The sequence below is a fragment of the Tenacibaculum todarodis genome (assembly GCF_001889045.1).
GTDB lineage: Bacteria > Bacteroidota > Bacteroidia > Flavobacteriales > Flavobacteriaceae > Polaribacter > Polaribacter todarodis.
In genome coordinates this window covers 903,357-961,027 of record NZ_CP018155.1, presented here as the reverse complement: position 1 = coordinate 961,027, position 57,671 = coordinate 903,357, and the positions used below count along the sequence as shown (strand labels likewise).

The window sequence follows — 57,671 nt, the reverse complement described above, 5'->3', positions numbered from 1 at the left end:
GACACAAGAAAAATAATTAATATAGATGGTGCTTTAGGTATGATCATTGGAAAAGACACTATTCCAGTATCAGATATAGTAAAACCAGAAACAAGTAAAACACCAAAATATAAGTGGCCATTAGAAGTAGGGAAAAAATGGAAATATGAAAAAAACTGGACAAGTCAGGATGGCACTACAGGAAAACAAAGTCAAAATGCTGAAGTTTTATCCTTCAAGGAAGAAAAAGTAGGAGCAGGAACATTTATGGCTTATACCATAGAATACAAAGGAACCGTTTCAAATTCCAGAGGATACAACGCACAAACGGATGAAGTTTGGTTATACGCACCAGAAATAAAAAACTTTATTAAAATGACGCAAACTCAAGACGGCTTTTTGTACACTGAAGAGTTGATTCGTTACTCGAACCCAAATAAAAAGTAACAATGAAAAAATCAGTCCTGATATTATTTTTAATCACAATTAGTATGACTTCTTTTGCGCAAGAAGTGGCATTTAAGAAGGTGGAACTATCAGATTCTGTAGCGCTTGCAAATCAAATGCAGCAATTAGCAGTATTATGTGACACTCAAAATTTATCAAAATTAGATGTGTTTAAGTTCCAGTTAATTAGAGGTAATTATAAAGAGGCTTTAGTTACTTTCAAAAAAAGAATTAAAGAAACACCAATAGATCAAAGACAGTATTTAGATATATACATGCATTATGTAGAGGCAAAGCTTTCTAAGAACTTTAAAGATGCCTTTAAAAAATCTTACAGAAAATATGTAAAGAATTCTGATGATATAAAAGTTATTAATTTAGATAGAGCATTAATAATTAGAGATCCTACTGATTATTATGTGAGTAATTTTAATAACACATATAATGCTATTAAATCAGAAAAAATAGCACAAGCTACAGTTAAGGATTTAGTAAAAAAATATTTTTTAAGCATTGTATTTTCATCAACTAGAGCTATTTATTTTGAAGAAATAAAGCAAGATCATAAACGTAGATATGCTGTAAATGATAGTATTATAATCCCTATGAAAGATGGTGCAGAAGTTTCAGTTGTAGTCGTAAAACGAAAAGGAAATTCAACTACTAAAAAATCTGCAATATTAGTTTCTTCAATTTATACAGGAACAAATGTGACTTCAACAATGTTAGCTGCATCCAAAGGCTATATTGGTGTCATTGCCAATACAAGAGGTAAAAGATTAAGTAAAAGCGATATAAAACCTCTTGAATATGAAAACACAGATGTGTATGAAGTCATTGATTGGATTAGCAAGCAACCTTGGTCTAATAAAAAAGTAGCCATGTTTGGTGGTAGTTACAATGGTTTTACGCAATGGGCTTCAATGAAACACAAAGTGCATCCATCGTTAAAAACAATTGTTCCAATGGTAGCAATTGCTCCTGGAATTGATTATCCGATGGAAAATAATGTGCTACATAATTATTCATATTCTTGGAATTTTTATGTAACCAATAACAAGTTTTTAGACTTTAAAGCTTCAAATGATTATAATCGTTGGAATACTTTAAAAAACACTTGGTACAAAACAGGAGTTGCATTTAACAAACTAGATAGTTTAGATGGTAAAGTAAATAAACTGTGGAATACCTATATGCAGCATCCTAGTTATGATAATTTTTGGAAAAAAATGATTCCATATAAACAAGAATTTGCAAAGATTGACATTCCAATTTTAACCATCACAGGTTATTATGATGACTCACAAAGAGGAGCAATGTATTATTTTAATGAGCATCATAAATATGCGAAAAATCCAAGCCATTATTTATTAGTTGGCCCTTATGATCATTGGACTGCACAAACGAAACCAGAGGAAAGTTTAAGAAATTATAAACTAGACAAAACTGCTTTAATAAATATTGAAGAAGACATTATTTATCAATGGTTTGATTACATTTTAAATGGGAAAGAAAAGCCTAGTATTTTAAAAGATAAAGTAAATTTTCAAGTAATGGATACAGATACTTGGATGCATAAATCGAGTTTAAGTGCCATGACAAATGACACCTTGACTTTTCATTTAAGTGCTGAAAAAATAAAGGATGTTTATACTTTAAAATCAAAAAAAAATAACTCTAAAATCGAAATGAAAGTTGATTTTAAGGATAGAGAAAGCATGAATAATACCGAATATTATCCTTGGCCACTAGAACGTGAACAAATTAATTTAAAAGATGGATTGGTTTTTAAATCTGAAACATTAAAAGAAGATGTTATTATAAATGGTTCATTTTTCGGGAATCTTGAATTTTCAATCAATAAAAAAGACGTTGATTATTCTGTAATTGTTTACCAGCTAACACCTGAAAATAAATATTTTCATTTAAGCTATTATATTGGTAGAGCAAGTTTTGCAAAAGATAGAGAAAAACGTGTTTTATTAACACCAAATGAATTCACAGAAATCTCTTTTAATAATTCTAAATTAATCAGTAAAAAATTAGGAAAAGGAAGCCGAATTGTAATTGTGTTAAACGTAAATAAAAACAACAACGCGCAAATAAATTATGGTTCTGGAAAAGATGTCAATGAAGAAAATATTAAAGATGCTGAAATTCCTTTACAAATAAATTTCACTGGTAACAGTAGTATTTCATTGCCTATTTGGAATTTTAGAAAATAAAAGAAAGTAAACTTCTATTTTAAAACTTTGACGAACAATTTTATGTCATATACCAAAATCCTATGTTAATAAAAAAATATACAACCAACTGGATTACAAATTTCATAGAACTAAATCGTGAAATTGAAAAGGGTTTAAATGGAATTGAATGCCAAATTGAACATGTTGGAAGTACATCTATACCTAATTTAGATTCTAAAGCGATTATAGACATTGATATTATTTACGAAAGCGAATCAGAATTTGAAAAAATAAAATCTGGACTAATTAAAATTGGGTATTATCATAACGGAAATCAAGGGCTTGAAAAACGAGAGGTTTTTAAAAGAAACAGAGAATCTTCTCATTGTGTTTTAGACACAATTACACATCATCTTTATGTTTGTTTAACGAATAGTAAACCATTAGAAAGACACATTTTGATGCGTAATTTTTTGCGTAAAAATGATTGGGCTAGATTGAAATACCAGGAAATGAAATACGAATTAGCAGAAAAAGCGAACCAAAATAAAAAGCTGTACGCAGAATTGAAAGAATTAAATGTCAATGTCTTTATTGACGATATTATAGAAAAAGAAAAAACTAACCTACAACGAAAAAGCAATACGAGAAAGATATAGAATCTTAATACAAAACGCTTAAACCTCAAATCTTACGTCCCTGTACTTTTCCTTTCCCTTTATATATGTATTCCATTACTTTGACTAAAAATCGATAATAGTAGAAATACAAAAAAGATGAAAACTAAAGCGTCCATACAACTATCAAAAATACTTGGAGTATTAATTGGGTTTCCAATTATTGCAACACTTATTTCAATATTACTTTCAAGTCAACCTGTTATATCAGGTATTGACCTTAAATCGTTAAACTCATTTTTTGATGCCTATTATTTAAATTATGTACTTATCATTTCTTGGTATTTACTTCAATTATATATCATATCGAGAATTTTAAAAGCTTCTAATTGGTCATGGAGTGATATCGGAATCGCTCTATCTAAAAAGAAAATGATTTATTCCATTATAGGGTATTTAATAATTGCATTTGGATTACTCATTTTTATAGAAATGGCACTAGCTAAATCAACTATAAACGTTGAAAAATTAAACTCAATCCCTTCATTTAGCCCCAAAACAACAACAGCTAGAGTGATTTTTGTTTTTTTAGCATTGGTTGCTGGTATCGTAGAAGAAATTGTATACCGTGGCTTTGCAATAAAGTCTTTAATGAGTCATAAAGTTAATAAATGGCTAACTGTACTAATAGCTTCAATACCTTTTATTTTTCAACATGGAATGAGAGCAATAGACTCAATTACTGGAAATGGAATTTGGCTTGGATGGTATTTTGCCTGGGGCATTATATTTGGAATTATTTTTCTTTTTTCTAAAAAATTATACATTAACATAATAATCCACTGGCTGGTGATATTATCTGCAATGGTTGGAATTCTACAAGCAATTGAATAGTTTATTTACTTTATCAATCATGAAAAATAAAAAAGAAAAGAAAAATCATCGTTGGCAAACTGCTATTAGTGTGTTAATATTTTTTGTAATAGGATCATTAATAAACATTCCATTTAGCAGAGAGGTAAAAAGATTAAATATAAAAGCAGGAATGCCAAACGTTCGTTTAAATGAATCTGTTTTAGATGACGTCATAACTATTGGAATTAGTAGTTTAATCCTAGGTGCTATTTTGGTGTTTATTGGATTATGGGTTTCATCTAAAACAAATTTAGGAGCACCTGTTATAGCTCGATTTTTTTCAAAGCACACAGTTTCTAATCTAATAGATTGGAAAGCAATTTTGTCTAGTATTGTTTTAGCAACAATAGTAGCTTTAATCCTATTAGGATTATTTGAATTACAGAAAGAATTGTATCCAGTTGTTGGTAAAATGTCTAGACCAACAAAACCTTTTTATGCACTTGTTGCCTTTTCTGCAGGTATTAGTGAAGAGATAATGTTTCGATTAGGATTAATGTCACTAATAATTGCGATTATTCAATTCATCAGAAAAGTAGATAACCCAACCAACAAAATGATTTGGACAGGTATTATTATTTCTGCATTGTTTTTCGGATTAATACACTTTCCATTATCAAAAAATTTTGTTGAGTTAACTCCTTTTTCAATTGGTGTCACTATGGTTGGAAACTTAATAACCGGTTCAACTTTTGGATGGATATTTTGGAAAAGAGGTCTTTTGGTAGCTATTATAGCTCATATAGTATTCGATTTGGTTTTCCATGTTATAGGTACGCCATTTACATAGAATTGTAAAAAAATATAAGAGCATTTACATAGTAAGTTCAGTATAATTTAAAAAAAATAAAGAGTAACATATCTAATCCATCATCGTCTTAAATATAAGTCAATCAATCAAAATATATTCAATATGACAGTTCTAGTCGTAGGCGCAAGTGGCTCCACAGGAAGCAAATTAGTAGAGCAACTTCTAGCCGAAAAACATAAGGTAAAAGTTATTGTTAGGTCACCAGAAAAATTACCAGAATCATGGACAATAAATGATGACCTACAAATTATCTCTGCAAGTCTATTAGAGTTAAGTGATACAGAAATTAGTACCATTGTAAGCGATTGTAATGCCGTTGCTTCTTGTCTTGGTCATAATATGTCTTGGAAAGGCATTTATGGAAAACCTAGAAGACTAGTTACAGATGCTACTCGGCGCTTATGCAATGCTGTAACATCAAATAACCTACAAAGTCCAACAAAGTTTGTTTTAATGAATACCACAGGAAACCGTAATCGCGATTTAAACGAGCCAATTTCTTTTGCTCAAAAATGTGTTATTGGATTACTACGTTTATTGTTACCACCACATGTTGACAATGAGAAAGCTGCTGATTATTTACGAACTCAAATTGGTCAAAACAATAATCCTATTGAATGGGTTGCAGTTAGACCAGATGGTTTAATTAATGAGGAAGAGGTAACCGATTACGAAATACACTCTTCGCCAATCAGAAGTGCCATTTTTAATGCTGGTAAGGTAAGCCGTATTAATGTTGGGCATTTTATGGCTAGTTTAATCACTGATGATACTTTATGGGAGAAGTGGAAAGGGCAGATGCCTGTAATATATAGTACCTCACATTAATAAATCATCAATCAAAATAACAGTATATGTTTTTCAAATCACAAGAAGGAAAAGAAAAAATTTTAAAACTTTATAATCAAAAATTAAATGAGCTTGAAATTCAATATTTTGAAAAGTCAATAGAAACAAAGTTTGGTATTACCAATATTATAATTACAGGAGATGCTAAACTGCCACCATTATTACTTATTCATGGCACAGGAGGTTGTGCGCCTTTAATTTTAGAATCATTTTATAACTTATCCTCAAAATACTGTGTTTATGCTATTGATGTTCTTTCTCAACCTAATAAAAGTGCAGAAAATAGACCCGATATGAAAACTTTAGATTACGGAAAATGGTTAACAGAATTAATAATCAAGCTTAGATTAACGGATGTTACTTTGGTTGGTTTTTCTTTTGGAGGACTCATAAGCTTAAAAGCACTAGAGTATAATCAAACACTAATAAAAGAAGCATTTTTAATTGCACCTGTTTATATTGTAAATGGAAACCCTATTAAAGGTTTGTTTAAGATGTTTTTCCCTTTAAAAAAATTTATAAAAACTAACAATCAAGAGTATATTAAAAAAGTAATGAATGTACTTTTTACAGCTTATGACGATTTTGCATTAACATTTATGTCAACTACTTTTCAGCATTGTAATATGGATTTTTCACCTTTACCCACAATTACTAAAAAGAATGCAAATTCGATAAATAAACCTATAACAATTTTTGCAGCAGAAAAAGATATCATGTTTCCTGGAAGAAAAATGATAAAAAGAGCAAAAAGAATTTTCCCAACTTTAAAGAAAGTGATTTTATTTAAAAATTCTAAACATGTACCTAGTTATAAAGAGTTTCATAAGATAAAAATGGAGATACTAAACAACCTTTAAAATTTAGAATAATAAAATTAAATAGAATAATATTTTAAGTAATTATGAAATACAAAAAAAATATATGGGGAGTTATTTTTATCATGTTTTTTATCTCTTGTAGTAAAAATGAGAAATCAATTTTAAAATCTAATAAAAAAAAAGTTCAGGTAAAAGTTATTAATAAAAGTAGAATATATAATTGGAATCTTAATAAGGAATTAAATCCTGATGAAAACCATATAACTATAAGAAATAGAGAAAGTGTTAATGTTATGTATGTTTCAGATATTGATTCAATTATGTTTAATGTGAAAGAAGAAACCAAAATAAATTTTAATATTGTAGTAGCAAAAGACACGTTTAAACAACAAATATTAGGTGTTCCTTATATTCCAAAAGCAAACTATTCCAAGGAATTTAAAGCAAATAAAAATGGAAGTATCGATTTTTCGGTTTCCGAACTCTATGAATTAGTTAATGTTATTGTTGCTTTAACTGATAAAGGGATTAATGATAAGGAAAGGGTAAATAAGAACACAGAGTATTATAAGTCTGTGTTAAACCATTTTTCAACTTATAGAAATCATAATGTTGTAAGAAAGTTTAATAAGTTCATTAATCAAAAAAACGATTATTTTTTACGAACAAATGGCCTTACTTATAATTTAGGCTATGGTAATAAGATTACAAAGAGTAATCAATATAATAGGGCCGTTTATAATGATAAAAGCCCTAACTATCTTTCACCTTATATTGAAGATTTACAAGATTTTGCAAAGAGAACCAACTTTAAAAGCTTTTATCTAATAAATAAAGAGTATTACAATAGTGTTGTTGCAGAAATTAAAAACAAAATTGACATTCCAAATATGCTATTATGGTTACAGAAAAATTTTCCTGAAATAAAATATGAGTACCATAATATTGTTATTTCACCATTAACAGGAAACACACAAGGAATAATCATGTACGAGAACAATAACTTTAAAGAATTACAAATTCATATTGGTTTACCTCATGTTTATAATAACAAAATGAGTAAGCTAAGTGAACATATTGTAAAAGGTGATATTATATTTTCAGAACTAAATCATGGATATTTAAATAAAGAGGCAGATAAATATTTAGAAGAAATTAATAATGCTCTGAACTCAAAAAGAAATCTATTGGTTACTAGCAAATATGGTAAGGGTTACTATGGGAGATCTTCAGAGTTATTCAAAGAATATATGAATTGGGGTTTAGTAGCATTAAGATATGTCGATAACTGCCCTAAGGAAGATTTAAAGATGTTAATGGAAAGAAATATAATTTATATGAAAGATAAAAGAGGGTTTAAAATGTTCGATGAGTTTCAAAATTATCTAGTCTCTCTTTATCAAAACCTTGATGGAAAAGAAACAATAGCTGATTTATATCCACAAATAATTCAATGGTTTAGTAAACAGTAATTTGTAAAAGAACATGAAATCTAAAAAGGCAACATTCTTTCATTTATTTGAATAATACTTCTTTTAGTTTCCTAATAGTTAATAAAAGAAAACAAAGTACTACTAAAGGAAAGAAAACCTATTTGCCAATGCAAAATGTGAAGCGATACTGTGTATCAGATAGTTGTGTAGATAGGGCAACATATAGGCAACAAACTATTGATAATAAAGGAAATAGCACGATAAATAAAAGTGTGATTTCTAAAAAATATCTGTTGTCAAATATAAACCTTTTTTCTTTCTCTTAGCCTTTAGATTTAATTTTTGATACAATGGTAGTTCATCACAATAAACCTTATTGTATGGCTTTGCAAAGCCCTTTTGGATTAGTATTTTGTTAAGTGTTTTACCGTTAGGTAAAATAATATAGGCTAATGTTCTACCAAATCTGTCTTGTTGGTTTTTGACTTCTTGAATTATTGTAATATTCGTTTTTGGTTTTGCTTTCTTTTTTAAAAAATTAAATGATCTATATCCTAATTCAATTAAAAATTCACTTGGTAGATGTAATTCTCTTTCATCATTTTTGAGTTTTTTACAAATCTTTAGTTCTGGAGCATCAATTCCTAAAAGCCTTATTTCTTTCTCTTTATTTGTGAAAATATTTTTTACAATTAAGCCGTCTCCATCTACAACTTTTACTATTTCGTAATGTGGTCTAACTAAGATTTGTTTATTAGCCTTTGTTTGCATTTGTTTACACTTGTTTAAGTATTGATAATCAGATACTTGTATTTATATTTGTAATGATAATAAATTAATGTTTAACAAAAAAATAAATTAAAATGGCAAGACAGAAAGGACCCCTAAAATATGTAGGTACTCTTGGTGATATTAGACACTTCAAGATAAAAGGAAATGATGGATATTTTGCAGGATTAGTTGGTGGACCAACTGGCGACCAAGTAAAGAATGACCCTGCGTTCCAAAGAACACGAGAAAATATGAATGAATTTGGTGGCTGTGCAATGGTTGGTAAATCTATTCGTGTAGGTGTATCAAGTTTGATGAAATCTATGGCAGATAGTCAAGTAACAGGACGATTAACTGCTGTAATGAAAAAAATCAATTTAGAAGATGGTTCAGAAGCAAGAGGTAAAAGAGCCGTACTTATTTCGCAAGTGCCTCAATATTTAAAAGGATTTGAATTTAATAGATTTACTTCTTTTAGTGGTGCGTTAAATGCTCCATTCACTTTAACACCTTCCGCTGGTAGAGATAGTTCAACTTTAGATGTTCCTGCATTTAATCCTTTGAATTATTTAAACATTCCTGCAGGTGCAAGTCATTTCAGAATTATTAACTCAATTTCAGTAATATCTGATTTTGAATTTAATACTGTAACAGGTGTTTATGAACCAAAAGAACAAGCATTAAATGAATTAGTAAATGTTGAATATTCTGCATATTTACCTGTAGATACTGTTACTCCTTTACAATCATTAATCGCAACATTGCCTGGTTCTCCAACAATGACACCAGATGTTAATTTGATTAATGTTGTTGGTATTGAGTTTTATCAAGAAGTAAATTCAAACTATTACATTTTCAATCAAGGAAATGCAATGAAGATTGTTGATATTTTCTAAGATGCCGTAATTTAGAAAATAGTTGATTAAAGAAGCCTGCTCATTGAGTAGGCTTTTTTTGTGCTGTATTCTATTTCATTGTTTTATTAAGGTGGTGCAATCATAGATACTATATACTTTGCTTTTAGTGGACTTAATTGCGAAATACATTACTTTCTTCTTCTCGAAATATATCGGTAAAAAATAGCCCTTTTTGCATCTTGTATTAATTGGATATTTTGATGATACTGCTTTTCTTTATCTTCCAAAAGTTGAAGCACTTTTACTGATTTTTTAAATACAGGCTTGTTTTCTTCTGCTATTTCATAACCGCCTGCAATTGCTTTTCGCATATCGTTTATTGTGATAAATGGAATTACTGAACCTTTGAGGTAATAATGAAAAGATTTTGCCTTCCATAATCCAAAACATAACCAATATAAACTCTGTAATTCTTCTTCTGTATTTGCTGTAAGTACAAAGCAATTCGGACAAGGCTCTTTTAATGGCTTTCCGCTATTCATCCCTTTATTCAGAATGTAGAAGTGTGGTTTTTTTGTTTCGGCTGTTTTGCTGTTTGTTTTCAGATAGAATTTTGTCATTTTAAACGGATTTTAGTTGTATTCCGAAATCCCCTTCACAAAATTTTTTGACAAAGAAAAAAACGAAAAAAAAAGAAAGCCGTTTAACAAGTGGTAAGGGTTGGGCTGACAAGGTTTTTGAGAAAAATACTACCCTTTTGGGTGGAGATTTTTTTCAAAACCCGTAGGGCTTGACCTTTTCAGACCAAACCGTCCGCTTACTCTTGCATTCTTTTTTATTCTTTTGTTATAATATTATCTACCTCTATGTTTCTTGATAACTACCAAATGTTGTTCAATTCCTTTGGGGAAATATGACCAGAAAAAAAATAAACTATACCTATTCTAAAAGCGTGGGCTGATGGTGGCAAGTGTGACGATTGAACGAAATGGAACTATTGGGTGGGATGGAATGAAGTAAACTGAATATTTTGCAGGGTTGCAGAGTTTGCAAACTTTACAATTTACTGTAAACTCTTTTTGGGTGGATAAAATATTCGGTTTGCGTAATGGAATTGTGCGTTGGCATAGTGTAATGTAGAGAATGAGTTACTCTTGCGTGGCTGTTGTAGGCGTTAGTGGTTGATTGTAGTGAGTGAATGTAGGCACGAAATGAACGAGTGTAATGAAACCTCTAAAAGCCGTAATTATGAATAGTTTATTTTTTTTCTGACCGCTGAAAAGGGTGGTGGGGAATTGTGGTCTTTCGGTTGGTGAAGTAGGTTTTATGCGTTGGCTCGTGCGGTTATTTAACATAATGTTATTATAGGACATAGGCGAAGCCCGAAATGCAATGTAGCCCTTTTGGGTATGTACTATAATGCCACATTATGTTACTTAACTTTGGGTTGTTTTTTTTGGCACAAGTTTGTTCATTGCGGGCATTGGCGAACAATACGTCTTATTGCTTTTTTCTGCAAGAAGTGTGACAAAAAAAATAACTATGCGGTGGGAAAGCGGAAGGGTATAAAAAGACAGAAAAGTTATGAGGCACGAATAACGTTGGATTTTTATAGCCTGTGGGAAAACCTACGGAACTAACCGATATTAAAGTCGTGCGTAGCACACCTATTAAATACTATGTTTGTTATTTAGATAAATGCTTGTTTATAAAAACCAAAGATTATTTTTACCGAAGTCTGGAAGTTTATCTCCTTCAAAAAATGGAAATATTTCTGCTGCCATTTCTGGGTATTTTATAGTTACTGGTAAATTTTGTTGTTTTACTGATTTCCAATACATTCTACTAAATTGATACACTTGGTCTATTAATTCTTCTATTACTGTTCTATCATCAAAATAGCCATCTATCGTAGAAGTGAAAGTAAGTTTTACAGGAAATGGATTGTCCTTTACTATTTCATTTTCTCTGTATCTTACATTATTAAACAATAAGTATTGATCCCAACCAATTTTTACATAAGTACCACTAACAGGCATTAATTCATTACTATTTGTATCAAAAGCAACATTATCTTCTGATGTGGTTTTATTAATTGTAATAATAACTACAGGAATGCTTAAACCTAATGTTTTTAGCATCTTCATAATAGGTTTTAACTCTTTATTACCCATTTTCTTATAGAAATGAATAATTAGCCTATCTGCTTCTTTATCATTATCTATAACATACTTTAAAATTTGTTTGCCAATTGTTCCTGCTAATAAATCTGTTTCATCTGCTTTAAAACAATCAAAACCTTTAAACTCTCCATTATTATTAAAACAAAATGCACTACCTACATATTTGATGTTGTGATTTAACGAAGTGAAAGCACCAACACCAACTATTAATTCGTTTTTGGTATCTCTATCTAATCTCCAAGGAATACCATCTATTTTGGCTAATAGAGCAATAGCGATATTAGGTAAGTAAAAACTAAAGTTTTTATGACCTATATTTTCTTTATAGATTACTTGTGAACTGATTTCGTGTTTTAATAATTCTTCTTTTATTTGATAATAGAGCATTTTCTTCTGCTCGTCCGTTTCTGTTTTATGAATTGGTGTAACATAAATTGCTACATATCTTGTATTGGGTTGCTTTTCAAGATTTAACAAACCTTGTTTTATTTCTTTTAATGCAGTATCAGTATTTTCATAAGCAATACTTGTATCTCTATCAATTATAAAAGGTTGTTTTATATAGGTTTTTAAGGGTTGAAAATATAAGTTTCCATTTGGTGCTTTGTAGCCTTCAGTAAAATACTTGTAAAGTGTTTTAACCGCAAATGACCTATCTGGTTGATGATAAATAAAAAAGAAACGAACGCTTGCGTGAGGACTTGATTTATATGGTCCTTTATTTTTCATACCATTATGAGGTACTATGTCTGTGCCATTATAAAAACGTAGTTTATTAGAATTGGCAGATGTACTGAACACTTTGTGTTCAGGCATTTGATGAAACCCATTATCATCTAAAGGAATAATTTCTTTAAACGCTTTAGTGTTTAAGTAATTATTATAGAAGTCTATTATGTTTGTATAGTAAGGCTTGTATTTATTACCTCTTGAAAATGCAGGTCTTGGAATTTGTAAAAAATCTCTAATTCTATTTGATAGGATTGGATATAGTTCTTCTATATGTTGCTTTATATCTTCTTCTGCATATTCGTATTTTACTATTTTAGTGTTGAATTTAACGTAGTTTATTAACTCTGGTGGGAAATCATCTAATTCTGATAAAGACTTGTTTAAAACGTTTGTATTGCCATCAAATGAAACTAATAATTCTGGAAACTCTGTTACTTTATTGAATTGTACTTTTATGGTAAATCGTTTATACGAAGTATAAACAGATGTGGTTTTTCTATTATCTATAAACCATATTTGCACGTCTTTAACAAAATTAATCTTAACTGCATCTGCTACAGTTACGAAGTAATTGTAGATTAACCTGCTATAATAATGTACTGCTAAACGTTTGTTTTTTGAATAATCTACTTTTGTTTTATAGTCACAATTTTCTGTGTCTTTAAAGTTCGTGTATAATTTATCACACGCTTTCATTTCATCATTAAAATCTTCCCAAAAAGATTGAGGATATTCTCCTTTCCAAAGTGAATAATAGCCTTGTTTCTCTTGCTTATAAAAGCCTATCTCCAGTTCTTGAACTGGATGGCTGAATGGGATTATATTTAATGTAAGGTTTTCCATCTACATATTACTTAACAATTAAAGGTTTTAATTTGAAATCTTTTTGGATTAAACCGGATGATAATAACCCAATATTGGTTGGCGAAAATATAGTTTTTGATAAGTTTTCAATTGAGTAGTTATCTCCAAAAAAAACTTTCTTAATCCCAAGAGATAAAATTGCATTAGCACTGATAAAGAAAATATTATTATCTAAGCAATTCTTATAAAAAAGTGAAGATTGATCCCCTACATTAGAAGTGCATTCAGGATGTGTTGGTGGTAACAAGTCTGATTCATTACCTCCTATAAGTAAGAATTTATAATGTTTTATGTTATCATCATTTTTTTCTAATGTTGATAAAATCTCCTCTTCGTAAGCAATCATTTGGGACAAATATCTATTTTCATTCATCATCTTAGAAAAGCTAACTTTTGCTTCTGCTACTAATAACACACCTTTATTTAGTAAGCATATATCTAAACGACCACCTCTATCTCTTGATTTAATATTCATCCCGATTTCAAGACCTAATTGAGGATTTGAAGATTTTGACAAGAATTTCAAGCTATTAGCACCCCAAACAGATATATTTTTAGTTTCATCTACAGAAGTAAAGTCAGAAAAAGATTTGTATTTAACTTTGAATTGAGCCAACCTTATTTTCGGCAATTTTATAAAAGAGCCATTAAATAGTTCATCTAAGGTTTCCTGTTTGAGTCGATTTTCATAATCACTCTTAAAATCAGAACATAAAGCTGAAAGTTTAAATTTATTATCTATCTCAATATTGTTTCCTGGACAACCGAAAACGCAATACATACAATTGATACAATTCTCATTTTTTATATCAATAGCTTTATCTTTAAACTCAATACATTCAATTGAATGAGCAATCATTAATTCTTGGTTAGAGCCTTTATTATTATTCAAAAGATCTTTCAAGTAATTATATTTAACAACACCTAAACTTATACAGGGTGGTAATGAAGTGTCGTAAATATGTGGACAGTATTTATTTTCATTCATATATTGAATTTTTTCATAGCATTAATTAAACCTATAGGAGCACCTAAACTTACCTCTACCATATCTACCCCTACAAGAGGCTTTAATTCATTATTATCACTAACAGAAAAAGGTGTGCCTACCATAAATGCAATATTTAATTCAGAATACATAACATCTTCAAAAGTCTCTTGATTAACAATAAATAGTTCAGGATAATCGTTTAAAAAATTAATTAAACTATCAAAATCAAGTGTTGATTTTTCTAAATAGGCTTTATTCAAGGCATAGATTATTGCATATCTACGGTTTTTTATTTTTGGTTCTACTTTTAATGTAAGTTCTCTAATTTTTGCTTGATTATTTTCGCGAAGTGCTCCTGTATTTTTCGTTAAATTGTTATAATCTAATGGCTTTTTAACAATATGATTCCCAGTAAATAGATGGTCAGGAAAGTTTGTTACTTTGTATTTTCTTAAGTTGCGTTTTTTTGCAAGAGTATAAGTTCTTGTTACTACTTGATATGAAGTGTCAGCATTATAACTGTCATCATCTAAATTTTCAGGAATAAAAAAACCGCAAGATATGCCCCAAGCTAACAGACAAGATTTTGTTCTTGTATTGCTATCACTCTCAGAACCACCTGATATAATAATAGTGTTACCTTCATATAATATTTTTTCATTAGAATTTGGATAACCTAAGGTTATTTCATTTGTGTCAAAACTGTTTTTTCCTAATAACTTTATTTGTGCAAGAAAACCTATAAACATACCATAACCAGACACTGCATTTCTAATGATTTTAAGCATTTCAATTGAATTGTACTCAGTTTTTGCGAAAAGTAATCCTTGATGTGTGATTTGAATATTTCTTTTTCTTCTAAGCAAAAATCCTAATGCATCTAAAGCATTTACAGTATTGCTTATTTCTTTAGACTTTGTAGTATCATCATTTACACCATTAGTTAATGAGCAACCAGAAGTATTTAAAGGATTATCCTTATAAGGACAATACTTAATATTCAATAGACTGTTTGACTTTAGTAAACTACAATGATTTAATATATTATCTTCAGAGGAATCATACTTAATATCTTTCATATTAAATGTATCACCTAAATTGTATTTACTTGATATAAATTTACAAAGATTATGAAGGCATTCTAATCTTCCTGGAGGGTTTCTATTTATTAGATATGACATACTTTTCTTTAAATTTATTGTAGCTTACAATCTCTATTGAATTTTTCAAATTAGTTGAGTATTTTTCTGTTAATACTAAATCAAAATGGTCAGTTAATAATACAATACCATTTACTGTAAGATTATATCTTTCAGCCATATCTGAAATTATTATATCTAATTCAATTGCATCTTTATCAAACTTTTTTTGTTTAGAAATTTTTATTATGTTAATTATTTTATCCTTTTTAAATACAATTTCAAATCTCTTATCTCTTTTACCAAATAAGTATTTTGTTTCAATACCAACAAATTCATTCTCTTTTTCTGATATTGTACCAGCTAATGAAATAATTAAATCAGCTTGTTTTTTAGATTTTACACCTAAATCAATATATTCTCTTATTTTACCTGAATCCTTATTATTTGATACATCAATAAGATTTGCATTAACATTTAATTTTATAACACGCATTCTTCTACGGATAATAATTTTTTAGTAATTAAAGGTTCATATTCTCTATTCAGTTCATAACCAATTGCCTTACGACCTAATTCTAAAGCTACTTTAGCCGTTGTTCCGGTACCTAAAAAAGGGTCAAGTACAGTATCACCATAAAAACTATGCAATCTTATTAATCTTTTGGGCATTTCATCAGGAAAAGGTGCTGGATGCTTTTCTCTTTTTGCACTTGCTGGTTGCATTTCCCAAATGGAATTAATAGCCCAATCCTGCCATTCCTTAGTAGTTAATTTTGATTTTTCTTTTATTTCTTTAGACACTTTTGGTCTTTTTCCTTGTTTAGAAAAAACAGTTATCCATTCATAAGGATATGTAGAAAAAAGGTTTGGGGGATATGGGTATGAGCCAAAAGAACTAAAGCGAGCTATTTTTCTTTTATCCCATATATATAAGCCAAATTGATACATTTCTTTGGTGCTATCCATAAATCTCTCAATATCACCTAAAACTAATCTTGTTTCTCTTCTTTTAAAACGGGCTGCTTTACCTGTTAAAAGAAAAGGCATTATATTAATACAGATTTTACCATCAGGAGCTAATACCCTAATACATTCTTGCCAAACTTTATTTAATTCACTTAAATAATATTCATAAGAAGAACTACCCAATCCAATTTGATCTTCATTTTCATAGTCTTTCAAAGTCCAATAAGGTGGTGATGTTATAATTAAGTTAACCGATGATGAAGGTATCTCAGCCATATTAGTTGAGTTTTTAAAGAAAATTTTTGCATCATTGATTACTATTGAATCGTTTATTTTGTCCATATAATTATTTGTTCTTTTCTATTTGTTTTATTTAATTTATCAAACACTTGTGAACTTGTGCCTGTATATTCTCTCTCTATTATTTCTGTGCTTTGAAAAGGGCTTATGTTGTTGAAAAACTTTGCACCATTAATTACTTTTCCTTTTACTTTTTTATCGCCAACTACAAAAATGATTTGTGCTCCATTTTTACAAACGGTATATAATTCTTTAAGAACATTTGACATATCTTCTTCATATGACTTGAATGACTGTATTAAATCTGCTTTTATTTCTAACCTATTAATATCTAAAATAGAATATATGATTTTAGCATAGTATGCTGTGTAATCCAAACAATCAAAATATGGTGGACTTGTAAATACATAGTCTATTGAATTTGGAGCAATTTTAGAACTTAGTTTACGAGCATCACATTTTATTATTTTAGAGTTAGAGCTTGATTCTAAAGGAAAATGATGTTTTTTTACTTTATGTAATAATTTTTCAAAAAAATCAATATCACGCTTAGGTTCTATATTTTTACCAACTGTACTTGATGTCCATTTATAATGGTTGCAACCTCTTGCAGTTAACGCAATTGCACCAAAAAAGCAAGACTTTAAATATGGAGACATCTCTTCAAAAAATGTAGCCATTGCACATATTTGATTATGAGAATTTTTATGAAAAAAATATGCTGATTCCTTCTTTTCAAATTTTAATTTTATTTTTTCACTTTTTTTTATAAATGATTTACATTCATCAAGCACACTTTCTAAAGAAAAAGGAACACTAATTTTACCTTCTGCGATATAAGAAGCAATAGGATTTAAGTCAACACCTAAAGTGTTAATATTTCTTTTAAAACCTTCATAAACAATAGTCCCTGAACCGCAAAAAGGGTCTAACAAATTTGAATATGCAGGTATCTGATCTAATATTTGATTAGCATCAATAGGAGAAATTTTTCCTCTATAAGGATAAACACCGTGTATAGAATTAGGGTTGTTTACGGATTTTAATTCTTTTATCTTAAAATCTATCATAGTCTAATCTTTTTTCATAGTTATTGATTTAAGCTCTTTTTCAGCAATTTTTAAAGCTCGTAACGCCTGTTCTTCATTCTCCACTAACTGAAATACTTGGTCTGCTAACCAAAGTGAAAACAGCTCGTTATAGTCAAGCTTGAAAAGTTTTGCTAATGTTTGTATATGTTCACGTTTAGCTGTTTTTTCTCCTCTTTCTATTTTACTAAGCATTGCAGTGTCAATGTCTAACTCTGCGGATAAGTGCCTGAGTAGCATTTCTTGTTCTTCTCTTTTAAACCTTATTAAGTCTCCAAACTTATTCATCCTTTGCTTATTTGTTTAAATTGCATTTGTCAAATATAAACAAATTAAAAACAAACAAGAGCAAAAACAACAACAATATTTGCAAAAGGTGCAAAGTTTGCAAAAACTTTAAACACTTACTTTTTGGTAATGCCCAAAACTTGTTTGTGTAAGTAGTGTATTTAGTAGGCTTTTAAGTAATTCATCTACAGAACGAGATTTTAATTTGTATTGTATGCCTAATTTTATGGCTTCTTCTCGTTTGAAATTTTTAGGCAAAGCCTCAAAAAACTTTTTCTTATTACTTTTCCCTTTAAAAACACCTGTTTCTTCTTTCTTAGGTAAGTTATGATACATTAGCAAACTGTGTTGTAGATATACGTTTGCAATATGTAAAGCCATTTCAAAATCTTCATCAGTACAAAATACTTCTTCTGACATATCTCCGTTTTCAAACTTACGAAGTGCTGTAAAAATCATAGTAAAACGATATAATATTAAACCTAATCTTTTAACTACACTACTTGCTTCTTCACTTGTGAAGATGGTTACTTCTCTCAACCATTGGTCGCCTGTTATGTTGATTGTTTCCCATTGTTCTCTACTTAAACGAATGATTGTTTTTTGTGCTTGTAGAAAATCTATTAATTGTAATACAATATTAGACAATGCCTTGAAATGGTCGTTTAAATTGATAGTATTGCCGTAAGGCGATACGTCTCTCCATTTTTGCTCTACCTTAAAAGTATAGAATAAAAACCTACTAAATAAACCATCTTCTGCTGATGAAATAATATTGGCAACTTGTCCTGGTGTTCCTGAAAGTGCTACTGATAATTTTGGGTCTTTGATTATTATATATTCGTTATCGGTTTTTCTTGAAACAGATATTGTTTCTCCGTGAAATGATTTGCGAAGCATATCAGAATAACCACCCCAATCTTGTTTAAATACTGCACCCATACTGTCCGCTTCTGTTTCGCAAATAATCCCTTTAGCATCATTTTGTTGAATGTGTTTTAATATTGCTGCATACGAAGTATTTGCAGGAATAAAAACAACTTTAAAAGGTGGTTTTATTGGCTCTTCTGCAACTGTTTCATCATTCTTTTTTCTGTTTCTTTGTGCTGTTTTATATTCGGCTAATTCTGCATCATAGATTTGTTTTTCCTTATTGCTTTCTTCTAAAACTCTTTCTTGATAAGGGTCTGCCAATACTTTAGCAAATTTTAAAGCACCTTTACCACTTGCTGCAGGTGCTATGATAAATGAAAATAAATTAGGGTAAACAGTTTCTTGTGCATAAACACCTTCTACATTAGGTAAACAACCACTTAAAATAGTTAATGCACCTGTAAAAAAAACGTCTCTTTCTCTTACGTCTGAAAATGCTCTTGTACCTTCTTTTAAAATATCTGGTAGATTTTCAAATATATCTTTATCAAAGGTTGGTGTGTTTTTTAGATAATCTTCTATTGGCTCTTGTGATGGTTGCTGTTGCATAACATTGCTACTTGTTGCAATGGTGTTACTTTGATTGTAATTTTGATACTCTGCAAATTGATTACTATTGTTTGTATAGGCACTTTTTACAGATGCTTTTAACTCACTATTTTTTAGGTCGTATGTATTTGATATGTGATGCAAAGCATCATCAAATACAATACCTCTCCTGTTGCAGTTACAAGCCAATTGATAAATATAATTGTTTCGGTTGCCTTCAATATAAGTTGCTTTATTTTCGGTGAATTGGATACATTGTTGAAATATATCTGAAGTTGTAGAAGTATCATTTTGAATTGTTTTAGTTGGTGTTGATTTTGGTTTGATTTCTTGTTGTTTTACTTGTTCAATATCTACTATGAATTTTTGATTGTTGATGTTTCTGTATCCGTTAGGATCATCAGAAACAAAACACAAACGAGTAATGTCTTTACATTTTGGGTCTGCTTCAATACCTATTGCTTTTTCATAGTAATCTTGAACTTGTTGGTATGCCGTTTTGTGGTGTTCTATGCCTGTATTTATTTCAATAAATACTTTTAGGCCATTACCACTTGGGCTTGTGAAACAAGCAAAAGTGAAAGGAATATTATTTATAATTTTCGTTGCTTTTTCTAATTCGTCTGGGTAGAGTTTATCAAAGTCGAGATGCACAAAACCGCTATACATTTTTAAGTATTCCATTTTTCTACCACCTTCAAAAATGCCTGATGGAGTAAATGCAGGAAGTGATTTTTTTAAATTATCTACTCTGCCGTCTTTTCCCATACCTATCGCCATACGAATAGGAGAGATTAAGTCTTTATATTTACCCTCTACTATATCTTTTGTTATTAATAACAAAGATTTAGTTTCAATGGGTTGGTTAAAGTTTTTGAATATTGTTGATGATGCCATAATTTCTGTTGATTTATTTCCCATTGGTAGGAGATTTAAAATTCTTGTTCAATAGTTCGAGAATATCTGAAAGACGATAGTAAATTTTATAGCCTATCTGACAGTAGCCAATTAATCCGCTATCTCGCCAATGTTGGGCTGTACGTTTACTGATATTCATAATTTGTAGGAACTCCTGTGTATCGAAAAATACTTGGTCAGGATTTGTTCTTTGCTTGTCTTTGAGCATAAGAAGTAAATCGTCTAAACGTTCTTCTATTTGCTCTAACTTTTCGTGTGATGGATGATAGTAGCCCATAGTTATCTTCTTTTATTTTGGATAACATAATTGGCTGCTGCCATTTCGATTTCAGCATCAGTAGATTGTCGGTTGCGTTGCAACCAAATATCTAATTCCTGTCTATTGAAGTAGAGTTTTTTGCCTTGTGGGCAGAAATGTGGGATTTTCTTCTGACTTGTTAGTTTATATAGGTGCGAAGCACTTATATCTAAATAACTACAAGCATCATTGAAGTTAAGGACTTCTTTTTTTAGGAGGTTTTGTTCCTCTAACTTTCTATCTAATTGAGAAAGTTTTTCTAAGATTAAATTTTCGTTGTTCATTTGCTTTAAATTTTTAGTTATACAATCGAATTATCGAAAGCAAAACTGCCACTTAAAGCAAGTGTAAACCGTTAGACAGTAGCATCTAACTGTTATATCTAACTGTTCTAACTGTTTTTATTTATAGTTGTTTTAGAATATTGTCAATGGTTTCTTTTTTCTTAGGATTATGACTTTTATTATTATATAAATTTCCTCTACTAATTAGGTTATTTTTCTTTGAATAAAACAGATTAGAATTTGCAATAGTAGTCGGATTGAAGTTTGTAAAATGTTCTTCTAATTTTGAAACGATATAACTGAATTGTGTTGTTTCACAAAACAAATGAATTTGTTTTGCACCAATCGTTAAATCTTTACTTGTAAAGATTGCTAATAAATCATCTGTACTGGTTTTATCTTCATTAAGTAACTCAATATCTCTTTGTAAAAGAAATAGTATTGATTTTAGATTTTCTTTTACTCCAGAAAAACCAAAAGAGAAACGTGCATCTTTTTCTAATTTAAAATTATCAATATCAAGTAGTATATTTTTTACTGTTGTAAACTCTGGTGTTGTATCATCAATTTGATAATCTGGAATATCTGTATTTAATAGTTCGCCAAATATTACCAATTTATCAGAAGGTAAATCGTGTAATAAACTTGGGTATAATAATTCTGTTTCTTTAAGCAAACGAATTACGTTAGTAATGAGTTGAGGGATTACATAATCTGTTAATTCTGTTTTAGGTAAATCCTCTCTATCTGTTCCAATTCTTAATAAAAGGTCTTTGCAAGATTTTACTACATTCTGTATTATCTCTTTTTGTTGTACTTCACTTATCTGTTTATTTATACACTTAAAAATACGATTGCTTAATCTTGTGGTTTCGTTCTTTAATAAATAATGATAGAATTTTTGTGTAGAGGAAGTTGGTTCTTTTAGATCCAACTTTACAAGAGGATGCAATATCTCTATTTTTCTATCTGTATCTTTTTGAGCCATATAAACTTCAAGACCATCTTCATTAAATAGATTTGTTTTACTACTATGAATTTCTTTTAAAACTTTGTAATAACTGTTAATAGATTTTACAGGCTGTATAAAGTCTTTAGGTAGATTGTTTCTATAAAACTTTTCATCAATCGCAGATGATGACCAAGGTTTTAATTCTCCGTATATGATATTCTTAAATATTGTAAGTTCCATAATTATAAGTCTAATTTAATTTTATCTGCTGCTTCAATCTTTTTATCATCTATTACTTTGGCATAAATTTGAGTTGTTTTTAATTCTCTATGACCTAATAATTTTGATACTGTATAAATGTCTGTACCTAAAGACAACTGAAGCGTAGCGTAAGTATGTCTTGCACAATGGAACGTTATGTTTTTTGTAATACCTGCTCTCATCATCCATTGCAACAATTTTACATTATACCAGGCACTATATCTTAAACCAACAAAAACCCTTTCATCTGATGCTTTTTCTTCTCCAAGCATATCTCTTGCTTGTTGAGAAATAGGTAATGTTTCTGCTCCTTTGGTTTTCTTTTGTCTAAAACGAATATGGTTTCCCATATGTTCTGAATGCTGAACCTCTGACCAAACCAATTTATTTATATCTGACCACCTTAAACCTGTAAGGCAAGAAAATAAAAACGCAGTTTTTAGTGGCTTAATATCACATTCAACTTTAGTTACTGCTTGTAATTCTTCTAATGTTAGGTATTCTCGTTGTACTTCTCCTTGTTTAAATGCTTTTACTTGTTCTGATGGGTTGTATTTCATTATACCATCTCTAACTGCTTGTTTTAGTGCTGCTCTTAATTTATTGAAATAAGAATATTTTGAATTTTGAGAAAGTGGCTTGCCACCTTTTGAAGTTGCTTCTGTTTCAAGATAATCTCTAAAGCCTTGAACCCATTCTCTATTAACTCTGCTGAAAGTAATATCATTAGGACAATATTTTTTAAGGTGTTTTCCAACACTATCCCAATTTCCATAATTGCCGGTACTTTCTTTTCTCTTTTCTGTGAGTGTATCAAAGTACATTAAAAAATTACCTTTTAGTTTTTCGCTATCTTGAAAATCATAAATACTATTGTGAATTTCTAAATGTCTTTTTGCTTTTATGCTTTCGGCTAATTGAAGTATCTTTTTATTTTCATCTTTTTGCTGTTTTGTAAGACTTCCATTCTCTGGTTCAGGCATTAGATAAAGTTGCAAGTATTCGTATTGCCTTTTTCCTTTACTATAATAGTCGAGGTATAAACTTATCTTATTTCCCTTTTTTCTTTTTCTTAATGTAACTTTCATAATTTGCCGTTTTTTAGATGAATAGATTGTCGATTTGATTTCTTGCCATTATTTTCTTCCTGCCAATTTGCTTGACTGTTAATTGACCTCTTTTAACCATTCTTTGAATAGTCCATCTACTAACACCTAAAAGTTCTGATACTTCTGTGATACTTAAAAACTCTTTTTGAGAAAGGTTTTGAGGTGTGATGATATTGATAGTTTGCAAACTTTGCAGGTTTTCCTTTGTATCATCAATTGCAGATTGAATTTTTTCATCACGTTTACGCTTCTTGTATGCTTTTTTAGCACAAGAATTTCCGCAGTATTTAGTTACTGTGGTTCTTGCTATAAATGCTTTACCGCAGAATTGGCAAGTTTTAGGTATGTGAATGTTACTACTCATTTGTTGCATTGTGTAGCCTTATGGGTCAATATGTAGCGATATGGTGCATCATTTCGCTATGACTTGTTGCCATTAAGATTGGGCAACAAAACAGTAGTTAAGGCAACAACTGTACAACAAATATAAGGAATAAAGAGATAATGGGCAACAAATAAGAGCAAGTAATTACTAACAAAGTCAACAATAACAGGTAGTTAGCAAACAAGAGAAGGATAATTACTTTCCAATACAAAAATTCCCAAAAATATGACCCAAAATATCTTTGTCTACATCATACTCGCCAGTAATATTACCAAGGTGACGTAAACATTCTCTAATATCAATTGAAAACAAATCCGTTCCAATTTCTAAATCAATTCCTTCTTGAACAGAAGTAATGGCAATTAAAGCATTATTTAAAGCTTCAAAATGACGAGAATTGGTAACAATAGTTTCGTTATTACTTAAAGCACCAATATTAACCAGAGAAGTAAGTTCTGTTTTAAGTTCGTCAATTCCAGTTTTATTTTTAGCAGAAAGTAAAATTAAATTCTCTATTTCCGATTGTAAAACAGCAGTATCATGACAAGATAAGGTGTCAATTTTATTAGCAATTACCAATAAGCGTTTGTTTGGAAAACGCGTTTGGATGGTTTCAATTTCAGCTAAAAAATCTTCTTTAGCATACGAAAATTTGTTAGAATCAATTAAAAAGATAATTAATTGGGCATTTTCTGCTTTTTCATACGCTTTTTTAATTCCGATGTTTTCTACAACATCTTCAGTTTCTCTAATTCCAGCAGTATCTATAAAACGAAAAGCAACACCATCAATAATTAATTCATCTTCAATTGCATCTCTAGTTGTACCAGCAATGTCTGAAACAATGGCTTTTTCTTCGTTTAAAAGTGTATTTAATAAAGTGGATTTTCCAACATTTGGTTCACCAATTATGGCTACAGGAATTCCGTTTTTCATGGCATTTCCAAAAGCAAAAGAATCAATTAAACGTTTTAAAACAAAAGTGATTTTTGTTACCAATTCCTTAAATTTAGTCCTATCAGCAAATTCTACATCTTCACCAGAAAAATCGAGTTCCAATTCAATTAAAGCAGCAAAATCTAATAATTTTGCGCGTAAATCCTTCAATTCATTGGTAATTCCGCCACGCATTTGCTGAATCGCCATTTTATGACTTGCTTCAGAATTAGAAGCAATAACATCAGCAACAGCTTCAGCTTGACTTAAATCCATCTTTCCGTTTAAAAAAGCACGCATTGTAAACTCGCCATTATCAGCCATTCTGCAACCATTTTTCAGAAATAATTGAATAATTTCTTGCTGAATAAAACTAGATCCATGGCAAGAAATTTCAATAACATTTTCGCCAGTGTAGGAGTGAGGGTTTTTAAAAATAGAAACCAAAACTTCATCTACAATTCGTTCATTATCAATAATATGTCCTAAATGTAATGTGTGCGTTTTTTGTTTAGATAAATCCTTGTTTCTAACCGATTTAAATAACGGAGCAACAATATTAATTGCTTCTTTACCAGAAAGTCGTATAACAGAAATTGCGCCAACACCTGCCGGAGTTGCCAAAGCTATAATTGTATCGTCAAAGTTAGAATTCAAAATCGGTAGTTTTATGTGCAAAGATAGTTGTAAACTATTTGGAGGCAAATCTAAGAGGCATTAAATTGAAAATAACCTTAAAATTTTGACACAAGCTTCTCACATTTTAATCTCGATTTTCGAGTAAATAGCGTTGTTTTCTTGTAAAACTGTAACAAAACAGCAAATTATGCGTCGTATATATACAAACAACTACAAAAACAATAAAAATGAAAAAGAACAAACAATTACTCGTATTAACACATTTAAGTCAATTATTAGATTTTGTATCAGGAATTGGCGGATTTATAGTTCCATTAATACTTTGGCTTGTAAAAAAGGACGAAGTTTTAGGCATGGACAAGCAAGGTAAAGAAATACTTAACTTTAGAATCTCAATGTTTATCTATGTTTTACTATGTATTCCATTGATTATTTTCTTTGGTTTAGGAATAATTGGACTTATAGTATTAAGTATCTTGTATTTAGTTTTACCTATTTTAAATGCAATTAGAGTAAGTAATAATGAAGAACCAAACTATCCTTTTAGTATACAGTTTATTAGCTAAAATCTATTATATTATTTGAATTAAAGATGAAGTTCCTCGATGTTTACATTGAGGATTTTTTTGTTTATTAAAGCCTTATAAATAAGGCGTGATAAAAAACATTTTACAAATGTCATATTCGTATCAACAAGTATGTTTTATTGAGTTTTAAGTGATTAATCAACAGTAATATTGATGTATGTTTATAAAAAAACATAATTTTATTTTTATTTTTTAAAAAAAACGTGCTACTTTAGCATAAATATTAACCCCTAAATATTATTAATTATGTTTACTCCCCCTAAACAGAAGTTCTTACCAATTGCCCTATGTCTAATTTTTTTTATTACATCTTGTTCTTCTAGCGAAGAAACTGTAGTTGCTGCTGCTGAAGAGCCTGTAGTAGAGTACATTGCGCCTAGTACAATAGAAAATGAAATTTTAAATCGAATTAACGATTATAGAGTTTCAATTAACCTATCTGCACTTAATAACTTTAACATTGTAAAAGTTCCTGCACTTAATCATACACATTACATGATTGATGAGCAAGAAATTTCTCATGATGGTTTTAATGACCGAGCAAGTTATTTAGTAGAAAATGCTGACATTGTTAGTGCTGCAGAAAATGTTGCTTCAGGATTTACCACTGCAGAAAGCGTAGTTGACGCTTGGATTGCTAGTGATGGACACAGAGCAAACATTGAAGGTGATTATAACTATTTTGATGTTATAGCCAGAAAAGACAGCGATGGACATTGGTATTACACAAACATCTTTGTGAAAAAACCTTAGTAAAGGTTTAATTTTAATTTTTTTAAGCCTGACTTTAAAGTTGATTTTTCAACAATTAAAGTCAGGCTTTTTTTATTTTGGGCGTTACCTTTCAGGTCGCGCTTTCCGTTATATCTTTTATTCGTAAACTCATAAAAGGATGTCACTTCAATCGCTAACGCAGGCTATTTTATGAAGTAAAAGTATAAACTATTTAAGAAACAGATTGTCTAATAAAGTCTTCGTATTCGTAAAAGAAAAGTTCAAATTTTGGCATTGTTTCTACGTAAAACTCAAAACAATCTCGCCAAGTATTTTTGTTATGCACGCTAAATTTTCCTTCAAAAGGAACGTAAATTCGGTGGATTATCTTTTTACTTTCTTCCAATTCAAAAGTTGCATCAAAAATAACTTCTGGTATTTCTGTTTCTAACAATACCTTTAAAGACAACATTTGATCGTATAAAAGCTCGTTGTGTATATCTTCAGGGTGTTCAATATCTAAACAAACCGAAGCCTTTTTTCTATCTGCTTGAAACTTAAAAGCAAAACCCTTTATTTTGGTATTGTATAACAACCATTTTCTTGGAAACGATTTTCCAAAACTTGTCCAAAACTCTTTACGTAATTGTGCTGATTCTTCTTTAGAGAACATTTTTTAGATGGTATTTTGTTTAGTTGAATCCTTATTTAATAAATCAATTATTCTTGGTTGAATAATCCAAATACCAATTGGAAACACCCAAAAACCTAACATATACCAACCATAACCTTCTTTTTTATTTCTTATTGTTGTTATACATCTTGATAAAAAATAAATTGTGTGTATCATACAGAAAAACATAAGAAAGTATAGAGGAATGATTACCCAAGCTACCCAACCATACTCTACAATGTTATTATTGTTTATGTCATATCCACCTAAAAAGATAGAAATCAAAATTAAATAGATAACAACAAAATAGATTTGTAATTTAAATTGCTTTAAATTTAAAATAGATTTGTTATTCAGTTTATTATATAGTTTTTCTCCCACACCAAGAGTCCAGTAAGTGAATAATATGAACCAAAAAATCATTAAAAAAATGCTAATAATTGTTTTAGTTGATAATGATATAAGAATTATGGATAAAAACATTACCCAAGGTTTTATAGTAAAAATTTTATTTAATTGATTTTCCATTAAATTTATCTAATTTTTATCCATGAATTTTAGCTTCAGAACCACGATTTTTCATCATTTCTGCTTCAAAGGCAACTAAAGCATTCCATTTTTTATCTACAATTGCTCTGTCTTGATATTGACGTGCAAATGCTAAAAAAGTTGTGTAATGGTTGGCTTCAGAAATCATTAAATCTTTATAGAATTTAGACAATTCTTCATCTTCCATATTTTCTGAGAATACCTTAAAACGTTCGCAACTTCTAGCTTCTATTAACGCCGCAATTAATAAACGCTGTATTAAAGCATCAGTTCTATCGCCAGTTTTCTTAAAAAACTTCTGCAATCTAATAGCATAATCGTTTTTTTGCTCGCGCCCTAAAACCATTCCGCGTTTTACCATTAATAAATGCACCATTCTAAAATGTTCCATTTCTTCAATAGCAATATTGCTCATTTCTTTTACAAGTTCCGTTTCTTCGGAATAATTGATAATAATAGACACTGCATTAGAAGCTGCTTTTTGCTCTAAAAATGCGTGGTCTGTTAATATTTGCTGTAAGTTGTCTTTGGCAATGTCTGCCCAAGAAGTTTCGGTTTCGAATTGTAATCCTAACATGGTTGTGGTTTCTTGTGGCAAAAGTAAAAAATATTGTTCATAAAAGTTAATTAGTTAGCAAACAAGTTTAGCCCTGATTGAACGGCTTGTTTGAGCTCGTTGAGGAACGAAACAGCGAGTAGTGAAAGCAGGAAACAGCTTCAAAAAAATAAAAAAACAGTTGAACGGAGTTTCTGGTGTAAGACTAACTATCTTTGCAAAAAATTAAGTTTTACAACGGTATGGCAAATAATATAAAAGGACAGGATGAGATTTTAGCAAAACTAAATATCTACGAACTAAATGAAATGCAAAATGAAGCTATTGCTGTTGTTGAGGAAACTGCAAATACAGTGATTTTATCGCCTACGGGAACGGGAAAAACATTGGCTTTTTTGTTACCAACGCTTAAATTAATTGACCCTGAGAATAAAGATATTCAGGTTTTAATTTTGGTTCCGTCTAGAGAATTGGCAATTCAAATTGAGCAAGTTATTCGTGAAATGGGAACTGGTTTTAAAGTAAATGCAGTTTACGGCGGACGTTCAATGGCGAAGGATAAAATTGAAATTAAGCACACACCAAGTATTTTAATTGGTACTCCAGGAAGAATTTCGGATCATTTTGCTAACGATCGTTTTTCTAAAGATAGCATAAAAACCTTAATTTTAGATGAGTTTGATAAGTCTTTAGAGGTTGGTTTTGAATATGAAATGCGCGGAATTATTAATCAATTGCCAAATCTTAGTAAACGTATTTTAACTTCGGCAACGCAAGAAGCTGAAATTCCTGGTTTTGTGGGTTTAAATAATGCAAAGACTTTAAATTACTTAACAGGAAAAAAATCTAAGAAATTAGATATTAAAATTGTGAATTCTCCGGCTAAAAATAAGAATCAGACGTTGTTAGATTTATTACGTCATGTTGGTAATCAACCTGGAATTATTTTCTGTAACCTAAAAGATAGTATTCAGCATGTAAGTACTTTTCTTGAGAAAAATAAGATAAGCCATAGTTGTTTTTCTGGCGGAATGGAGCAAAAAGATAGAGAACGCTCGTTAATAAAATTTAGAAACGGAACCAGTAGAGTTTTAATTGCTACAGATTTAGCAGCAAGAGGAATTGATATTCCTGAGCTTAAATTTATTGCGCATTATGAACTTCCAGAACGTTTAGAAGAGTTTACGCACAGAAATGGTAGAACAGCAAGAGTTGACGCCAAAGGAACTGCGTATGTTTTAAAGTGGGAAAAAGAACATTTACCAGATTTTATAAAAGGAGCAACGAATGCAAATATTACTTCAAAAGAAAAAGTAAAAGCGCAATATTGGGAAACCTTATTTATTTCTGGCGGAAGAAAAGACAAGATTTCTAAAGGTGATATTGCTGGTTTATTCTTTAAAAAAGGCGATTTAACCAAAGATCAATTAGGTGTTATAGAATTAAAGCAAGATTGTGCTTTTATTGCTGTACCAGTTTCTGAAGCTACTAATTTGGTTGAAAAACTAAATAATACACGTTTAAAAAGTAAGAAAGTTAGGATTCATACTATTTAAAAAATAAGACACAGATTTCACTGATTTACACTAATTTTAAATAGAATTTACTCATTTATCTGTGTTAATTCGTGAAATCTGTGTCTAAAAAATACTCCAACTAAATTTTCTTTTAACGAATTCTCAATAAAACAGAACACTTTCTAATTTGTACAGTTTTGTATGCTTTAAATTAATTAAATTTGATTGCATTTAAAATTTTGTATTATGAAAAAGTATGTTTACCTGTTTACAGCAGTTTTCTTATTAAGTATTGTTTCTTGTAAAAAGACTACAAAAGAAGTTTCTAAAACCAATGATTTTGTTGAATTTGTAAGTCATTTTCCAAAAGAGATTATTTCTACAACTGATAAAATAAAGGTGCAATTGGTAAAACCGATAGCTTCTTCTGCTATTCCAGAAAACATAATTACACTTTCTCCAAATGTAAAAGGAACAGTTTCTATTGAAGGAAATACGCTTGTGTTTACACCAACTGAAAAACTACAAGGAAATCAAGAATATATTGTAACTGCCAATTTATCAGGTATTTATACTGGTGTTCCTACGGATAAAAAAGATTTTGTTTTTAAGGTGAAAACCAAAGAACAAGTATTTGTTGTCAATAATTTTTCTCCGCAGAGTTATGATAAAAATTGGAATTATATAGACGGCGTTATAAGTGCAAACGACGTTATAGAAACTTCTAAATTAGAAAACATTGTAACGGCAACATACAAAAACAAAAACATTCCTATTCAGTTTGATGCAACTGAAAAATACGCTTCAAAAATTAGTTTTACCATTGATAGCATTCAGCGTTCTGAAAATGATGAAAAACTGGAATTATTTTGGAATGGAAAATCGATTAACTCTTCTTCAAAAGGCGAAAGGGAAATTGCTATAATTGGTAAAAGCAATTTTAAAATTACAGCAATTGATGTTTCTAAAGATGGAAATCAAGAAATAGCAATTAGTTTTTCTGATCCAATAAAAACTAATCAGAATTTAAATGGACTAATTGCTTTCAACAATACAAAAAACACCAAGTTTACCTATAAAATTGATAAAAATAAAGTAACAATTTTTCCTAAAACAGCACATAAAGAAGCTGTAGAGCTGGAAGTGTTTAGCGGAATTAAAAATACAGATGGATATTCATTAAAAGAAAATACCATTAGAAAATTATTTTTTGAACAACCAAAACCTGCTATTAGTTTTTTACAAAGCGGTACTATTTTACCAAGTTCTGAAAACTTAAAAGTAAACTTTCAAGCAGTAAATTTAAAAGCTGTTGATGCAACAGTTTACAAAGTCTATAAAGACAATATGTTGCAATTTTTACAGCAAAATAAAATAAGTAACGCTGGTTATATTCGTACAGTTGGCCGCCCAGTTGCTTCACACACTATAAACTTAGCAAGTGGTGGTTTAAAACTGGATAAAAACAATGCTTTTGCAATTGATTTAGCTGAAATTATTACGCCAGAAGCAGGTGCGATGTATCGTTTGGAATTGAATTTTATTCAAGAATATGCTGCGTATCAATGTGATGGAAAAGAGAATAACACAAGTATAATTTATGGTAAAAAAGAATTAGATGATGCGTTTTATAATTCTACAAACTACTATAACAATTATAATTACAGAAATTACAATTGGAACGATAGAGACAATCCGTGTACTTCATCTTATTACTACAATAAAAATATTACTAAAAATATTGTAGCTTCAAATTTAGGAGTTACCATAAAAAAAGGAACTAATAATTCACTTTTTATTGCAGTTACAGATTTATTAACTACAAAACCTGTAAGTAATGCAACTGTGAAATTACTTAATCTACAACAGCAAGAAGTAAAAACAACTAAAACAAGTTCAGACGGAACAGCGCGTATTGAGAATGCACCACAAGCATATTTTGCCGTTATTTCTAAAGGAAATAATACAACGTATGTAAAACTAAATGATGGTGAAGCACTTTCTATGAGTAAGTTTGATGTTTCTGGAATAAAACTTCAAAAAGGAATAAAAGGATATGTATATGGAGAACGTGGTGTTTGGCGTCCTGGAGACAATATTTTTTTAACATTTGTTTTAAATGATAATGCAAATCCGATTCCTGAAGGTCATCCAATAAAATTCGAATTAACAAATCCGCATGGAAAAATTATAGACCGTAAAATTTTGCATAAAAATCCAGAGAATGTTTATGCGTATACTACAAAAACAAATCAAGATGCGCCAACAGGAAATTGGAAAGTAAAAACTACCGTTGGTGGTGCTATTTTTAATAAAACAATAAAAGTTGAAACTATTAAACCAAATCGTTTAAAAATTAAGTTGAAAACAGATACAGAAATTTTCACTTCTGACGCTGCTGTTTCTGGTGATGTAGAAGTAAAATGGCTGCATGGAGCTATTGCAAAAAGTTTAAAATTAGATATTAACGGGAAATTCAGTCCAACAAAAACCGAATTTAAAAACTTCAAAAATTATAATTTTGATGATGTAACAAAAAGCTTTAAAACGGAAGAGTTTTCAATTTTTGATGGAAAATTATCAGCAACAGGAACTGCAAATTTTTCTGTAAAACCAACGCTGAAAAACAAAGCTCCAGGAATGTTAAAAGCTTCGTTTATTACAAAAGCCTATGAAAATGGAGGCGATTTTAGTACCGATGTTTTTAGTAAAAAACTATCTCCATTTGCTCGTTATGTTGGTGTAGAATCTCCAATTGAAAAAGGCTCTAAAAATTATTTATATACAGATAAAGAATACACGTTTAATATTGCTTCAATTACTGAAAAAGGGAAGCCAATTTCGCTAAAAAATGTTGAAGTAAAAATTTATTCTCTTTCTTGGAGATGGTGGTGGAGCACAGGAGATGATAATTTATCTCGTTATGACGGTTCTCAATTTCATAAATCGTACAAACAGCTTGTAACAAGTACTTCGTCTAACGGAAAAGGACAATTTAAATTTAAAGTTGACGAAAATGATTGGGGAAGATATTTGATAAAAGTAACCGATAAAACAGGAAAACACAGTACTTCTGAAATTGTTTATTTCGATTGGCCTTCTTGGTATAATAAAAAGAAATCGAATCAGAATAACGCTACTTTATTGCAATTTACAACCGATAAAGAAAGCTATAAAGTTGATGAAAAAGCAACCGTAAAGTTTCCTTCTTCAGTAGGCCAAAGAGCATTAATTACTATTGAAAATGGCGTAGAAGTGTTAGAGAGTTTTTGGGTGGAAACGGCTAAAAATCAAACTGAATTTACATTTCCTGTTCTAAAAACATACACGCCAAATGTATTTGTAAACATTTCATTATTGCAAAAACATAACGAAACCAAAAACGATTTACCAATAAGAATGTACGGTTCTATGCCAATGTTGGTAGAAAATCCAGCAACAAAATTACAACCTGTAATTTCGATGCCTGATGAAATTAGACCAGAAGAAAGTACAACTATAAAAGTTACGGAAACAAACGGAAAACCAATGACATATACGTTGGCTTTAGTTGATGATGGTTTGTTAGATTTAACAAGATTTAAAACACCAAATGCATGGAATGTTTTCTTTGCCAAACAATCTTTAGGTGTAAAAACTTGGGATATTTTTGATGATGTTATTGGTGCCTACGGCGGAAAAATAAATCAAATTTTGAGTATTGGTGGAGATGAAACAGAAGCAGGAAGTAAAAACAAAAAAGCAAACCGATTTAAACCAATGGTAACGTATTTAGGTCCGTTTACATTAGCTGCTGGTAAAACGCAATCTCATGTAGTAAATATTCCAAAATATATTGGTTCCGTTAGAGCAATGGTTGTTGCAAGTGATACTAAAAAAGATGCTTACGGAAGCGCAGAAAAAACTGTTTTTGTACGTAAACCTTTAATGATATTAGCTTCCTTACCAAGAAAAATTACACCATCAGAAACTGTTACATTGCCAGTTACCGTGTTTGCAATGAAAAATCATGTAAAAAATGTCTCTGTAAGTTTAAAACCAAATCCATCATTTACTGTTATTGGTAACAAAACACAAACAGTTAATTTTAAGCAACCAGATGAAAAAATGGTTTATTTTAAAGTGAAAGTAAATGATTTTAAAGGTATTGGTAAAGTAGATGTTGTGGCAAGTTCTGGAAAAGAAAAAGCTAATTATTCAGTAGAAATAGATGTTGTAAACCCGAATCCGGTTACCACAAAAACCTATGATATTGTTTTAAAAGGAAATGAAACTAAAACGTTTAACTTTAATTCTTTCGGAACTGTTGGAACTAACAAAGCAAGTGTAGAATTTTCTACGTTGCCACCAATGAATTTTACAAAACGATTGAATTACTTGGTTCGTTATCCACATGGTTGTGTAGAGCAAACAACATCTGGCGCTTTTCCGCAGTTATATTTAAGAAAGTTATTCGATTTATCGAATGAGAAAAAAGCTTCCGTAGAACGAAATATTAAACATGCAATAAGTCGATTATCTGGATTTCAATTATCAAATGGCGGATTGTCTTATTGGAGTGGAAATAACAATGCAAACGATTGGGGAACAACATACGCAGGTCATTTCTTATTAGAAGCAGAAAAACAAGGTTATGTGTTGCCAATTGGGTTTAAAAATAGCTGGGTTTCGTACCAAAAACAACAAGCACGTAATTGGAGAAAAGACAATCGATATGGAAATGAATTGGCGCAAGCCTACAGATTATATACGTTGGCTTTGGCAACAACACCAGATTTAGCTTCAATGAATCGTTTGCGTGAAACGAAAAACATTTCTAATGAATCAAAAATGAGATTAGCAATGGCGTATGCTTTAATTGGTAAAAAATCGATTGCTAAAAACATTTTAAACACATTATCTACTGAAACAAAGAAAAGAAGATATTACTATTATGGTTCTGAAACCAGAGATGATGCAATGGCTTTGGAAACGTATTCTTTGTTAAAAGATGATGTGAAGTCGATAAAATTAGCAAAAAAAATAGCTGATAAATTGTCAAGTGAGAAGTGGATGAGCACACAAACTACTTCATATAGTTTATTAGCAATTGCAAAATTTGTGATGCAAAATGAACAAGCTAAAAGTGTAAACGCAACATTTTCTTTCAATGGAAAAAATGTAAATGCAACAACAAATAAATCGCTTTTTGATACAAAACTGACTGCTATTCAGAAAGATAATTCTTTAGAAGTTAAGAATAATTCAAACGGAATTTTATATGCAACTATTACTTCAGAAGGAATTTTACCAGCTGGTAGTGAAGAAGTTTTTCAGAAAAACTTAGAAGTTTATGTTCATTATAAAACAAAAGAAGGAAAAATAATTTCTCCAAAAGAATTACAACAAGGAACTAATATTGTAGCTGAAGTATTTGTGAAAAATACATCAACCAATACTGTTGATAATGTTGCTTTAACTCAGATTTTACCTTCAGGTTGGGAGATTGTCAATACGCGTTTTACTGATTTTGGAGGGCAACAAAATACTAAAGTTGATTATACTGATATTAGAGATGATCGTGTAAATTATTACTTTTCATTAGGAAGAAATGACCAAAAAACATTTAAAATTTTACTAAATGCATCTTATTTAGGGGATTATTATTTACCAGGAACACAAGTAGAAGCAATGTATGACAATGATTATGTTGCGCGTACAAAAGGACAGTGGATTAAAGTTGTTAAGTAATGTCAACGCTTTTGTCATTCCTGCGAAAGCAGGAATCCACAAAGAGTAAGAATAGATTCCTGCCTGCGCAGGAATGACAGAAAAAGAAAATGGAAAAGCTAAAAAACATCATAAAAACGCATCCAAAGAAACTGATAGTTCTTTTGGTTTTATTGGTTGCTTATTATTTTTGTTTACCAAAGAAACTATTTAATGAACCAACTTCAACAGTAGTTTTAGCAAGTAATAACGAATTGTTAGGAGCAGTAATTGCAGATGATGGACAATGGCGATTTCCTAAATCAGATAGTATTCCTATAAAGTTTCAGCAAGCAATAGTTCAGTTTGAAGATGCTCATTTTTATAAGCATGTTGGTTTTAATCCGATTTCAATTTACAAAGCATTTCAGCAAAACAGAAAAGCAGGAAAAGTGGTTCGTGGAGGAAGTACGTTAACCCAACAAGTAATTCGTTTATCAAGAAAAAACAAGAAACGAAGCTATATAGAAAAGCTAAAAGAAGTAATTCTTGCAACGCGATTAGAATTTAGACATTCAAAAAAAGAAATTCTGAATTTATACGCTTCTAATGCACCTTTTGGTGGTAATGTTGTAGGATTAGAAATGGCTTCTTGGCGTTATTTTGGTTTAAAACCAGCGCAACTTTCTTGGGCAGAAAGTGCAACGTTGGCTGTTTTACCAAATGCTCCATCGTTAATTTATCCAGGAAAAAATCAACAAAAATTAAAAGTAAAACGTAATAAATTACTTCATAAACTATATAAAGAAGCTATAATTGATAGTATAACTTTAGAATTGGCTTTGGCTGAAGAATTACCTCAAAAACCATATAGATTACCAACAACAGCAACGCATTTAACGCAAGAAATTTCAAAAAAATACAAAGGAAATCGCATAGAAACATCTTTAGATATTCATTTACAAAAACAAGTAAATCAGTTAGTTAAAAGGCATTATAATCGTGTGAAACAAAACGAAGTTTTTAATATGGCAGTTTTGGTTTTGGATGTTAAAACCCGAAAAGTTTTAGCTTATGTTGGTAATTCGCCAACGGATAAAAAACATCAAAAAAATGTAAATAATATATTGTCTAGAAGGAGTACGGGAAGTGTTTTAAAACCCTTTTTATATGCAAGTATGCTACAATCTGGAGATTTATTACCACAACAATTGGTTTCGGATATTCCTACAGAAATTGCTGGTTATACACCTAAAAATTTTAATGAAGAATATGATGGAGCTGTTCCTGCAAATGAAGCTTTAACGCGTTCTTTGAATATCCCTGCAGTTAGAATGTTACAACGTTACGGATTGGAGAAATTTAGAGAAGATTTAAAGGAATACAATATAAATCATATTGATAGATCTGCAAATCATTATGGATTATCGTTAATTTTAGGTGGAGCAGAGGCAAGTTTATGGGATTTATGTAAAACATTTGCAGGAATGTCTTCAACGGTAAATCATTTTGAAGAATTAAAACATCAATATTATTCAAATGAATTTGTTGAACCGACTTATTTTAAAAATAAAAAAGTAAGTTTTGGTACTATTGTTAATCAACCTAAAAATATAGATGCAGGTTCTTGGTTTTTAACCTTAGAAACCTTGACAAATGTAAACCGTGTTGCAACCGATCAAGCTTGGAAATATTACGATTCTGCCCAAAAAATAGCATGGAAAACAGGAACAAGTTTTGGAAATAGAGATGCTTGGGCAATTGGAACCAACGCAAATTATGTTGTTGGTGTTTGGGTTGGAAACTCAGACGGAGAAGGTAGAGCAGATTTAACGGGTGTTGGAAGTGCATCACCTTTATTATTTAATGTGTTTAATTTATTGCCAAAATCGGATTGGTTTTTAGAACCTTTTGAAGCATTGATTGAAGAAGATATTTGTACCGAAAGTGGTTATTTGGCGTTGCCAATTTGTCCTTCAACCAAAAAAAGAATCCCACAAAACGGATTGAAATCCAAGTCATGTCCTTATCATAAAGAGATTTTGTTGAGTAAAGACAATTTGTATCGTGTAACTGCAAATTGTGAAGATATAACTTCAATTTCTAAAAAAACTTGGTTTAGTTTGCCGGCTTTAATGGCCTATTATTATAAACAAAATAATGCAGATTATAGACAACTACCAAGATTTAAAACAGGTTGTAATCCGTTAGAAAATAATACTATTTCTTTTATTTTTCCAAAGGACAAACAGACTAAAGTTAGTTTAACAAAAGGTTTTGATGGAAAGACAAACCCTGTTGTTTTTAAATTAGTACATAATAATACAGAAGCAAAAGTGTATTGGTATTTAAATGATGAATTTTTAAAAATGACAGAAAATTACCATGAAATTGCAGTAACTCCTAAAAAGGGAAAATACACATTAACAGTAATTGACGACCTTGGAAACGAAGTGAAAAAAAGTTTAGAAATTAACTAATTTGTACTTAATAAAACAGTATGGAAGTAATTATATATCCTTTTTTTTAACAATTCATAGAGAAAAATCTTAGAGCCTATAAAAAAACTATTATATTTAGCTTTTTATAAAATTTTTAAATGTTAGAATTAGCAGGAATAGTAATATTGGGAATAATTGCACAATGGTTTGCTTGGAAATTTAAGATTCCGGCAATTTTACCCTTAATTTTAATAGGTCTTTTAGTTGGGCCAATAGCAGCAGAGTTTTTAAGTGATGATAAAACTAAATGGATAGAACCTATTTGGAATGGCACAAAAGGCTTGTTTCCGGGAGAGAGTTTATACTACTTTGTTTCATTAGCAATAAGTATTATTCTTTTTGAAGGAGGTTTAACACTAAAAAGAGAAGAAATTAAAAATGTTGGTCCAGTAATTACTAAGTTAATTACTTTAGGCTCTGCAGTAACATTTTTTGGAGCAGGAATAACCGCTCATTATATTTTTGGTTTAAGTTGGGAGCTTTCGTATCTTTTTTCAGGATTAATAATTGTAACAGGTCCAACTGTAATAACACCAATATTAAGAAACATACCTTTAAAAAGAGATGTTTCTACTGTTTTAAAGTGGGAAGGAATTTTGATAGATCCAATTGGAGCTTTAGTTGCTGTCTTGGTTTTTGAATTTATTACAGCTGGTGGTGGTGGTGGATTTACTAAAACGGCATTATTAGAATTTGGTAAAATTGTTTTATTTGGAACTACTTTCGGATTTACCTTTGCACACGCTTTAGCTTTTTCAATTAATAAGAAATTGGTTCCGCATTATTTATTAAATGTTGTTTCATTATCAGCTGTTTTATCCGTTTTTGTGTTATCTGAAGCTTTTGCGCATGAATCTGGTTTGTTAGCAGTTGTAGTTATGGGAATGGTTTTAGGTAATAGTAATTTAAAAAGCTTAAAGGAATTATTGTATTTTAAAGAGTCTTTAAGTGTATTGTTAATTTCTATGCTATTTATTTTACTTTCTGCTAATATTAACATTCAAGATTTAATGCTTTTATATTCATGGAATACTTTAATTTTATTTGCTATAGTTGTATTTGTAATTAGGCCAATTGCTGTTTTTTTAAGTACTCATAATTCTAATTTAAAATTTAACGAAAAACTTTTTATTAGTTGGGTTGGTCCAAGAGGAATTGTAGCAGCAGGTATTGCTTCTCTATTTGGGAGTAAATTAATAAAACAAGGTGTTTCTGGAGCAGAATATATTACACCTTTAGTTTTTATGATTGTATTAGGAACTGTACTTTTAAACGCAACCACAGCAAGATTATTTGCTAAAATGGTTGGTGTTTTCTTAAAAAGCTCTAATGCAATTTTAATTGTTGGAGCTTCTGGGCCAGCTAGGTTAATTGCTAGTTATTTAAGAGATTACGGAAAAAGAGTAGTATTAATAGATTCAAATAAAAATTATATTGATAAAGCCAATAAATCTAATTTAGAAGCTTTTTCTGTAGATATTTACGGCGATAATTTAGCTGATAATATAGAGTTAAATGATGTTGGCTATTTACTTTCTATGACCGGAAGTGAAGCTGTAAATGAATATGCAATTAATAACTTTTCTAAAGAATTTGGAGAACATGGAGCTTATAGGTTAGCAACTTCTGAAGAAATTAGACAAAACTCAGTAAATAATAAAGTTAATTATCTTACACCAAAGGACGATTATATTAATTTAAGTGAAGCGTTTAGAAAGAACCCAGAAATTTATGAAATAAAAATTAATAATGAAGAAGAATACATCGAGACGTTTTCTAAACTTTATAATGAGGTAAAATCTGTTCCGTTATTTGTAAAGAATGGTAAAAACTTATATTTAATTCCTGAATTTGAAAATAAAAATGAAAAGAAAGAAAATATTTCTCTGGTTTATTTAGGTAAAAATGTAAATGTTAAAGAAGAATTACATGTCTAGTTGAAACTTTATACGTAGTTCTTCTAATAATGGGTTTTTCTCTTTTAATTTATCAAATTTTTCTTGAGGAGTATAAGCAAACTTTTTTTCAACTGTTTCACTAACATCGAGTTCCAAGTTAATTCCGTAGTTGTTAAGAGAGCTTCTTAAGAATGAAACTAATTTAGTACTTCCTGTTTTTAATTGACCTTTCATTAATTCATTAGGTAATGTAAAACTAATTTTAAAATCTGCTAATAATTTTGGTTCGCTAGAACTCATACCATAAGCCATGTTCTTTTCACCTTGTTTAATTAGCTTTTGTTGATATAAATTCCAACTCTTAATTAGTTCTTTTTGAGTAAAAGGAGTTCTAGGATGATTATCGTAGTTTTCTTCAACAACACTTTTGGTATTGTCAACCTTTTTTTCCAAAACAGATTTTAAAGAAAATGCTGAAGAACGCCTCTTGGTAGTTTTAAGAACAGGAGTTTTTAAAGTTGCTTTAGGTTTTTCAATAACAGTTTTTTGTACTGTTACAGGTTTCTTTTCTAAAGGTTTTGGTTTTGCAATTTCTTTAACAGCAGGAGATAAGGCAGTAAAAAAAGTAGCTGGAATTATGTAGTTAGCTGACTTTTTTTTTTCTCCATCAAAAGTGATAGAGGCAATTTGCATTAATGTTAGTTCTACCAACAATCGCTGATTTTTACTAGCTCTATATTTTAAATCACAATCATTTGCTTTATCAATAGACGTTAATAAAAACTGCAAAGTTGCTTTTGTAGCTTGTTCTAAATACTTCTTTTTAGTATTGTCTCCAACTTCTAATAAGGCAACAGTAGCTTTATCTTTAGCTACTAATAAGTCTCTAAAATGACTTGCTAAACCGTTAATAAAATGCTGTCCGTCAAAACCTTTAGATAAAATAGTATTGAAGTTAACCAATACTTCTGGAATTTTATTTTCCAATAACAAGTCTGTCATAGAAAAATAAGCATCATAATCTAAAACATTTAAGTTTTCGGTTACAGCTTCACGCGTTAAATTATTTCCAGAAAAACTAACAACTCTATCAAAAATTGATAAAGCATCTCGCATTGCACCATCGGCTTTTTGAGCTATTATGTGCAACGCATCATCATCTGCCGTTATATTTTCTTTCTCACAAATTGTTTTTAGATAATTTTTAGCATCTAAAACACCAATTCGTTTAAAATCGAATATTTGACAACGAGATAATATAGTTGGAATAATTTTATGCTTTTCTGTAGTAGCTAAAATGAAAATAGCATGTGCTGGCGGTTCTTCTAACGTTTTTAAAAACGCATTAAATGCAGAAGCAGAAAGCATGTGCACCTCATCAATAATATATATTTTATACTTACCTATTTGTGGCGGAATACGAACTTGCTCAGTAAGATTTCTAATGTCATCTACCGAGTTGTTAGACGCCGCATCCAATTCAAAAATATTGAAAGCAAAATCTTCATCTTCAGAAGAAAGCGCCGCATCTTGTTGATTTATTTTCTTAGCCAAAATACGCGCACAAGAAGTTTTACCAACTCCACGTGGTCCAGTAAATAATAAAGCTTGCGCTAAATGGTTGTTTTTTATAGCATTTTCTAACGTATTAGTTATGGCTTGTTGCCCAACAACATCCTCAAAGTTTTGAGGGCGATATTTACGTGCAGATACTATAAAATGTTCCATTAATTATTATAAATTTGAATAACAAAAGTAAGTATCTATCTAGCATTTTACAACTATCATTCTTAACAAAATGCTAAAGTTGTAAACAATTGTACGAACTCTTGTTTTGATACGACCAAATAATAGAATCTAGTTATTTTTTGAAGAATTAATAATTTTGAATCTTTAAGACATAAAATATATTAAACATGAAGTTTTCCAAGGCATTACTATTTTTAACATTGATAACAGTTACATTATTTAGCTTTTCTTCGGAAGAAAAAATGGCAGATAATATTGTTTTTCAACCTCAAGAAGGAACTGAGGTAGCGTATTTTGCAAGCGGATGTTTTTGGTGTGTAGAAGCTATATTTGAAAGTGTAAGTGGAGTAGAAGAAGCTGTTTCTGGTTATGCTGGTGGGCACACTAAAAATCCAACTTATAAATCTATAGGAACAGGTAGAACAGGACATTCAGAAACTGTTGCTGTTTATTACAATCCGGAGGTTGTGAGTTTTAAAACCTTGGTTGATGTGTTTTATGGTTCTCATAATCCAACTACTGTAAATGGACAACATCCAGATTATGGTTCGCAATATCGTTCCATAGCTTTTTATAAAACGGAAGCAGAAAAACAAATTATAAATGCTGCTATTTCAAAATTAAATAAAGAGAAATACAATGGTAAAATAGTTACTGAAGTTACAAGATTTACTAAGTTTTATAAAGCAGAAGAGTATCACCAAGATTATGAGAAATTACATCCTGAAAATCCTTATATACAAAATGTATCTATTCCAAGGTTAAATGCTTTTAAAAGTAAGTTTCCTCAGTTATTGAAAAAAAGTAAACATTAAGTTTTTTAGAATGTGTTTGTGTTATGAAAAGTTGCGATTTTGTGCCATCGTTATTTTCCGCAGGAAAATATAAGATTGCAAAAAAGCAACTATTTTTGGTTAAGCTAAAAGTAGCAATTTTTTATGCACGGTGTTGCCATTTCGTTGTTTTTAATGTTTTACTATTATACAATTATTGTCTTTCACATATTTTTCAAACTCTTCTTTTGAATTCAAAATGAAACTTTCATCGTCCATTGTAACGACTAAATATCTTCCGTTTTGATTGAAATATGCTATTTCTTTTCTGTCCATTATTTAATCCATTTTTAAAACATCTTCTCCGTCTTTTCTGAAAACTGAACCAGTTCTTCTATATTTCATTTTTGTCCCATCGACACACAACTGATAAACTGCGTTTCCAAGTTGTTCAGAAAGTGATAAAAGAATAATTTTTTTCTCGTCAATTCCTAAATCTACTGAAATATGTTTTTTTAAATCATCGACTCTTGTTCCCATTCTTTTCCAAGAAGAACTCTTTTTCCATTTAGGTTCTTTAAAATTTGCATCAACTACACAAGAATTTTTCGGTTTAGTATCAGGATTAAGATATTCCCACGTTTTGTCATCTTTCAAAAGTACTTTTTTTCCGTCTTCTGTTGTTGCAATTTTTGTTTGAGCAAATGACAATGATGTAATCAGAAGTAAGTTGATAAAAATTATTTTTTTCATATTTGAGTTTTTATTAATTCCGTTTGAGTTTGAGTGAGCCACAATGAATGCCAACGGTTTTGTATATGGAAAGTTGCGTGTTTGCGTACGAGGATTTTCCGAAGGAAAATCAGATGTAGCAAACGTGCAACGACCTTTTGATTTAGCACAAAACAGCAATTTTTTATATACGGTGTTAGGCAACGTAATTTTCTTTCCATCCATTCGTTTTAGCTATCAATTCTGGATATAAACAAGATGAATTTCCGTCTTGTGAAACCAAAATTTTAATTGAATCGCCAATTGATTTATTATTTGTTAAAGCAAAATTATTAGTTCTCGATTTTGTAACGTTATTTCCATATTCATAATGCACATCCATTGACGAACCAAATTTTGAAAATGTGAAACCTTTATTATGGCTTATTGAAACTATTTTTCCCTCCATAATTCTGCCTGTTTTATATAATGAGATTTCCTTATTTATTCTTGAGTATAGAAGATAACAAAGAATTAGTCCAATTAAGAGTATAACTCCAGCTATGTAATACATAAAATCCATATTAAAAGTGTACTGCTCAAATTCTGTCGGTATTGATTGTCCATTCAAATGTTTAATTGGAATTATATCTCCAATTTTTAAATTATCAGTTTTTTCTGGTTCAAAAACACTAAACTTTGATTCCGTTTTCTGTCCGTTGTTGTCAAATTCATAAGTCAAAATTTGTGGATTATTTCCATTGATAGTTATGTTATCAATTCCTTTGATTCCAGTTAGAGTAGCATTTGCTGTTATTCCATCAGATTGAATCTTTTCAGCGTTTTCAATAAATGGAAAACTATTTCCTAATGAATTCATCATTAAGCCCATTGGAAGAAAAAGAAGTAATGCAAATGCAATTCCTTGAAATGCAAAAAGTAGTAATATTGGTCTGATTTTAGCTCTTTGCCAAATGGTTTTGAAGTTGGTTTTTCTTTCTGTCAATGTCGTTTCTCTTTATGTTGCCTAACGTGTTATACAGTAATTTTTATTACTCGTATCCCTTAAATAGAATAGGATAAGGAAACCTTTTTGTTACTGTTATCCCAAAGATAACTTTTTTATTTAAGTTTTTTTAGGGTATAATTATATTCATCAAACAAAAAAACTCACAATTTTCATTATGAGTTTTTAAGTATTTTAAAGAGTTTATCCTCTATAAATTTGTTCGTATAAATCGTTGTAAATCTTTTTTATTACAGTTCGTTTCATTTTCATTGTTGGCGTAAGGTGGCCAGCTTCTAAAGTCCATTCGTCTGGTGTTAACTTAAAGACTTTAATTTGTTCCCATTTACCAAAACAGCTATTACAAACTTTTACAGCTTTTGTAAACTGCTCTAAAACTTTTTCATTTGCAATTAATTCTTCGTTATTAGAGTAGGTTATATTGTTTTCTTTTGCCCATTCTTTTAAATACTCAAAATTGGGTTGAATAATTGCAGCAGGCATTTTTTCTCCTTCTCCAACAACCATAACTTGTTCAATAAATAAAGATTGTTTTAATTCTCCTTCTAGTAAAGGTGGTACAACGTATTTACCTCCAGAAGTTTTAAACATTTCTTTAGTTCTTCCTGTAATTTTTAAAAAACCGTCTGTATCAATTTCTCCTTTATCACCTGAATGGAAATAACCGTCTTTTATTACTTCGGCAGTTTTTTCTGGATCTTTATAGTAACCTTGCATTACGTTTGGTCCTTTTATTAAAATTTCTCCATTTTCAGCAATTTTAACTTCTACGTCTTTAATAACTTTACCTACAGTACCAACTCTAAAGCCTCTTTCTCCGTTTACTTCAACAAAATTAACAGAAGTAACTGGAGATGTTTCTGTTAATCCATAACCTTCCATAATTGGCATTCCTGCTGCTGCAAAAATACGTGTTAAACGTGGTTGTAGAGCTGCGCTTCCAGAAACCATTATTTTTAAGTTACCACCTAAAGCAGCTTGCCATTTAGAAAAGATAAGCTTACGAGCTAAGCCTAGTTGTTTTTCATACCACCATCCGTTTTGTCCGTATGGTTCATAGCGCAAACCTAAATTTACAGCCCAGAAAAATAATTTCTTTTTTATTCCTGTTAAATCTTCACCTTTTAAGATAATTTTATCGTATATTTTTTCATATAAACGAGGTACAGCCGTCATAACATCTGGCTTAATTTCTTGTGCGTTTTCGGTTAATTTATCAATTCCTTCAGCAAAATAAATTTCTGCACCACAAAATTGATATAAATACAGTATCATTCTTTCAAATACATGACAAACAGGTAAAAAGCTTAATGCTTTGTCTTTACCGTATTCTAAAGGAACTGGATCGTCACTAGCTAACACATTAGAAACAATGTTTCCGTGAGATAACATAACGCCTTTAGGTCTTCCTGTGGTTCCTGAAGTATATATTAAGGTTGCTAAATCGTTTGGAGTTACTGCATTTTTTCTTGCTTCAACTTCTTCTTGGTTACTAGTATCTTTACCAAGTTCTAAGACTTCATTCCAATTTTTTTCTTCACTAATATCGTCAAAAGTAAACACTTCTTTTATACTAGTGTTTCCTTTAATTTGATTAAGTTTTTCAAGTATAGTTGAATCTGAAACAAAACAATAAGTTGCTTCAGAATGATTTAAAACATACTCATAATCTTCTTTAGAAATTGTAGGATAAATAGGTACATTTTGTGCGCCAACTTGTAAAATACCAATATCACAAATATTCCACTCTGTTCTATTGGTAGTAGAAATTATAGCAATTTTATCATTAGCTTTAATACCTAGTTTTAACAATCCTCTACTTATAGCATTCGCTTTATCTATATATTCTTTGGAAGAAGTAGAAACCCATTTACCATTGTATTTTGTGGTTAAAGCTTTGTTTAGATTGTATTTTTCTAATTGATAATAAGGAAAATCAAAAATGCGTGTAATTTCTATTGCCATAAATTTCTATTTTGAAGAACTGCAAAGTAGTAAATTTACATTGATTTAACAAATAGAAAATTTATTGGTTCTTAATTAAGAATTATATATTTTTTGGTACAATTTTTTGTATTTTTCTTTAATTACCTTTCTTTTTATTTTCATAGTAGGGGTAAGGCACTCATTTTCAATTGTCCAAGGTTCTGGGGTGATTTCGAAACGCTTTATTTGTTCCCATTTACCAAATTTTTTATTGTAAAAATCTACTTCTTCTTGTATTCTTTCTATTAATTTTTTATCAGAAGTAACGTCGGTAATTTTATGATGATGTCTTTTAGCCCAATCTTCAATAAATTCAAACTGAACTTGTATGAATGCTGCAGGCATTTTTTCACCTTCACCAATAACCATTATTTGTTCTATAAAACGTGATTGTTTAAACTCGCTTTCTAATGCTGCAGGAGCAATGTATTTTCCTCCAGAGGTTTTAAAAATTTCTTTTTTACGGTCTGTAATTGTTAAAAAGCCTTCATTGTCAAGTTCTCCAATATCTCCAGTATGTAAATAACCGTTAATAATGGTTTTTTTAGTTAACTCATCATTTTTATAGTAGCCTAACATTACGTTTTCTCCTTTCATTAAAATTTCTCCATCTTCGGCAATTTTAATTTCAACACCTTCTAAAGGTTTTCCAACGGTTCCTATTTTTAAATTGTTGTTTCTTAGGTCATTTACTGTTCCTCCAGGTGAAGATTCGGTCATTCCGTATCCTTCAAAAACAGGAATTCCTGCTGCTGTAAAAACTCTAATTAAGCGTTGTTGTAGAGGAGCGCTTCCAGAAACCATAAACTCTAAGTTATTTCCTAAAGCTTCTCTCCATTTAGAGAAAATAATTTTATTTGCAATGTTAAGTTTAAAATGATACCAATTTCCATTCTTATGATAAGGCTCGTATTTTTCAGCTAACGCTAATGCCCAAAAGAATAATTGTTTCTTTAGACCTTTTAAATTACTGCCTTTATCTATGATTTTATCAAATATTTTTTCTAGTAATCTAGGAACAACTGCTAAAAAATGAGGTTTTACTTCTCTAATATTGTCTCCAATGGTTTCCAAGCTTTCTGCAAAATAAACTTCAAACCCTTTGTATAAATTATAATATGATGCAGTTCTTTCGTAAATATGGCAAATAGGTAAGTAGCTTAGAATACGTTTTTTAGAAGAATTTAAGTTAAATGCTTTGTCAGTTTTAAAAACAGTAAAAACAATATTATTATGACTTAACATCACGCCTTTTGGAGTTCCTGTTGTTCCTGAAGTGTAAATGATGGTTGCTAAATGGTCTGGTTTTACATTGTTTTTTAATTTTTCAATTTCTGAACTATATTCTTTATTAGTACCGATTTCTAAGAAATTAGAAAAACCGTAGTCTGTTTCTAATTCTTCTAAAGAGAAAATGCCTTTAAGTTGTGTTTTACTTTCTATAGATTTTACTTTGTTATATAGATCGTTATTGGATACAAAACAATATTGTGCATCAGAATGATTTAAAATATATTCATAATCCTTTTCTGAGAGAGTAGCGTATAAAGGAACGTTTTGTGCGCCGATTTGCAAGATACCTGTATCTAGAATATGCCAATTAGGATTGTTATTTTCCGTTATAACTGCTATTTTATCATTTGGTTTAACACCTAATTTTAATAAAGAGCTGCTTACTTTGTTTGCTGAATTAATTAATTTTTCAGTGGAAATAGATTTCCATTCATCATTAACTTTGTAATTGTAGCATTTTTCTTGAGGGTAGTTTACTAGTTGATTATAAGCAAAATCAAAAATACGTGTTATAGTTTTAGACATAAAAAGAGTTTATGCTGCTAAAGCTAATAAAAAAAATCGGTTTCTGTAAAAACAGTAACCGATTTAAGAATTCATAAATTAGCCCCCTAACTCTAATTTATTAAACAAATATAATTATATTTTTCTTATTAGCATGTGTTTTTATTAAATTTAAATGAATACTTTAATAAACAGAACAACTTTACTTTAAGTAAATGTAGTTAAATTGCTGTTTTTAAGCGTGTTGTAATTTTTTTGGTTTAATTGTGTTCATGTGTTTTTTTAATGATAATTTGTAATAAAATATCACATCCTTCTATAATTTCTTCATCAGAAATATTTAATGGAGGTGTAATTCTAATTGCATTTTTCTCAAAAAGTAACCAAAATAATATCAATCCTTTATCTAAACTTTCTAAAATCACTTCGGAAGTAACTTCAGGATTTTCCATAATTATAGCTAACATTAAACCTTTTCCTCTTATTTCTTTTATTGCGGAATGTTTTAAATGTTTTCTAATTAATTCTTCTTTCCTTAATGTTTCATTTATTAAAGAAGAAGATGTTATTTCGTTTACAGTTGCTAAACCAGCAGCCGCAATAACAGGATGACCTCCAAAGGTTGTAATATGACCTAATTTTGGATTGTCTTTTAAAATATTCATTATTTCTAAAGAAGATATAAAAGCACCAATTGGCATTCCGCCACCTAAACCTTTACCAGCAATAATAATATCTGGAACAACATTGTAATTTTCAAATCCCCAAAATTTTCCTGTACGCCCAATACCGGTTTGTATTTCATCTAAAATTAACAAAGCACCAACTTGGTTACAACGTTCTTTTATTTTCTGTAAATAATTATTCTTAGGTTCAATAAAACCAGCGCCACCTTGTATTGTTTCTAATATTACTGCGGCAGTTTTGGTTGTTATCTTTTCAATATCAATTATATTGTTAAATTCAATAAACTTAACACCAGGAATTAACGGTCTAAAAGAACTATTTTGTTCTTCAGCACCACAAACGCTCATTGCACCTTGTGTATTACCGTGATATGCGTTCTTAGCTGAAATTATCTCGCTACGTTCTGTAAATCTTTTAGCTAGCTTTAAAGCACCTTCTGTTGCCTCAGTTCCTGAATTTGTTAAATATATAGATTGAAGGTTTTCAGGTAAAGTTTTTGCTAAAGCTTTGCATAACTGTAATTGTGGTTGCTGAATAAACTCTCCATAAACCATTACATGATCGTAAGTTTCTAGTTGTTCTTTTACTGCGTTAACAACTTTTGGATGACTGTGTCCTAAGCTATTTGCAGAAACTCCAGCAACAAAATCTAAATATTTTTTCCCTTTAGCATCATAAATATAACTTCCTTTAGCATGAGAAATTTCTATAGCAAGTGGGTGAGGAGTTGTTTGTGCTTGGTATTTATAAAAGTCTGATTTCATTATAAACCTTTCTTTAAACTTTTACGAGTATTCTTTCTATCGGAAGCTATCTTTTTTTTCTTTGTAGCGTTTTCCCTGGCAAAATTCAATTTTGCATTTTGTACATCAATATTTTCTTTTACCTCAGTTTTTTCATCTTTGGTAAAAATGTCTTGCATAACCTTTGGTTGCTCTTTTTCTCTCCAGATAAAACCTTTGAGTTTTCTGTCTTCTTTGGGATAATCTAAAGGTGGATATGTTATTCCTTCAGATTTTGTGTAATATTTTATTGTACTAATTTCATTATTTTCTAGTTCAAATTCAATACTACTAGCTATTTCTTTTGTAATAGTTTCTAGCTTATTTGTTTTTTCATTTCTACTAAAAAAAACAGATTCAGCATTTCCTTTTACCCATAAAGTTCTTAACTCATTTTCAATAAATTTACCGTAAATGTTTCTACCTTTTATTTGGTTGAAATCATCATCTGCTAATGAGTCTTTTTGAATTATTAAAGCATTGTTTAATACTTTTAAAGAGTCTAGTTTATTTGTTTCTAAATTTGATACTAAATGAATTGTATCTCCAGTAATTTGTTGTTTTCCAGACCAAAGAACTGGATTTCTAAACATTCTTGTTAATCCTGTTGTTTGATCTGTATGAATAGAATCGCACTTTCCTTGTAAGTCAGATTTAAAAATCTTTACATTATTAAAAGTTCTTACTATTCTGTTTTCTGGTTTTCCGGTTACTAAGATTTTATCTCCATGCATGTATAAAGAATCTTTTTCTAAAACAGAAATTGCCACGGCTTTATCTATAATAAAAAGGGAATCTTTTTCTTCAAATATTTCAGCATAATTTCCCTTTGTAACAAAGTTTTTTACAGTGTCTATAACTGTTATATTGTTTGTAGCAGAAGCAAATCCTTTACGTTTGTCGTAATACAAACTATCTCCTTCAATAGTTCTTTCTTTTAAAAATAACTTTGCGTTTTTAACAAAGTAAGAAACATCAGTTTTTGTGTTATAAAAACCTCTTTCGCTATATAGTTTATTCTTATTCTTGTTATTTGTAACGGTTGAAGGCCCATATAAATAGGCTATTCCTGTGTTTGTGTAATATTCTAAATGATTGGATTCTAGGTTGTTTTCTGGATTTGTAACAGTTACGTTAGATTTTGCAATAAACTTTTTATTTCTAAGTAAATAGGTTCCTCCAATACTTTTTAAGGTATTTGTTTTGTCTTGGATAGTTCCTCCAGTTTTGTAAAATAGTTTCTGATTTATTCTATCAAAATGAAGTGTATCTGTCTTTAGTTTCATTGTAGGGTCATTCATTTCTACATTTCCCCAAGAAACAGCTTGTTTTGTATTTCCGTTGTAATCTGCGTAATCGCTATATTGAATTATAGAATCTCCTTGTTCAATTATAACTTCACCTAAAGCTTTAAAAAGGTTTTTGTTTCTATAGTATAATGCTTTTTGAGAGTCTAATGTTACACCTTCGTGTATCATGTGTACATTACCTATTAATATAATTGCTCCTGGATACTTGTCTTCATCTGCAGACTGAATTTTAGCAGTGTAATTAATTCTCTTTTGCTGAGAAAAAGTATAAGCAGTAATAAATAGTGCTAAAAAAAGAAATATTCTTTTCAAAAGTTTTGTTTTAAAGTGGAACAAAAATAATGAAAAGAATATTGTTGAATACTAAAGAAAAGTGAAAGTTCTTTATTCTTTATCTACTATTAACTCTAGTTTTCTTGCTTTAGGGAATAAAATGTTATTCTCTAAATGTACATGTTGGTGTAGGTTGTCTTCAAATTCTTTTAAATACATCTCCAGCTGCATCATGTTCATCTTCCATCATATTTATTGGATTATCTATTGTTTCAAAATGAGGAATACTTATAGAGCTACCTTCTTTATTAGCTTTTACAAGTTTTTTTATAAAAGGAAAAAGAATTAATTCTTCTTTTTTCATGTGTGTAGTTAGTTCATTAGAAACAGTAATTATAAGGTTATTAATTTCAATTAACTCATTGTATACTTTTCCATGAACTTTAGCAACCTTTGCTCCATATTGCTTTAATAGAGGAATATTTTCTTCCACATATGTGTGATGTTCATTAACAATATAGTCGATTAAAAAGTCTAACTCCCAGTTATTAAAATTATTAGAGGAAGAAGTTTTGCTTTCTAAGTTTATTAATTCACTTAGTAATTGTTTGTAATTAACACTGTTTTTCTCGCACGCTTTTTCAATAGAAATTCCCCCACCACAACAAAAATCTATGCCATGCTTTTTAAAAACATGGGCAGTTTTTATGTTTTCCGTTACTAATTCTGCTACCGTTTTATTTTTTAAGTTTTCCATTTTTTTAGTTTTAATACTACAAAGTTGTACTATTTTATTTCTCTTGAATATGATTTAAATCATATTTATAATAAAGTATCAGAACTAAATTTGTTAAAAGAATAAAATGAATATTAACTTAAAACTGAGGAAATGAGATTTTTAAAAACTGTATGTCTATTATGTATTACAAGTTTGTTGCTAACAAGTTGTAAAAGTGATAACAAAAAAGAAGTAGCAATTGCAAATAATGCAAATATCTATGTAAAAGGAACTATGGAAGCAGAATTAACAGCGCCGCCACTTGTTCCTGCTCCAGTTGGAAATCGTTCAGCAAAAAAGTTGTTGGTAAATATGGAAATTCTTGAAAAAGAAGGAACCATGACAGATGGAGTTCAGTATGTATATTGGACTTTTGGAGGTTCTGTTCCTGGAAGTTTTATAAGAACAAGAGTAGGAGATTTGGTTGAGTTTACGTTATCAAATCATCCAGATAATAAATTACCACATAATATAGATTTACATGCGGTAACAGGTCCAGGAGGAGGAGCAGAGTCTTCATTTGTTGCTCCTGGTCATAAAAAAACATTTTCATTTAAAACATTAAATCCAGGTTTGTATGTATATCACTGTGCAACTGCACCAGTAGGAATGCACATTGCAAACGGAATGTACGGTTTAATATTGGTTGAACCAGAAGGAGGTTTGCCTAAAGTAGATAAAGAATATTACATAATGCAAGGAGATTTTTATACAAAAGGAGATACCGGAGAAAAAGGATTACAACCTTTTGACATGAAGAAAGCTGTAGAGGAAGATGCAGATTATGTAGTTTTTAACGGTAAAGTAGGTGCTTTAACAGGTGATGGAGCAATTACAGCAAATGTTGGAGAAACAGTGCGTTTATATGTAGGTAATGGAGGTCCAAACTTAACTTCTTCGTTTCATGTTATTGGAGAAATATTTGATAATGTTCATATAGAAGGAGGAGATAATATTAATAAAAACGTACAAACAACATCTATTCCTGCTGGTGGTGCGGCAATAGTAGATTTTAAAGTTGATGTTCCGGGGACATTTATTTTAGTAGATCATGCCATTTTTAGAGCGTTTAATAAAGGTGCATTAGGAATGTTGAAAGTAACTGGTGAAGAGGATAAAGCATTGTATTCTGGTGTAAAACAAGAAGGTATTTATAATCCAGAAGGAGGAACAATTCAAACAATGCCAGAAGAAGATAAGAAAGAAGTTGTTGTTAAGATTATTGAAAAATCATTAGCGCAAAAAATGAAAGATGGTAAACAAGTATATGGTCAAACATGTTTTGCATGTCATCAAGCAGAAGGGCAAGGAATACCAAGTGCGTTTCCTCCTTTAGCTAAATCCGATTATTTAAACGTTGATGTAAAAAGAGCAATTGGTATTGTTTTAAATGGTAAAACAGGAGAAATTACTGTAAACGGAGAAAAATATAACAGTATTATGACAAAGCAATCTTTAACGGAAGAAGAAGTAGCCGATGTTATGACATATATCTATAATTCTTGGGGAAATAACAAAACCAATGTCAGTGTAAAAATGGTTAAAGACGTTAAGAATCAATAATTCAAATTTAATGAGAACTATTTTAAGATTGGCAATTTGTGTACTATTTCTAAATCCAATTATTGCAAATTGTCAGTCTAAAATGGTACAAATTAAAGGAGGTAACTATATTCCTTTATATGGTAGAGATTCTATGAAAGTTTCTATAAGTAATTTTTCTATGGATGTGTATCCGGTAACAAATAAAGAATTTTTAGCATTTGTAAAAAAATATCCAAAATGGCAAAGAAGTAATGCTATAAAGTTATTTGTTGATGAAAGTTATTTACGCGAATGGAAATCTGACACTATTTTAGGTGTAAATCAAAAAGAGAAATCGCCAATTACGCAAATATCTTGGTTTGCAGCAAAAGATTATTGCGAATGCCAAGGAAAAAGATTGCCAACGGTTGATGAATGGGAATATGTTGCCATGGCAAACAAAACAATGCCAGATGCAAGAAAACTAAAAACCTATAACGAGTTTATTTTAAGTTGGTATGAGAAACCAAAAACATTTAATAAAACCATTGGTTCAACCTTTAAAAATTATTGGAAAGTGTACGATTTACATGGTTTAGTTTGGGAATGGACTTCCGATTTTAATTCCGTTTTAATAACAGGAGAGTCTAGAAAAGATGTAGATGCAGATACTAATTTGTTTTGCGGTAGTGCAGCTATAAACGCAACCGATTTAATGAATTACGCCGCATTTATGCGTTATGCAACAAGAGGAAGTTTAAAGGCGAAATACACTATGAAAAACCTCGGATTTAGATGTGTAAAAGACAATTAAATACATAAAAATGAAATTAATTAAATACATATTATTTTTTACGACAGTTGTATTAATGGTTTCTTGTGCTGAAAAAAACACAAAAGAAACTGCTAAAACAGAATATCAATGTCCAATGAAATGCGAAGGAGAAAAAGTGTTTTTAAAACCAGGTTCTTGTGCTATTTGTAAAATGGACTTGAAGCCAATAACAAAAAAAGCTAAAAAAGTTATAAACGATAAAATTTCTGAGGAATCTATATTCAATTTAACATCAAAATGGAATACCGAAGAGGGGGAAAGCATCACTTTAAAAGAGCTGAAAGGAAAAACGTTAGTTATGGTAATGATTTATACTACTTGTAAAGCTGCTTGTCCAAGATTAACTGGCGATATGAGGAATATTGAAGCTAAAATACCTTCTGATTATAAAGATGATGTTCAATATGTTTTTGTAAGTATAGATCCAGAAAATGACACTCCAAAAAGATTAAAAGAGTTTGCAAAACAAAATTATATAGATGAAGCACAATGGACTTTTTTACAAGGAACAGAAGATGGAATAAGAGAATTTGCCAATGTTTTGGCTGTAAAATACAAAGAAATTTCACCATTAGATTTCTCACATTCTAATATTATAAGTGTCTTTAATCCTGAAGGAGAATTAGTACATCAACAAGAAGGGTTGGGTGTAAATAATAAGGAAACAGTTTCAAAAATTATTGAAACGGTAGTAAAATTTTAAAAGGTTTAGTCGTATAGATATTTCTTTAATGTGGTAAACATTTAAACCAAAAATTAGTAGTCTTTTTAGTTGATTTTTAACAAGAAAAGCATCTTTCAAATTAATGAAAGATGCTTTTTATTTTATAAGAAAATCTATCTATTGATAGTTTGTTTTCTATCTGGACCAACCGAAACGATTGACACAGGAACTCCAGTTTCTTTTTCAATAAAAGCAACATAGTCTAATAGATTTTTAGGTAATTGTTCTGCAGAAGTCATTTTTGTTAAGTCTTCTTCCCAACCTTTAAATTCAGAATAGTTTACAGAAACATTTTCTGGTTCAATATTATAAGGTAAGTGAGAAATTTCTTTTCCTTTGTAATTATAAGAAGTACAAACTTTTAATGTATCAAAACCAGATAAAACATCACCTTTCATCATCATTAATTGCGTAACTCCGTTTACATCTACAGCGTATTTTAAAGCCACCAAATCTAACCACCCACATCTTCTTGGTCTACCTGTTGTTGCACCAAATTCATGACCAACACTAGCCATAGTTTCTCCATCTTTATCAAATAATTCAGTAGGAAAAGGACCAGAACCAACTCTTGTTGTGTATGCTTTAAAAATTCCGAATACATCTCCAATTCTGTTTGGAGCAACACCTAAACCTGTACAAGCACCTGCTGCTGTTGTGTTAGATGAAGTTACAAAAGGATATGTTCCAAAATCAATATCTAATAAAGAACCTTGAGCTCCTTCTGCTAAAATTGTTTTCTTATCTTTTATTGCTTGGTTTAAAAACTCTTCACTATCAATAAATTGTAAAGTTTTTAATTTGTCTATTCCTCTACAAAATTCAGCTTCTAATTCTTTTAAATCATATTCAATTTGAACATCGAAGAATTCTAACATTTTAATATGCTTAGCTGTTAAAGCATCATATTTTTCTTTCCAGTTTTCTAATTCTAAATCTCCAACACGCATACCGTTTCTACCGGTTTTGTCCATATAAGTTGGGCCAATTCCTTTTAAAGTAGAACCAATTTTTGCTTTTCCTTTTGAAGTTTCTGAAGCTGCATCTAATAATCTATGTGTTGGTAAAATTAAATGTGCTTTTCTAGAAATTAATAATTTAGAGGTGTAATCTATATTATGTTTATCTAAGTTTTCTAATTCTTTTTGAAAAATAACAGGATCAATTACAACACCATTACCAACAACATTTAATGCTGTTTTATGAAAAATTCCTGAAGGAATTGTGTGTAACACGTGTTTAAATCCGTCAAATATTAAAGTGTGTCCAGCGTTAGGACCTCCTTGAAAACGTGCAATAATATCGTAATTTGATGTAAGTACGTCTACTATTTTACCTTTTCCCTCATCTCCCCATTGTAATCCAAGTAATAAATCTACAGCCATTAGTTGTTTAATTTGTTGTTGTGTGTTGTATTGTTAATTAAGATTGTTTCTTTTTTGTTCCGTAAAAATAAAGTGAATGATTATGAATATCAATATCAAAAATATCTTCAATAGTTTTTTTGATAATCTGTATTCTTGGATCACAGAATTCTTTTACTTCTCCTGAATCTGTAAAAATTACATGATCATGATTTTTATCGAAATAACTTTTTTCGTAACGTGCCATAGATTGCCCGTCAAATTGATGTTTACGAACTAAACCACAATCAAGTAATAAATCTATTGTATTGTAAAGAGTTGCACGGCTTACACGATAATTTTTGTTTTTCATGTTGATATATAAAGATTCTATATCAAAATGTTCATCAACATCGTATATTTCTTGTAGTATTGCGTAGCGTTCTGGTGTTTTTCTATGCTTATTTTCTTCTAAATAGGCAGTAAAAACTTTTTTTACAACTTCTTGATTTTCGGCAGAATTGCTCATAAATGCTCTAGTTATTAAGCAACAAATTTACACTTATTTTACAATATTTTAATGCCTAATTAAAAAGTAATAAATAAGTTTTAAACAGTTGTTAATTTTTTTTATAATAATCTGTATTACAAAGAGTTAATTCTTTCAACTTTTTGAACTCCTTCTATTTTTTTTATACTTTCAATTAATTTTGTTAATTGATTTTTGTTTTTTACACTTAAAGATAATTTTCCATCAAAAATGCCATCGTCTCCAGAGATATTTATACTGTGTATAAAAACACTCATGTTATTAGAGATTATTTTGGTAAGGTTGTTAACAATACCTTTGTTGTCTACGCCAGATAAATGTAAAACGGCCTTAAATTCTTGTTTAGTAGAATCTATCCATTTTGAAGGCATAATTCTATATGCATAATTAGATTGTAAAGAAATGGCATTTGGACAATTGTTCTTATGCACCTTAATTCCTTCGTTAATTGTTACAAAACCAAAAACTTTATCGCCAGGAATTGGATTACAACATTTAGACAGTTTAAAATCTAATTTCTCTTCATCTTTACCAAAAACTAATGCATCATATTTGCTTGTAACTTCTTCTTTATCAATTTTTTCTTTTGGTTGTTGCCTTTTGAAACTATTTTTTATAAAGCTCATTATTGCACC

Annotated in this window: 48 protein-coding genes and 1 pseudogene (2 of these 49 cut by a window edge); 19 read left to right on the top strand and 30 right to left on the bottom strand. The window is 29.9% G+C overall.

The window, feature by feature from the left end:
* The 8 genes from LPB136_RS04420 to LPB136_RS04385 all read left to right on the top strand — a co-directional run.
* Positions 1–426 carry the 3' portion of a hypothetical protein gene (locus LPB136_RS04420; RefSeq protein ID WP_072554975.1) on the top strand. It extends 195 nt beyond the left edge of the window, so only the last 426 of its 621 coding nucleotides appear in the window; its start codon lies off the left edge, out of view; it ends in the stop codon at positions 424–426.
* Positions 427–428: 2 nt separating this feature from the next.
* The gene (locus LPB136_RS04415; RefSeq protein WP_083426176.1) at positions 429–2,651 is read left to right on the top strand and encodes a CocE/NonD family hydrolase; all 2,223 of its coding nucleotides are present in this window, start codon (positions 429–431) and stop codon (positions 2,649–2,651) included.
* 62 nt (positions 2,652–2,713) lie between these two features.
* A complete protein-coding gene (locus tag LPB136_RS04410) occupies positions 2,714–3,271 on the top strand; it encodes a GrpB family protein (RefSeq protein WP_072554974.1) in 558 nt (185 codons plus the stop codon).
* A 117-nt stretch (positions 3,272–3,388) separates the two neighbouring features.
* Positions 3,389–4,123: a CPBP family intramembrane glutamic endopeptidase gene (locus LPB136_RS04405; protein ID WP_072554973.1), complete on the top strand. Its 735-nt coding sequence runs from the start codon at positions 3,389–3,391 to the stop codon at positions 4,121–4,123.
* 19 nt (positions 4,124–4,142) lie between these two features.
* Complete coding sequence (locus tag LPB136_RS04400) at positions 4,143–4,934, top strand: CPBP family intramembrane glutamic endopeptidase (RefSeq protein WP_072554972.1); 792 nt, start codon at positions 4,143–4,145, stop codon at positions 4,932–4,934.
* A gap of 123 nt (positions 4,935–5,057) precedes the next feature.
* The gene (locus LPB136_RS04395) at positions 5,058–5,783 is read left to right on the top strand and encodes an NAD(P)-dependent oxidoreductase (protein ID WP_072554971.1); all 726 of its coding nucleotides are present in this window, start codon (positions 5,058–5,060) and stop codon (positions 5,781–5,783) included.
* Between the two features lie 26 nt (positions 5,784–5,809).
* Entirely contained in the window at positions 5,810–6,664 is an 855-nt protein-coding gene (locus LPB136_RS04390) for an alpha/beta fold hydrolase (RefSeq protein WP_072554970.1), read from the top strand.
* A 44-nt stretch (positions 6,665–6,708) separates the two neighbouring features.
* Positions 6,709–8,097: a DUF4932 domain-containing protein gene (locus LPB136_RS04385; protein ID WP_072554969.1), complete on the top strand. Its 1,389-nt coding sequence runs from the start codon at positions 6,709–6,711 to the stop codon at positions 8,095–8,097.
* A gap of 240 nt (positions 8,098–8,337) precedes the next feature.
* Here the strand turns inward: LPB136_RS04385 and LPB136_RS04380 are convergent, their stop codons facing one another.
* A complete protein-coding gene (locus tag LPB136_RS04380; protein WP_072554968.1) occupies positions 8,338–8,829 on the bottom strand; it encodes a thermonuclease family protein in 492 nt (163 codons plus the stop codon).
* A gap of 92 nt (positions 8,830–8,921) precedes the next feature.
* Here LPB136_RS04380 and LPB136_RS04375 point away from each other — a divergent pair, with 92 nt between their 5' ends.
* Complete coding sequence (locus LPB136_RS04375; RefSeq protein WP_070235711.1) at positions 8,922–9,725, top strand: hypothetical protein; 804 nt, start codon at positions 8,922–8,924, stop codon at positions 9,723–9,725.
* 149 nt (positions 9,726–9,874) lie between these two features.
* On the opposite strand, the gene LPB136_RS04370 is transcribed toward LPB136_RS04375, so the two are convergent.
* The 15 genes from LPB136_RS04370 to mnmE form a co-directional block, all read right to left on the bottom strand.
* Positions 9,875–10,306, bottom strand: a complete 432-nt coding sequence (locus tag LPB136_RS04370) for a DUF6943 family protein (RefSeq protein ID WP_072554967.1) — start codon at positions 10,304–10,306, stop codon at positions 9,875–9,877.
* Between the two features lie 1,086 nt (positions 10,307–11,392).
* Positions 11,393–13,444: a Piwi domain-containing protein gene (locus tag LPB136_RS04365; protein WP_072554966.1), complete on the bottom strand. Its 2,052-nt coding sequence runs from the start codon at positions 13,442–13,444 to the stop codon at positions 11,393–11,395.
* Between the two features lie 7 nt (positions 13,445–13,451).
* On the bottom strand, positions 13,452–14,453 hold the full coding sequence (locus LPB136_RS04360) for a hypothetical protein (RefSeq protein WP_072554965.1): 1,002 nt from the start codon (positions 14,451–14,453) through the stop codon (positions 13,452–13,454).
* Positions 14,450–15,637, bottom strand: a complete 1,188-nt coding sequence (locus tag LPB136_RS04355; RefSeq protein ID WP_158009599.1) for a hypothetical protein — start codon at positions 15,635–15,637, stop codon at positions 14,450–14,452. Before LPB136_RS04355 ends, LPB136_RS04360 begins: the two co-directional genes overlap by 4 nt.
* Positions 15,618–16,091 (bottom strand): hypothetical protein, encoded by a 474-nt coding sequence (locus LPB136_RS04350; RefSeq protein WP_072554963.1) that lies wholly within the window; start codon positions 16,089–16,091, stop codon positions 15,618–15,620. Before LPB136_RS04350 ends, LPB136_RS04355 begins: the two co-directional genes overlap by 20 nt.
* Complete coding sequence (locus LPB136_RS04345; protein ID WP_072554962.1) at positions 16,079–16,906, bottom strand: DNA-methyltransferase; 828 nt, start codon at positions 16,904–16,906, stop codon at positions 16,079–16,081. The genes LPB136_RS04350 and LPB136_RS04345 overlap by 13 nt, the downstream gene beginning before the upstream one ends.
* Entirely contained in the window at positions 16,894–17,934 is a 1,041-nt protein-coding gene (locus tag LPB136_RS04340) for a DNA adenine methylase (protein WP_072554961.1), read from the bottom strand. The genes LPB136_RS04345 and LPB136_RS04340 overlap by 13 nt, the downstream gene beginning before the upstream one ends.
* A 3-nt stretch (positions 17,935–17,937) precedes the next feature.
* Entirely contained in the window at positions 17,938–18,240 is a 303-nt protein-coding gene (locus LPB136_RS04335) for a helix-turn-helix domain-containing protein (protein ID WP_072554960.1), read from the bottom strand.
* A 108-nt stretch (positions 18,241–18,348) separates the two neighbouring features.
* Entirely contained in the window at positions 18,349–20,643 is a 2,295-nt protein-coding gene (locus LPB136_RS04330; RefSeq protein ID WP_072554959.1) for a DUF3987 domain-containing protein, read from the bottom strand.
* A complete protein-coding gene (locus LPB136_RS04325; protein WP_162272279.1) occupies positions 20,633–20,848 on the bottom strand; it encodes a helix-turn-helix domain-containing protein in 216 nt (71 codons plus the stop codon). The genes LPB136_RS04330 and LPB136_RS04325 overlap by 11 nt, the downstream gene beginning before the upstream one ends.
* Before the next feature lie 71 nt (positions 20,849–20,919).
* Positions 20,920–21,222: a helix-turn-helix domain-containing protein gene (locus tag LPB136_RS04320; RefSeq protein WP_070235720.1), complete on the bottom strand. Its 303-nt coding sequence runs from the start codon at positions 21,220–21,222 to the stop codon at positions 20,920–20,922.
* Between the two features lie 121 nt (positions 21,223–21,343).
* Complete coding sequence (locus LPB136_RS04315; protein ID WP_072554957.1) at positions 21,344–22,414, bottom strand: DUF6617 family protein; 1,071 nt, start codon at positions 22,412–22,414, stop codon at positions 21,344–21,346.
* A 2-nt stretch (positions 22,415–22,416) separates the two neighbouring features.
* Positions 22,417–23,523, bottom strand: coding sequence for a site-specific integrase (locus tag LPB136_RS04310; RefSeq protein ID WP_072554956.1), 1,107 nt, complete (start codon positions 23,521–23,523; stop codon positions 22,417–22,419).
* Positions 23,524–23,536: 13 nt separating this feature from the next.
* Positions 23,537–23,908: a helix-turn-helix transcriptional regulator gene (locus LPB136_RS04305; RefSeq protein WP_070238145.1), complete on the bottom strand. Its 372-nt coding sequence runs from the start codon at positions 23,906–23,908 to the stop codon at positions 23,537–23,539.
* A gap of 216 nt (positions 23,909–24,124) precedes the next feature.
* Positions 24,125–25,522: a tRNA uridine-5-carboxymethylaminomethyl(34) synthesis GTPase MnmE gene (gene mnmE, locus LPB136_RS04300; RefSeq protein WP_158009598.1), complete on the bottom strand. Its 1,398-nt coding sequence runs from the start codon at positions 25,520–25,522 to the stop codon at positions 24,125–24,127.
* Between the two features lie 209 nt (positions 25,523–25,731).
* Here mnmE and LPB136_RS04295 point away from each other — a divergent pair, with 209 nt between their 5' ends.
* Entirely contained in the window at positions 25,732–26,070 is a 339-nt protein-coding gene (locus LPB136_RS04295) for a DUF4870 domain-containing protein (RefSeq protein WP_072554955.1), read from the top strand.
* A 267-nt stretch (positions 26,071–26,337) separates the two neighbouring features.
* Positions 26,338–26,844: a CAP domain-containing protein gene (locus tag LPB136_RS04290; RefSeq protein ID WP_072554954.1), complete on the top strand. Its 507-nt coding sequence runs from the start codon at positions 26,338–26,340 to the stop codon at positions 26,842–26,844.
* A 193-nt stretch (positions 26,845–27,037) separates the two neighbouring features.
* Here the strand turns inward: LPB136_RS04290 and LPB136_RS04285 are convergent, their stop codons facing one another.
* The 3 genes from LPB136_RS04285 to LPB136_RS04275 all read right to left on the bottom strand — a co-directional run bounded on the left by LPB136_RS04285 (position 27,038) and on the right by LPB136_RS04275 (position 28,604).
* Positions 27,038–27,478, bottom strand: coding sequence for a DUF4268 domain-containing protein (locus tag LPB136_RS04285; RefSeq protein WP_072554953.1), 441 nt, complete (start codon positions 27,476–27,478; stop codon positions 27,038–27,040).
* A 3-nt stretch (positions 27,479–27,481) separates the two neighbouring features.
* The gene (locus LPB136_RS04280) at positions 27,482–27,901 is read right to left on the bottom strand and encodes a hypothetical protein (protein WP_158009597.1); all 420 of its coding nucleotides are present in this window, start codon (positions 27,899–27,901) and stop codon (positions 27,482–27,484) included.
* Positions 27,902–28,022: 121 nt separating this feature from the next.
* Positions 28,023–28,604, bottom strand: coding sequence for a MiaE family protein (locus LPB136_RS04275; protein ID WP_072554951.1), 582 nt, complete (start codon positions 28,602–28,604; stop codon positions 28,023–28,025).
* Between the two features lie 221 nt (positions 28,605–28,825).
* On the opposite strand from LPB136_RS04275, the gene LPB136_RS04270 reads away from it, so the two are divergent.
* From LPB136_RS04270 to LPB136_RS04255, 4 genes are all read left to right on the top strand, one after another.
* Positions 28,826–30,139 carry a DEAD/DEAH box helicase gene (locus tag LPB136_RS04270; RefSeq protein ID WP_072554950.1) on the top strand — a complete coding sequence of 438 codons (1,314 nt, stop codon included), beginning with the start codon at positions 28,826–28,828 and terminating at the stop codon, positions 30,137–30,139.
* A 207-nt stretch (positions 30,140–30,346) separates the two neighbouring features.
* On the top strand, positions 30,347–35,830 hold the full coding sequence (locus LPB136_RS04265) for an Ig-like domain-containing alpha-2-macroglobulin family protein (protein ID WP_072554949.1): 5,484 nt from the start codon (positions 30,347–30,349) through the stop codon (positions 35,828–35,830).
* An 89-nt stretch (positions 35,831–35,919) separates the two neighbouring features.
* Positions 35,920–38,268 carry a penicillin-binding protein 1C gene (gene pbpC, locus LPB136_RS04260; protein WP_072554948.1) on the top strand — a complete coding sequence of 783 codons (2,349 nt, stop codon included), beginning with the start codon at positions 35,920–35,922 and terminating at the stop codon, positions 38,266–38,268.
* A gap of 119 nt (positions 38,269–38,387) precedes the next feature.
* Positions 38,388–40,226: a cation:proton antiporter gene (locus tag LPB136_RS04255; protein ID WP_072554947.1), complete on the top strand. Its 1,839-nt coding sequence runs from the start codon at positions 38,388–38,390 to the stop codon at positions 40,224–40,226.
* Here the strand turns inward: LPB136_RS04255 and dnaX are convergent.
* Positions 40,215–41,915 (bottom strand): DNA polymerase III subunit gamma/tau, encoded by a 1,701-nt coding sequence (gene dnaX, locus LPB136_RS04250; protein WP_072554946.1) that lies wholly within the window; start codon positions 41,913–41,915, stop codon positions 40,215–40,217. The two genes, LPB136_RS04255 and dnaX, sit on opposite strands and share 12 nt — an antisense overlap.
* Before the next feature lie 188 nt (positions 41,916–42,103).
* Between dnaX and msrA the strand changes: the two genes are divergently transcribed.
* Entirely contained in the window at positions 42,104–42,751 is a 648-nt protein-coding gene (gene msrA, locus LPB136_RS04245; protein ID WP_072554945.1) for a peptide-methionine (S)-S-oxide reductase MsrA, read from the top strand.
* Positions 42,752–43,048: 297 nt separating this feature from the next.
* Here the strand turns inward: msrA and LPB136_RS04240 are convergent, their stop codons facing one another.
* From LPB136_RS04240 to LPB136_RS04210, 7 genes and pseudogenes are all read right to left on the bottom strand, one after another.
* Positions 43,049–43,462 (bottom strand): DUF3157 family protein, encoded by a 414-nt coding sequence (locus LPB136_RS04240; protein WP_158009596.1) that lies wholly within the window; start codon positions 43,460–43,462, stop codon positions 43,049–43,051.
* A gap of 175 nt (positions 43,463–43,637) precedes the next feature.
* Positions 43,638–44,426 (bottom strand): hypothetical protein, encoded by a 789-nt coding sequence (locus tag LPB136_RS04235; RefSeq protein WP_158009595.1) that lies wholly within the window; start codon positions 44,424–44,426, stop codon positions 43,638–43,640.
* Between the two features lie 204 nt (positions 44,427–44,630).
* Positions 44,631–46,412, bottom strand: a complete 1,782-nt coding sequence (locus tag LPB136_RS04230; RefSeq protein ID WP_072554942.1) for an AMP-dependent synthetase/ligase — start codon at positions 46,410–46,412, stop codon at positions 44,631–44,633.
* Between the two features lie 75 nt (positions 46,413–46,487).
* The gene (locus LPB136_RS04225; protein ID WP_072554941.1) at positions 46,488–48,251 is read right to left on the bottom strand and encodes an AMP-dependent synthetase/ligase; all 1,764 of its coding nucleotides are present in this window, start codon (positions 48,249–48,251) and stop codon (positions 46,488–46,490) included.
* 239 nt (positions 48,252–48,490) lie between these two features.
* On the bottom strand, positions 48,491–49,681 hold the full coding sequence (locus LPB136_RS04220; protein ID WP_072554940.1) for an aspartate aminotransferase family protein: 1,191 nt from the start codon (positions 49,679–49,681) through the stop codon (positions 48,491–48,493).
* Positions 49,681–51,321, bottom strand: a complete 1,641-nt coding sequence (locus tag LPB136_RS04215; protein WP_072554939.1) for an OstA-like protein — start codon at positions 51,319–51,321, stop codon at positions 49,681–49,683. Before LPB136_RS04215 ends, LPB136_RS04220 begins: the two co-directional genes overlap by 1 nt.
* A 72-nt stretch (positions 51,322–51,393) precedes the next feature.
* Positions 51,394–52,039: pseudogene (locus tag LPB136_RS04210) on the bottom strand (DUF542 domain-containing protein).
* 132 nt (positions 52,040–52,171) lie between these two features.
* Here LPB136_RS04210 and nirK point away from each other — a divergent pair.
* From nirK to LPB136_RS04195, 3 genes are read left to right on the top strand one after another with little or no spacing between them, the layout of a single operon-like run.
* Positions 52,172–53,623 carry a copper-containing nitrite reductase gene (gene nirK / locus LPB136_RS04205; RefSeq protein WP_072554938.1) on the top strand — a complete coding sequence of 484 codons (1,452 nt, stop codon included), beginning with the start codon at positions 52,172–52,174 and terminating at the stop codon, positions 53,621–53,623.
* Between the two features lie 10 nt (positions 53,624–53,633).
* Entirely contained in the window at positions 53,634–54,398 is a 765-nt protein-coding gene (locus LPB136_RS04200; RefSeq protein WP_072554937.1) for a formylglycine-generating enzyme family protein, read from the top strand.
* 10 nt (positions 54,399–54,408) lie between these two features.
* The gene (locus LPB136_RS04195) at positions 54,409–55,122 is read left to right on the top strand and encodes an SCO family protein (protein ID WP_158009594.1); all 714 of its coding nucleotides are present in this window, start codon (positions 54,409–54,411) and stop codon (positions 55,120–55,122) included.
* A gap of 134 nt (positions 55,123–55,256) precedes the next feature.
* Here LPB136_RS04195 and LPB136_RS04190 read toward each other — a convergent pair whose 3' ends face one another.
* The 3 genes from LPB136_RS04190 to LPB136_RS04180 form a co-directional block, all read right to left on the bottom strand.
* Positions 55,257–56,528 carry an adenylosuccinate synthase gene (locus tag LPB136_RS04190; RefSeq protein WP_072554936.1) on the bottom strand — a complete coding sequence of 424 codons (1,272 nt, stop codon included), beginning with the start codon at positions 56,526–56,528 and terminating at the stop codon, positions 55,257–55,259.
* Positions 56,529–56,565: 37 nt separating this feature from the next.
* Positions 56,566–57,015: a Fur family transcriptional regulator gene (locus LPB136_RS04185; protein ID WP_072554935.1), complete on the bottom strand. Its 450-nt coding sequence runs from the start codon at positions 57,013–57,015 to the stop codon at positions 56,566–56,568.
* Between the two features lie 116 nt (positions 57,016–57,131).
* Positions 57,132–57,671, bottom strand: the 3' end of a protein-coding gene (locus tag LPB136_RS04180; protein WP_072554934.1) for a RelA/SpoT family protein. The gene runs 1,677 nt beyond the window's last position; only the last 540 of its 2,217 coding nucleotides appear in the window; its start codon lies off the right edge, out of view; the stop codon is at positions 57,132–57,134.

Coding starts and splice junctions, on each gene's coding strand:
- LPB136_RS04415 (WP_083426176.1), top strand. CDS start 429: ATGAAAAAATCAGTCCTGATATTATTTTTAATCACAATTAGTATGACT.
- LPB136_RS04410 (WP_072554974.1), top strand. CDS start 2,714: ATGTTAATAAAAAAATATACAACCAACTGGATTACAAATTTCATAGAA.
- LPB136_RS04405 (WP_072554973.1), top strand. CDS start 3,389: ATGAAAACTAAAGCGTCCATACAACTATCAAAAATACTTGGAGTATTA.
- LPB136_RS04400 (WP_072554972.1), top strand. CDS start 4,143: ATGAAAAATAAAAAAGAAAAGAAAAATCATCGTTGGCAAACTGCTATT.
- LPB136_RS04395 (WP_072554971.1), top strand. CDS start 5,058: ATGACAGTTCTAGTCGTAGGCGCAAGTGGCTCCACAGGAAGCAAATTA.
- LPB136_RS04390 (WP_072554970.1), top strand. CDS start 5,810: ATGTTTTTCAAATCACAAGAAGGAAAAGAAAAAATTTTAAAACTTTAT.
- LPB136_RS04385 (WP_072554969.1), top strand. CDS start 6,709: ATGAAATACAAAAAAAATATATGGGGAGTTATTTTTATCATGTTTTTT.
- LPB136_RS04380 (WP_072554968.1), bottom strand. CDS start 8,829: ATGCAAACAAAGGCTAATAAACAAATCTTAGTTAGACCACATTACGAA.
- LPB136_RS04375 (WP_070235711.1), top strand. CDS start 8,922: ATGGCAAGACAGAAAGGACCCCTAAAATATGTAGGTACTCTTGGTGAT.
- LPB136_RS04370 (WP_072554967.1), bottom strand. CDS start 10,306: ATGACAAAATTCTATCTGAAAACAAACAGCAAAACAGCCGAAACAAAA.
- LPB136_RS04365 (WP_072554966.1), bottom strand. CDS start 13,444: ATGGAAAACCTTACATTAAATATAATCCCATTCAGCCATCCAGTTCAA.
- LPB136_RS04360 (WP_072554965.1), bottom strand. CDS start 14,453: ATGAATGAAAATAAATACTGTCCACATATTTACGACACTTCATTACCA.
- LPB136_RS04355 (WP_158009599.1), bottom strand. CDS start 15,637: ATGTCATATCTAATAAATAGAAACCCTCCAGGAAGATTAGAATGCCTT.
- LPB136_RS04350 (WP_072554963.1), bottom strand. CDS start 16,091: ATGCGTGTTATAAAATTAAATGTTAATGCAAATCTTATTGATGTATCA.
- LPB136_RS04345 (WP_072554962.1), bottom strand. CDS start 16,906: ATGGACAAAATAAACGATTCAATAGTAATCAATGATGCAAAAATTTTC.
- LPB136_RS04340 (WP_072554961.1), bottom strand. CDS start 17,934: ATGATAGATTTTAAGATAAAAGAATTAAAATCCGTAAACAACCCTAAT.
- LPB136_RS04335 (WP_072554960.1), bottom strand. CDS start 18,240: ATGAATAAGTTTGGAGACTTAATAAGGTTTAAAAGAGAAGAACAAGAA.
- LPB136_RS04330 (WP_072554959.1), bottom strand. CDS start 20,643: ATGGGAAATAAATCAACAGAAATTATGGCATCATCAACAATATTCAAA.
- LPB136_RS04325 (WP_162272279.1), bottom strand. CDS start 20,848: ATGCTCAAAGACAAGCAAAGAACAAATCCTGACCAAGTATTTTTCGAT.
- LPB136_RS04320 (WP_070235720.1), bottom strand. CDS start 21,222: ATGAACAACGAAAATTTAATCTTAGAAAAACTTTCTCAATTAGATAGA.
- LPB136_RS04315 (WP_072554957.1), bottom strand. CDS start 22,414: ATGGAACTTACAATATTTAAGAATATCATATACGGAGAATTAAAACCT.
- LPB136_RS04310 (WP_072554956.1), bottom strand. CDS start 23,523: ATGAAAGTTACATTAAGAAAAAGAAAAAAGGGAAATAAGATAAGTTTA.
- LPB136_RS04305 (WP_070238145.1), bottom strand. CDS start 23,908: ATGAGTAGTAACATTCACATACCTAAAACTTGCCAATTCTGCGGTAAA.
- LPB136_RS04295 (WP_072554955.1), top strand. CDS start 25,732: ATGAAAAAGAACAAACAATTACTCGTATTAACACATTTAAGTCAATTA.
- LPB136_RS04290 (WP_072554954.1), top strand. CDS start 26,338: ATGTTTACTCCCCCTAAACAGAAGTTCTTACCAATTGCCCTATGTCTA.
- LPB136_RS04285 (WP_072554953.1), bottom strand. CDS start 27,478: ATGTTCTCTAAAGAAGAATCAGCACAATTACGTAAAGAGTTTTGGACA.
- LPB136_RS04280 (WP_158009597.1), bottom strand. CDS start 27,901: ATGATTTTTTGGTTCATATTATTCACTTACTGGACTCTTGGTGTGGGA.
- LPB136_RS04275 (WP_072554951.1), bottom strand. CDS start 28,604: ATGTTAGGATTACAATTCGAAACCGAAACTTCTTGGGCAGACATTGCC.
- LPB136_RS04270 (WP_072554950.1), top strand. CDS start 28,826: ATGGCAAATAATATAAAAGGACAGGATGAGATTTTAGCAAAACTAAAT.
- LPB136_RS04265 (WP_072554949.1), top strand. CDS start 30,347: ATGAAAAAGTATGTTTACCTGTTTACAGCAGTTTTCTTATTAAGTATT.
- pbpC (WP_072554948.1), top strand. CDS start 35,920: ATGGAAAAGCTAAAAAACATCATAAAAACGCATCCAAAGAAACTGATA.
- LPB136_RS04255 (WP_072554947.1), top strand. CDS start 38,388: ATGTTAGAATTAGCAGGAATAGTAATATTGGGAATAATTGCACAATGG.
- dnaX (WP_072554946.1), bottom strand. CDS start 41,915: ATGGAACATTTTATAGTATCTGCACGTAAATATCGCCCTCAAAACTTT.
- msrA (WP_072554945.1), top strand. CDS start 42,104: ATGAAGTTTTCCAAGGCATTACTATTTTTAACATTGATAACAGTTACA.
- LPB136_RS04240 (WP_158009596.1), bottom strand. CDS start 43,462: ATGAAAAAAATAATTTTTATCAACTTACTTCTGATTACATCATTGTCA.
- LPB136_RS04230 (WP_072554942.1), bottom strand. CDS start 46,412: ATGGCAATAGAAATTACACGCATTTTTGATTTTCCTTATTATCAATTA.
- LPB136_RS04225 (WP_072554941.1), bottom strand. CDS start 48,251: ATGTCTAAAACTATAACACGTATTTTTGATTTTGCTTATAATCAACTA.
- LPB136_RS04220 (WP_072554940.1), bottom strand. CDS start 49,681: ATGAAATCAGACTTTTATAAATACCAAGCACAAACAACTCCTCACCCA.
- nirK (WP_072554938.1), top strand. CDS start 52,172: ATGAGATTTTTAAAAACTGTATGTCTATTATGTATTACAAGTTTGTTG.
- LPB136_RS04200 (WP_072554937.1), top strand. CDS start 53,634: ATGAGAACTATTTTAAGATTGGCAATTTGTGTACTATTTCTAAATCCA.
- LPB136_RS04195 (WP_158009594.1), top strand. CDS start 54,409: ATGAAATTAATTAAATACATATTATTTTTTACGACAGTTGTATTAATG.
- LPB136_RS04190 (WP_072554936.1), bottom strand. CDS start 56,528: ATGGCTGTAGATTTATTACTTGGATTACAATGGGGAGATGAGGGAAAA.
- LPB136_RS04185 (WP_072554935.1), bottom strand. CDS start 57,015: ATGAGCAATTCTGCCGAAAATCAAGAAGTTGTAAAAAAAGTTTTTACT.